Source organism: Acetobacteraceae bacterium (assembly GCA_039613835.1).
Taxonomy (GTDB): Bacteria; Pseudomonadota; Alphaproteobacteria; order Acetobacterales; family Acetobacteraceae; genus Sorlinia.
Genome location: CP154827.1, coordinates 855,009 through 912,679, shown reverse-complemented (window position 1 = coordinate 912,679; position 57,671 = coordinate 855,009). Strand labels below are relative to the sequence as shown.

The 57,671-nt window shown below is 56.8% G+C and carries 55 protein-coding genes, 1 tRNA gene and 6 pseudogenes (1 of these 62 only partly in view); 33 read left to right on the top strand and 29 right to left on the bottom strand.

All coding sequences use genetic code 11. From position 1 onward, the window contains the following. The first annotated feature begins 325 nt into the window (after positions 1-325). Both AAYR33_05160 and groL read left to right on the top strand, forming a co-directional pair. On the top strand, positions 326-619 hold the full coding sequence (locus AAYR33_05160) for a co-chaperone GroES (protein XAO72268.1): 294 nt from the start codon (positions 326-328) through the stop codon (positions 617-619). A gap of 45 nt (positions 620-664) precedes the next feature. After that, complete coding sequence (gene groL / locus AAYR33_05155; protein XAO72267.1) at positions 665-2,302, top strand: chaperonin GroEL; 1,638 nt, start codon at positions 665-667, stop codon at positions 2,300-2,302. Between the two features lie 104 nt (positions 2,303-2,406). Here groL and AAYR33_05150 read toward each other — a convergent pair whose 3' ends face one another. From AAYR33_05150 to AAYR33_05135, 4 genes are all read right to left on the bottom strand, one after another. Continuing rightward, entirely contained in the window at positions 2,407-3,420 is a 1,014-nt protein-coding gene (locus tag AAYR33_05150; protein XAO72266.1) for a helicase C-terminal domain-containing protein, read from the bottom strand. Positions 3,421-3,600: 180 nt separating this feature from the next. Further along, positions 3,601-3,963, bottom strand: a complete 363-nt coding sequence (locus tag AAYR33_05145; GenBank protein XAO72265.1) for a hypothetical protein — start codon at positions 3,961-3,963, stop codon at positions 3,601-3,603. After that, positions 3,914-4,711, bottom strand: a complete 798-nt coding sequence (locus AAYR33_05140; GenBank protein ID XAO72264.1) for a DEAD/DEAH box helicase — start codon at positions 4,709-4,711, stop codon at positions 3,914-3,916. Before AAYR33_05140 ends, AAYR33_05145 begins: the two co-directional genes overlap by 50 nt. A gap of 13 nt (positions 4,712-4,724) precedes the next feature. Further along, positions 4,725-5,102 (bottom strand): hypothetical protein, encoded by a 378-nt coding sequence (locus tag AAYR33_05135; GenBank protein ID XAO72263.1) that lies wholly within the window; start codon positions 5,100-5,102, stop codon positions 4,725-4,727. A gap of 213 nt (positions 5,103-5,315) precedes the next feature. Between AAYR33_05135 and AAYR33_05130 the strand changes: the two genes are divergently transcribed. Continuing rightward, the gene (locus AAYR33_05130; GenBank protein ID XAO72262.1) at positions 5,316-6,917 is read left to right on the top strand and encodes a lysine--tRNA ligase; all 1,602 of its coding nucleotides are present in this window, start codon (positions 5,316-5,318) and stop codon (positions 6,915-6,917) included. A gap of 76 nt (positions 6,918-6,993) precedes the next feature. Then, positions 6,994-9,075, top strand: a complete 2,082-nt coding sequence (locus tag AAYR33_05125) for a lysylphosphatidylglycerol synthase domain-containing protein (protein ID XAO72261.1) — start codon at positions 6,994-6,996, stop codon at positions 9,073-9,075. A 10-nt stretch (positions 9,076-9,085) separates the two neighbouring features. Here AAYR33_05125 and AAYR33_05120 read toward each other — a convergent pair whose 3' ends face one another. Further along, entirely contained in the window at positions 9,086-9,661 is a 576-nt protein-coding gene (locus AAYR33_05120) for a hypothetical protein (protein ID XAO72260.1), read from the bottom strand. Between the two features lie 178 nt (positions 9,662-9,839). On the opposite strand from AAYR33_05120, the gene AAYR33_05115 reads away from it, so the two are divergent. The 5 genes from AAYR33_05115 (at position 9,840) to cyoD (ending at position 15,113) form a co-directional block, all read left to right on the top strand. Continuing rightward, positions 9,840-10,613, top strand: a complete 774-nt coding sequence (locus tag AAYR33_05115) for a Bax inhibitor-1/YccA family protein (protein ID XAO72259.1) — start codon at positions 9,840-9,842, stop codon at positions 10,611-10,613. A gap of 629 nt (positions 10,614-11,242) precedes the next feature. Beyond that, complete coding sequence (gene cyoA / locus AAYR33_05110) at positions 11,243-12,169, top strand: ubiquinol oxidase subunit II (protein XAO72258.1); 927 nt, start codon at positions 11,243-11,245, stop codon at positions 12,167-12,169. Between the two features lie 5 nt (positions 12,170-12,174). After that, the gene (gene cyoB / locus AAYR33_05105; protein XAO72257.1) at positions 12,175-14,166 is read left to right on the top strand and encodes a cytochrome o ubiquinol oxidase subunit I; all 1,992 of its coding nucleotides are present in this window, start codon (positions 12,175-12,177) and stop codon (positions 14,164-14,166) included. A gap of 3 nt (positions 14,167-14,169) precedes the next feature. After that, on the top strand, positions 14,170-14,778 hold the full coding sequence (gene cyoC / locus AAYR33_05100) for a cytochrome o ubiquinol oxidase subunit III (protein ID XAO72256.1): 609 nt from the start codon (positions 14,170-14,172) through the stop codon (positions 14,776-14,778). Then, positions 14,778-15,113 carry a cytochrome o ubiquinol oxidase subunit IV gene (cyoD, locus tag AAYR33_05095; protein XAO72255.1) on the top strand — a complete coding sequence of 112 codons (336 nt, stop codon included), beginning with the start codon at positions 14,778-14,780 and terminating at the stop codon, positions 15,111-15,113. Before cyoC ends, cyoD begins: the two co-directional genes overlap by 1 nt. Before the next feature lie 289 nt (positions 15,114-15,402). Here the strand turns inward: cyoD and fdxA are convergent, their stop codons facing one another. The 6 genes from fdxA to AAYR33_05065 form a co-directional block, all read right to left on the bottom strand. Further along, positions 15,403-15,735: a ferredoxin FdxA gene (fdxA, locus tag AAYR33_05090; GenBank protein XAO72254.1), complete on the bottom strand. Its 333-nt coding sequence runs from the start codon at positions 15,733-15,735 to the stop codon at positions 15,403-15,405. Between the two features lie 451 nt (positions 15,736-16,186). Then, on the bottom strand, positions 16,187-16,561 hold the full coding sequence (locus AAYR33_05085; protein XAO72253.1) for a hypothetical protein: 375 nt from the start codon (positions 16,559-16,561) through the stop codon (positions 16,187-16,189). Continuing rightward, a complete protein-coding gene (locus tag AAYR33_05080; protein ID XAO72252.1) occupies positions 16,506-17,318 on the bottom strand; it encodes a hypothetical protein in 813 nt (270 codons plus the stop codon). The genes AAYR33_05085 and AAYR33_05080 overlap by 56 nt, the downstream gene beginning before the upstream one ends. Before the next feature lie 141 nt (positions 17,319-17,459). Further along, entirely contained in the window at positions 17,460-18,467 is a 1,008-nt protein-coding gene (locus AAYR33_05075) for a helicase-related protein (protein ID XAO72251.1), read from the bottom strand. 654 nt (positions 18,468-19,121) lie between these two features. After that, entirely contained in the window at positions 19,122-19,361 is a 240-nt protein-coding gene (locus tag AAYR33_05070; protein XAO72250.1) for a hypothetical protein, read from the bottom strand. 270 nt (positions 19,362-19,631) lie between these two features. Continuing rightward, positions 19,632-19,901 carry a hypothetical protein gene (locus tag AAYR33_05065; protein ID XAO72249.1) on the bottom strand — a complete coding sequence of 90 codons (270 nt, stop codon included), beginning with the start codon at positions 19,899-19,901 and terminating at the stop codon, positions 19,632-19,634. Positions 19,902-20,439: 538 nt separating this feature from the next. Between AAYR33_05065 and AAYR33_05060 the strand changes: the two are divergent. The 3 genes and pseudogenes from AAYR33_05060 to AAYR33_05050 all read left to right on the top strand — a co-directional run bounded on the left by AAYR33_05060 (position 20,440) and on the right by AAYR33_05050 (position 22,259). After that, positions 20,440-21,252 (top strand): annotated as a pseudogene (locus AAYR33_05060) (hypothetical protein). Beyond that, positions 21,171-21,620, top strand: a pseudogene (locus tag AAYR33_05055) (hypothetical protein). The pseudogenes AAYR33_05060 and AAYR33_05055 overlap by 82 nt, the downstream one beginning before the upstream one ends. A 150-nt stretch (positions 21,621-21,770) precedes the next feature. Beyond that, positions 21,771-22,259: a MarR family transcriptional regulator gene (locus tag AAYR33_05050; protein ID XAO72248.1), complete on the top strand. Its 489-nt coding sequence runs from the start codon at positions 21,771-21,773 to the stop codon at positions 22,257-22,259. A 7-nt stretch (positions 22,260-22,266) separates the two neighbouring features. Here AAYR33_05050 and AAYR33_05045 read toward each other — a convergent pair whose 3' ends face one another. After that, positions 22,267-23,316: a UDP-phosphate alpha N-acetylglucosaminyltransferase gene (locus AAYR33_05045; protein ID XAO72247.1), complete on the bottom strand. Its 1,050-nt coding sequence runs from the start codon at positions 23,314-23,316 to the stop codon at positions 22,267-22,269. Between the two features lie 30 nt (positions 23,317-23,346). Here AAYR33_05045 and AAYR33_05040 point away from each other — a divergent pair, with 30 nt between their 5' ends. From AAYR33_05040 to AAYR33_05030, 3 genes are read left to right on the top strand one after another with little or no spacing between them, the layout of a single operon-like run. Then, positions 23,347-25,314 (top strand): nucleoside-diphosphate sugar epimerase/dehydratase, encoded by a 1,968-nt coding sequence (locus AAYR33_05040; GenBank protein ID XAO72246.1) that lies wholly within the window; start codon positions 23,347-23,349, stop codon positions 25,312-25,314. A 45-nt stretch (positions 25,315-25,359) separates the two neighbouring features. Further along, entirely contained in the window at positions 25,360-26,514 is a 1,155-nt protein-coding gene (locus AAYR33_05035; GenBank protein XAO72245.1) for a DegT/DnrJ/EryC1/StrS family aminotransferase, read from the top strand. Further along, on the top strand, positions 26,514-26,975 hold the full coding sequence (locus AAYR33_05030; protein XAO72244.1) for a hypothetical protein: 462 nt from the start codon (positions 26,514-26,516) through the stop codon (positions 26,973-26,975). The genes AAYR33_05035 and AAYR33_05030 overlap by 1 nt, the downstream gene beginning before the upstream one ends. A gap of 80 nt (positions 26,976-27,055) precedes the next feature. Here the strand turns inward: AAYR33_05030 and AAYR33_05025 are convergent, their stop codons facing one another. From AAYR33_05025 to AAYR33_05015, 3 genes and pseudogenes are all read right to left on the bottom strand, one after another. Continuing rightward, on the bottom strand, positions 27,056-27,715 hold the full coding sequence (locus AAYR33_05025) for an AI-2E family transporter (protein ID XAO72243.1): 660 nt from the start codon (positions 27,713-27,715) through the stop codon (positions 27,056-27,058). A 160-nt stretch (positions 27,716-27,875) separates the two neighbouring features. After that, entirely contained in the window at positions 27,876-28,178 is a 303-nt protein-coding gene (locus tag AAYR33_05020; protein XAO72242.1) for a hypothetical protein, read from the bottom strand. Between the two features lie 154 nt (positions 28,179-28,332). Beyond that, positions 28,333-30,190 (bottom strand): annotated as a pseudogene (locus AAYR33_05015) (ABC-F family ATP-binding cassette domain-containing protein). 114 nt (positions 30,191-30,304) lie between these two features. Between AAYR33_05015 and ndk the strand changes: the two are divergent. Then, positions 30,305-30,727: a nucleoside-diphosphate kinase gene (gene ndk, locus AAYR33_05010; protein XAO72241.1), complete on the top strand. Its 423-nt coding sequence runs from the start codon at positions 30,305-30,307 to the stop codon at positions 30,725-30,727. A gap of 58 nt (positions 30,728-30,785) precedes the next feature. Here the strand turns inward: ndk and purN are convergent, their stop codons facing one another. Then, positions 30,786-31,379 carry a phosphoribosylglycinamide formyltransferase gene (purN, locus tag AAYR33_05005; GenBank protein XAO72240.1) on the bottom strand — a complete coding sequence of 198 codons (594 nt, stop codon included), beginning with the start codon at positions 31,377-31,379 and terminating at the stop codon, positions 30,786-30,788. Further along, positions 31,376-32,479 carry a phosphoribosylformylglycinamidine cyclo-ligase gene (gene purM, locus AAYR33_05000; GenBank protein XAO72239.1) on the bottom strand — a complete coding sequence of 368 codons (1,104 nt, stop codon included), beginning with the start codon at positions 32,477-32,479 and terminating at the stop codon, positions 31,376-31,378. Before purM ends, purN begins: the two co-directional genes overlap by 4 nt. Before the next feature lie 86 nt (positions 32,480-32,565). Here purM and AAYR33_04995 point away from each other — a divergent pair, with 86 nt between their 5' ends. The 3 genes from AAYR33_04995 (at position 32,566) to AAYR33_04985 (ending at position 37,240) form a co-directional block, all read left to right on the top strand. Next, complete coding sequence (locus AAYR33_04995) at positions 32,566-33,291, top strand: DnaA/Hda family protein (protein XAO72238.1); 726 nt, start codon at positions 32,566-32,568, stop codon at positions 33,289-33,291. A gap of 275 nt (positions 33,292-33,566) precedes the next feature. Continuing rightward, positions 33,567-35,720: an RNA degradosome polyphosphate kinase gene (locus AAYR33_04990; protein ID XAO72395.1), complete on the top strand. Its 2,154-nt coding sequence runs from the start codon at positions 33,567-33,569 to the stop codon at positions 35,718-35,720. After that, entirely contained in the window at positions 35,717-37,240 is a 1,524-nt protein-coding gene (locus AAYR33_04985; GenBank protein XAO72237.1) for a Ppx/GppA family phosphatase, read from the top strand. The genes AAYR33_04990 and AAYR33_04985 overlap by 4 nt, the downstream gene beginning before the upstream one ends. Before the next feature lie 89 nt (positions 37,241-37,329). Here the strand turns inward: AAYR33_04985 and AAYR33_04980 are convergent, their stop codons facing one another. The 6 genes and pseudogenes from AAYR33_04980 to lysA form a co-directional block, all read right to left on the bottom strand. Then, positions 37,330-37,545, bottom strand: coding sequence for a hypothetical protein (locus AAYR33_04980; GenBank protein ID XAO72394.1), 216 nt, complete (start codon positions 37,543-37,545; stop codon positions 37,330-37,332). A 107-nt stretch (positions 37,546-37,652) separates the two neighbouring features. Continuing rightward, positions 37,653-38,612: pseudogene (locus AAYR33_04975) on the bottom strand (aminotransferase class III-fold pyridoxal phosphate-dependent enzyme). 524 nt (positions 38,613-39,136) lie between these two features. Then, positions 39,137-40,378: pseudogene (locus AAYR33_04970) on the bottom strand (DUF4175 family protein). Beyond that, positions 40,368-40,904, bottom strand: coding sequence for a DUF4175 family protein (locus tag AAYR33_04965; GenBank protein XAO72393.1), 537 nt, complete (start codon positions 40,902-40,904; stop codon positions 40,368-40,370). Before AAYR33_04965 ends, AAYR33_04970 begins: the two are co-directional and overlap by 11 nt. Positions 40,905-41,143: 239 nt before the next feature. Then, the gene (locus tag AAYR33_04960) at positions 41,144-41,797 is read right to left on the bottom strand and encodes a DUF4175 family protein (protein XAO72236.1); all 654 of its coding nucleotides are present in this window, start codon (positions 41,795-41,797) and stop codon (positions 41,144-41,146) included. Then, the gene (gene lysA / locus AAYR33_04955) at positions 41,794-43,137 is read right to left on the bottom strand and encodes a diaminopimelate decarboxylase (protein ID XAO72235.1); all 1,344 of its coding nucleotides are present in this window, start codon (positions 43,135-43,137) and stop codon (positions 41,794-41,796) included. Before lysA ends, AAYR33_04960 begins: the two co-directional genes overlap by 4 nt. A 141-nt stretch (positions 43,138-43,278) precedes the next feature. Between lysA and AAYR33_04950 the strand changes: the two genes are divergently transcribed. Both AAYR33_04950 and AAYR33_04945 read left to right on the top strand, forming a co-directional pair. After that, a complete protein-coding gene (locus tag AAYR33_04950) occupies positions 43,279-43,674 on the top strand; it encodes a trypsin-like serine protease (protein ID XAO72234.1) in 396 nt (131 codons plus the stop codon). 68 nt (positions 43,675-43,742) lie between these two features. Further along, positions 43,743-43,994 carry a hypothetical protein gene (locus AAYR33_04945; GenBank protein ID XAO72233.1) on the top strand — a complete coding sequence of 84 codons (252 nt, stop codon included), beginning with the start codon at positions 43,743-43,745 and terminating at the stop codon, positions 43,992-43,994. On the opposite strand, the gene AAYR33_04940 is transcribed toward AAYR33_04945, so the two are convergent. Beyond that, positions 43,965-44,041 (bottom strand) — tRNA-Arg (locus AAYR33_04940). The two genes, AAYR33_04945 and AAYR33_04940, sit on opposite strands and share 30 nt — an antisense overlap. Positions 44,042-44,160: 119 nt before the next feature. Further along, positions 44,161-44,556 carry a hypothetical protein gene (locus AAYR33_04935; protein XAO72232.1) on the bottom strand — a complete coding sequence of 132 codons (396 nt, stop codon included), beginning with the start codon at positions 44,554-44,556 and terminating at the stop codon, positions 44,161-44,163. A gap of 162 nt (positions 44,557-44,718) precedes the next feature. Here AAYR33_04935 and guaA point away from each other — a divergent pair, with 162 nt between their 5' ends. Next, positions 44,719-46,314, top strand: coding sequence for a glutamine-hydrolyzing GMP synthase (guaA, locus tag AAYR33_04930; GenBank protein XAO72231.1), 1,596 nt, complete (start codon positions 44,719-44,721; stop codon positions 46,312-46,314). Between the two features lie 85 nt (positions 46,315-46,399). Here the strand turns inward: guaA and AAYR33_04925 are convergent, their stop codons facing one another. Continuing rightward, positions 46,400-47,149, bottom strand: a complete 750-nt coding sequence (locus tag AAYR33_04925) for a hypothetical protein (GenBank protein XAO72230.1) — start codon at positions 47,147-47,149, stop codon at positions 46,400-46,402. Positions 47,150-48,216: 1,067 nt separating this feature from the next. Between AAYR33_04925 and AAYR33_04920 the strand changes: the two genes are divergently transcribed. Next, positions 48,217-48,420 (top strand): ArsC/Spx/MgsR family protein, encoded by a 204-nt coding sequence (locus AAYR33_04920; GenBank protein ID XAO72229.1) that lies wholly within the window; start codon positions 48,217-48,219, stop codon positions 48,418-48,420. A gap of 6 nt (positions 48,421-48,426) precedes the next feature. Here AAYR33_04920 and AAYR33_04915 read toward each other — a convergent pair whose 3' ends face one another. Beyond that, complete coding sequence (locus AAYR33_04915) at positions 48,427-48,993, bottom strand: HNH endonuclease (protein ID XAO72228.1); 567 nt, start codon at positions 48,991-48,993, stop codon at positions 48,427-48,429. A gap of 122 nt (positions 48,994-49,115) precedes the next feature. Between AAYR33_04915 and gluQRS the strand changes: the two genes are divergently transcribed. Continuing rightward, entirely contained in the window at positions 49,116-49,943 is an 828-nt protein-coding gene (gene gluQRS / locus AAYR33_04910) for a tRNA glutamyl-Q(34) synthetase GluQRS (GenBank protein XAO72392.1), read from the top strand. Here the strand turns inward: gluQRS and AAYR33_04905 are convergent. After that, positions 49,928-50,065, bottom strand: a complete 138-nt coding sequence (locus tag AAYR33_04905; protein XAO72227.1) for a hypothetical protein — start codon at positions 50,063-50,065, stop codon at positions 49,928-49,930. The two genes, gluQRS and AAYR33_04905, sit on opposite strands and share 16 nt — an antisense overlap. Beyond that, positions 50,065-51,471: an argininosuccinate lyase gene (argH, locus tag AAYR33_04900; GenBank protein ID XAO72226.1), complete on the bottom strand. Its 1,407-nt coding sequence runs from the start codon at positions 51,469-51,471 to the stop codon at positions 50,065-50,067. Before argH ends, AAYR33_04905 begins: the two co-directional genes overlap by 1 nt. Positions 51,472-51,539: 68 nt before the next feature. On the opposite strand from argH, the gene AAYR33_04895 reads away from it, so the two are divergent. From AAYR33_04895 to asnB, 9 genes and pseudogenes are all read left to right on the top strand, one after another. Beyond that, on the top strand, positions 51,540-51,773 hold the full coding sequence (locus AAYR33_04895) for an N-formylglutamate amidohydrolase (protein ID XAO72225.1): 234 nt from the start codon (positions 51,540-51,542) through the stop codon (positions 51,771-51,773). Next, positions 51,743-52,141: pseudogene (locus AAYR33_04890) on the top strand (N-formylglutamate amidohydrolase). Before AAYR33_04895 ends, AAYR33_04890 begins: the two are co-directional and overlap by 31 nt. Next, positions 52,078-52,299 carry a hypothetical protein gene (locus AAYR33_04885; GenBank protein XAO72224.1) on the top strand — a complete coding sequence of 74 codons (222 nt, stop codon included), beginning with the start codon at positions 52,078-52,080 and terminating at the stop codon, positions 52,297-52,299. Before AAYR33_04890 ends, AAYR33_04885 begins: the two are co-directional and overlap by 64 nt. Next, the gene (locus tag AAYR33_04880) at positions 52,296-53,177 is read left to right on the top strand and encodes a shikimate dehydrogenase (protein XAO72391.1); all 882 of its coding nucleotides are present in this window, start codon (positions 52,296-52,298) and stop codon (positions 53,175-53,177) included. The genes AAYR33_04885 and AAYR33_04880 overlap by 4 nt, the downstream gene beginning before the upstream one ends. A gap of 2 nt (positions 53,178-53,179) precedes the next feature. Further along, positions 53,180-53,761, top strand: coding sequence for a dephospho-CoA kinase (gene coaE / locus AAYR33_04875; protein ID XAO72223.1), 582 nt, complete (start codon positions 53,180-53,182; stop codon positions 53,759-53,761). A 1-nt stretch (position 53,762) separates the two neighbouring features. Continuing rightward, positions 53,763-54,440 carry a DNA polymerase III subunit epsilon gene (dnaQ, locus tag AAYR33_04870; protein ID XAO72222.1) on the top strand — a complete coding sequence of 226 codons (678 nt, stop codon included), beginning with the start codon at positions 53,763-53,765 and terminating at the stop codon, positions 54,438-54,440. A gap of 118 nt (positions 54,441-54,558) precedes the next feature. After that, positions 54,559-55,461 (top strand): glycosyltransferase family 9 protein, encoded by a 903-nt coding sequence (locus AAYR33_04865; GenBank protein ID XAO72221.1) that lies wholly within the window; start codon positions 54,559-54,561, stop codon positions 55,459-55,461. A 7-nt stretch (positions 55,462-55,468) separates the two neighbouring features. Continuing rightward, complete coding sequence (locus tag AAYR33_04860; GenBank protein ID XAO72390.1) at positions 55,469-56,509, top strand: glycosyltransferase; 1,041 nt, start codon at positions 55,469-55,471, stop codon at positions 56,507-56,509. Then, on the top strand, positions 56,510-57,671 hold the 5' portion of the coding sequence (gene asnB, locus AAYR33_04855) for an asparagine synthase (glutamine-hydrolyzing) (protein XAO72220.1). It continues 578 nt past the right edge of the window; 1,162 of the gene's 1,740 nt are visible here — the first part of the coding sequence; its start codon is at positions 56,510-56,512; its stop codon lies beyond the right edge, outside the window.

Genomic DNA, 57,671 nt, shown 5'->3' with positions numbered 1-57,671 from the left:
CCAGCGGCAATCAGCTTGTGAGCCTGTGTCGATCACGGTGTTTTCTCTTCCGACGGTTAAAAAAGGAAGTGCGGGAAGACACCCTGATGCGGGCCTTGAGGTGAAGGGAAAAAACGATATTCCAGCGGGCCTCTGAAGCGCCTCTGCCGATCATTTCGAGGGCGATTAGACGTCATCTTGCATGCTCTTGACGGAAAAAAAATTAAACCTTATCTAGTTTGGCACTCCCGATAAGAGAGTGCTAACGCGCTGCGGCTTTGCGGGCGCGCAAACCGGTTGTGCTGCTTATCAATCGAGGGCACGACCCCTAATTTTGGAGCGATCCATGGTAAATAAATTCAGACCTTTACATGACCGTGTGGTGGTCGAGCGTCATAATGGTGAAGAAAAAACCGCTGGCGGCGTCATCATTCCCGACACGGCGAAGGAAAAACCGATGGAAGGCGTGGTCATCTCGGTAGGACCGGGTGCCCGCAATGAGCAGGGCCAGATCGTCGCCCTGGACGTCAAGGAAGGTGACCGCGTCCTTTTCGGAAAATGGTCCGGGACGGAAGTGAAGATTGACGGCAAAGAGCTGCTGATCATGAAAGAAAGCGACATTATGGGCGTGCTCAGCTGAGCGGCCTCATCTGACTGAACCTGACTGTAAAACTGGAGATTTATTATGGCTGCCAAAGACGTAAAATTCGGCGGTGAAGCGCGTGAGCGCCTGCTTCGTGGTGTCGATATTCTTGCCAATGCCGTCAAGGTGACATTAGGCCCCAAGGGCCGCAACGTTGTCCTTGATAAGAGCTTCGGCGCGCCACGCATCACGAAAGATGGTGTCTCCGTCGCGAAAGATATCGAGCTTGCGGACAAGTTCGAGAATATGGGCGCGCAGATGGTGCGCGAAGTTGCTTCCAAGACCAATGACATTGCGGGTGACGGCACGACGACGGCAACGGTGCTGGCGCAGGCCATTATCAAGCGCGGTGCCAAATCTGTTGCAGCGGGCATGAACCCGATGGACCTTAAGCGCGGTATCGACTTGGCGGTTAAGGCTGTCGTCGAAGAGCTCGAAAAGCGCAAGGTCAAAATCTCGAACGATGAGATTGCACATGTTGGCACGGTTTCGGCTAATGGTGACGAAACGATCGGCAAGATGATTTCCGACGCGATGAAGAAAGTCGGGTCGAACGGCGTTATCACGGTGGAAGAGGCGAAAGGCCTGGATACCGAGTTGGATGTCGTTGAAGGCATGCAGTTCGATCGCGGTTACATCTCTCCCTATTTTGTGACAAATCCGGAGAAGATGACGGCGGACCTCGAAAATCCGTACATCCTGATTCATGAAAAGAAAATCTCCTCGCTTCAGCCGATGCTGCCCCTGCTTGAGAAAGTTGTGCAGTCTGGTCGTCCGCTGCTGATCATTGCTGAGGATGTTGATGGAGAAGCTCTGGCGACCCTCGTCGTCAACAAGCTTCGTGGTGGCCTCAAGATCGCCGCTGTCAAAGCACCCGGCTTTGGTGAGCGCCGCCGCGCCATGCTTGAGGATATTGCGACACTGACGAACGCTGAGGTGATCAGCGAAGATCTCGGCATCAAGTTGGAAGCGGTTGAGATTTCATCGCTCGGGACCGCGAAGAAAGTCCATATTGATAAAGAGAACACTACGATCGTCGAAGGTGTCGGCGAGAAAGTGAAAATCGAGAAGCGTTGCACGCAGCTGAAGAGCCAGATTGCCGAGACGTCTTCTGATTACGACAAAGAGAAACTGCAGGAGCGTCTCGCGAAGCTCTCTGGCGGTGTCGCGGTCATCCGCGTCGGCGGCAGCACGGAAGTCGAGGTTAAAGAGCGTAAGGATCGCGTCGATGACGCGCTGAATGCGACACGCGCCGCGATTGAGGAAGGTGTCGTCCCGGGCGGCGGTACGGCTTTGGCGCGCGCGGCTTCAGTCCTGAAGCATGTTAAAACCGAAAATCAAGATCAGAAAGTCGGCGTTGAGATTGTGCAGGAATCTCTTCAGATCCCTCTGCAGCAGATCGCCGAAAATGCCGGACATCATGGTGCCGTGATTGCGGGCAAGGTTCTTGAAAATTCCAATTACGCGTATGGTTTCGATGCGCAGAAGGATGAGTTCAAGGATCTAGTCGAAGCGCGCATTATTGACCCGAAAAAGGTCGTCCGTGCGGCGCTTCAGGATGCGGCCTCCATCGCCGGTCTTCTGATCACGACGGAAGCCATGGTTGCTGAACGTCCTGAGAAGAAAGCAGCCCCTGCGGGCGGCCCGGGTATGGGTGGCGTGGGTGACATGGACTTCTAAGTCCACGTCATTCGACGTTATAAAAAGACTGCCTCGCTTTTGCGGGGCAGTCTTTTTTGTTTGGCAGAGCGACCCCGCAATCCATCACCGCTTTTTGAAAGCCGTCAATCGGTCGCTTCTACCAGAAAAGCGCTGATCCGGGTGGTGGCATCCCGCAAACCGAGGCGCTCAACCACCACACCTTCCGGGAACGCAGAAAGCAGACGCGACGGAAACTGGCGGTCAAACGTTACAAAAACACATTTATCCGCACTTGATCGGATGAGGCGCCCGAAACCCTGCCGAGTGCGCATCCGGGTCAGGCGATCATCATAATCATCCAAACCTGTTTCCACCGCATGGCGACGCCTCTCACGGTGCAGAATATCGGAGCGCGGCCACGGCGTTTTTTCAAACACGACGAGGCGGAGGGCATTTCCCTTGATGTCGATCCCGTCCCGCATGGCATCCGTCCCCAACAGGCAGCTATCAATTTCCGTCCGAAAAATATCGACGAGGGTCGCATTATCCATCTGGTGAACATGCTGCGCAAAAAGGGGGAGGCGCAGCTTTTCCAGCCGAGGTGCGAGATATTTATAGACACTTCGGAGGCGGCTAATCGCCGTAAAGAGACCGAGCACACCGCCGCGGGACGCCGTGAAAAGGGCCTCGAAAGCAGCTGCGAGTTGCGCGATTTCACGATGTGAGACATCCGTCACAATATAAGCGCGCGTCTGCTTCCGATAATCATAAGGGCTCATCATCGCGGCGCGCATCGCGGGTTTCAGGAAGTGGCTCGCGCCCATCATATGCTCCGCCGCGCGCCAGGAAGTCTCCGCGTCAGAGGGGCGTGCGGCGCGTCCGGCGAGGGAGATATCATGTCGGGGCAGATCATCGCCCGAAATGTCATGTTCGGAAATCTCCGTCATGCCGGGCTGGTCCCGCAAAGTTGCGGATGTCACGAGGATACCGTGCGCCGAGGCCTGCATGACGGTGGCATAAGGGATGGTGGGGTCGCGCCAATGACGATGAATGCCAATATCGTAGCGGGTGCCGCTGAAACGGCGATGAGAGATGGCCTCACTGCGGATGATATCGATAAAACGATCATCATCCGAAGGCGCTTTTTCAGGGCGCATAAAGCTTCGCGAAGGCGTGGTGCCAGAAGATCAAGACGGGGATCAACCGGTTGCGGGTCGCATTCAAGCTGGTCATGTCGCGGGTGAAGTTGCGTGCGGGCGCGCAATTGCTGATGAAACGCCCGAAGGAAGGCCTCTGAAGGGTTGACCTCCAGAGGCAGCTCCGTCGCCTCCGCGGCTTCAATCAGGACCTACGGTTCGGACTGAAGGCGATCGAGCCGTCCGGGGGGAAGGGAGAGCCTGTGCGGCGGCGATCACATGCATGATATGCCGTTTCAGAGGCGCATCCTGCGCGATAAGATCTTCCAGTCGGCGGCGAATCCGCGCGCGGGAGCGTCCCCCTTCAGCCCCTAAAAGCCAGCGCCGCAGCTCTGACGCTTCCAGACCGGATAAAGCGACGGAAAAAGCGCTGTCCGCCGCGTCGGGAAGGTGATGTCCTTTATCGAAAACATAATGTGTCGGGGGTTGATCTTCATCCGGTAATGTTTCCTCATCATGGAGCACCCACGCGGATTGCGCCATAACGAGGGCATGATTGGCCACCACGATTTCCGCCGATTTGGCGCGACGGATGGAATGCTCGACGAAGCAGCTCTGATAATGCGGGCAGGCGCTGTAAATGAACTCCCCGCGCCGGTCCGCCATACTCAGTAATGTCGCGCGGGCGTAAATCAAAGAACCAACCGGGGAGATCCCCACCAATGAGATCCCCATCTTCCGTCATTGAGGCCCACCGTGCGACCAATGCAAGCAATATACCCATGGGTGCGGCGGATCTGTCCGGTCGGGCGGCGAAAACATTGACGCTGTCTTCATAATTGAGAAGACAAAGGTAATTTTCCCGCCCTTTGCGAATGACGATTTTTCGCCGTCGCATGACACGATCAGGAAAAAGCGCATGGAGTTCACGCTCAATCTGCTTCTGAAGGTGGCGCGTGTAAGTTGAAACCCACACAGTGCCGCCATTTTTCTCCGCCCAGACGGATGCCGGGGCGAGGTAGCCTGCTGTTTTGCCGGTGCCCGTGCCGGCCTCAGCCAATACCAGCCCCGGTATACCGGGCGCCTCACGCGGTTGAAAAGCCTCACACGCGACGGACGTGAAATCACGCTGCGCCGGGCGCGTCTCCGCGCCCTTGCCGATGATATCAGCGAGGCGGTCCAACGCCGCATCACGTGAGACGGGTCGCGCGCCCGCGGGTGGGGGTGGGGCCTCATCCTCCCATTTCGGGAGGCGACGCCAGATTTTGAGGGGAAGCGTGTCATCCACGGCTGAGAGGGCGACATTGTCCAATAAATGTTGCAGGTCATGCCACCCAGGACCAGCGATGATGGTGCAAAACCTGTAAAAGGCCGCCGATCTTCCGTCGGCCAGGCGCCTGGAGCAGGCTGGCAAGCTGCTCTTCCAGCCGCGTGGTGATCGTCAGAAGAATGCGTGCATCGATACCCGCCTCAAGCGGGATATCCAACGCATCGCAGACCCCTTTGAGCGTCGGGGCGATACTGGTCGTGGGATGGATGAACAGGAAAAGCTCCAGCACATCCCGCCAGGGATAAGGGGATAAGGGGATAAGGGGATACGGGGGTGCGCAGACCCAGTCGCCTGACCGTGACAGCACCGTTAATGACAATTGGGGACGGGGCGCGCTCCCATAAATCCCGCGCTTCAGGTAGGGACAGCGCAAGCAGCGCGCCTTCCTGCGTCAACAGGGAGGCGCCATCCAACGTGATGAGAAAAGCCGGACCGTGCTTCAGAAAGGCGGGGGAGGGTTGTGACATTGGTGATACAGTAGCGTAGCTTGCGTCACGCGCCCAGCAATGTTTCATGTGTCTGCTTGACCGCTGCGATGAGTGTTTCTAGGTTTCGCACGGTAACCAGCACTGTATCGCGACCTCATATGCAAAATTCCGATTTTCATCCTGATCTCAAGACATGGCCGTGTGACGAGGCCCGCAAGCTCGTCAAACATCTGCAAAACGTCCCGGTAGATAAACTGGCTTTGCTGGAGACAGGCTACGGGTCATCCGGCCTGCCGCATATCGGCACATTCGGAGAAGTGGTGCGGACAAGTTGGGTGAAGCTTGCTTACGAGTTCATGACCGGCCGGCAGGCGAAAATCCTGACCTTCTCGGATGATATGGATGCGCTGCGCAAAGTGCCAGGCAATGTCCCGCAGCAGGAAATGCTCCACGCGCATCTGGGTCTGCCCCTTTCCCGCATTCCTGATCCTTTCGGAAAATATGAGAGTTTCGCGGCGCATAATAATGCGATGCTTTGCGCCTTTCTGGATCGTTTCGGTTTTGAATATGAATTCGCCTCCGCGACCACTTATTATACGGAGGGCCGTTTTGACGCGGCCTTGCGCCGTATGCTGGAAGTGCATGATGAGGTCGTAGCGACCATCGCGCCGACATTGGGTCAGAAGCGGCGCGCGACTTATTCCCCCGTTCTGCCGATCCATCCAGAGACCGGGCATGTGATGCAGGTACCCATCCTGGGCGTCGATGCTGATGCCGCCACAGTGACATGGAAAGACCCTGAGACAGGCCGGAATTTCGAAACCTCCGTGCTGCGTGGCGGGGCAAAAATGCAGTGGAAGGCCGATTGGGCCATGCGCTGGTATGCGCTCGGCGTGGATTATGAAATGTCCGGCAAGGATCTGATCGACAGCGTCAAACTCTCCAGCAAGATCTGTCGCATTCTTGGCCGCCAGCCGCCCCAGACACTGACTTATGAGCTGTTTCTGGACCAGAACGCCCAGAAAATCAGTAAATCAAAAGGGAATGGCCTGTCGATTGAGGAATGGCTGCGTTATGCGCCGCCGGAGAGCCTTTCGCAATATATGTTCAATCAGCCTACCCGCGCAAAACGCCTGTTCTTCGACGTGATCCCGAGGGCCATGGATGAATATCTGGCCAATGCCGAGAAATTGCTTGATCAACCGGAGGAGACGCGCCCCTCCAACCCGGCATGGTTCATCCAGAGGGGCAAAGCGGGTCGGGATACGCTCAGTCCCTTATCTTTCGCGGCATTGCTCAATCTTGCTTCCGTCGCCAATGTTGACGCGCCAGCTCCGCTCTGGAAATTCATACAACGTTACGATGCTACGCTTTCTCCTGAAACGCATCCCTATGTTGGCCGTTTAGTCGGCCATGCCCTGGCGTATTATCGGGACTTCGTGAAACCTGATAAACGTTTCAGGCAACCGTTAGAGCAGGAGCGTCAGGCATTGCAGGATCTCGCAACCGAACTTGCAAAGGCAGACCCGGCCCTTTCCCCGGTTCAAGTCCAGGATATCGTCTTTGAGGTGGGCAAGCGTCATCAATTCACCCCGCTCAGAGCATGGTTCGGCTGCCTCTATGAGGTTCTCCTCGGACAGAAGGAGGGGCCGCGTTTCGGCATTTTTGCGGCGTTACTAGGGTTGAAAGAGACGGTCGCGCTGATAGAGGAGGCGCTTGAACGGCCCCCATCGGCATCATCCGCCGTGCCGGACGCCTGAGGCCAGAGATTGCCGTTCTCATGCTGGACACGACGCGGCTTTCCCGATGATCAAACCCACCCCATCACGAACCCTGATGAGAAGGATTTTGACACGGGCACCGGCGCTGATCGGCGCCATCCTGCTCATCGCATCCGTCATCGTGATCCAGAGAGAGCTGAGAAGCCTCTCATATCAGGACATGCGTCGCAGCATTGACGCGATCCCGCTCCAGTCTCTTCTTTTGGCGGGGCTGGCAACGTTCCTCTCCTATTTCATTCTTTCTTTTTATGATTGGCTGGCCTGCGTCCATATTAAAATGCGGCAAAGCTTTCGCCGGGCGGCTTTTGCGGCATTCTGCTCTTACGTTCTGTCGCATAATCTCGGCCTGGCAGCGATCTCCGGTGCGGCTGTCCGCTTCCGCCTTTACCGTAATTGGGGCATCCCAACCGGTGGCGTCGCCCATATCATCGCTTTCTGCTCAACAACTTATCTTCTGGGGGCGACGGCCCTCATCAGCGGCATCTTCATCTGGGAGCCGGATTACATCCCGATTTTGAGGCATCTGCCGCCGATTGCGGCGCAGATCATTGGTGCGTGCGGTTGGCTTATTATCCTCCTCTATATCGGCGTTTCCTTCCGCCTGCGTGAGATCCAGCTTTTCAATTTCTCAATCGAAATCCCACGGCCCGAAATTGCGGTCATGCAGGTTTTCGTCAGTGCGGCCGATATGACAGCTACAGCGCTGATCGCTTATGTGCTTCTGCTATCCGGTGGCGGCCCGGGCTTCGGCACGTTTCTGTCAATTTACGTCGCCTCCTACACGCTCGGCCTTGCCGCCTCCGTTCCGGGCGGGCTGGGCGTATTCGATGGCGCGATGCTTTATTCCCTGACGCGCTGGCTGCCGCCTTCGCAGGTGCTTGGCATCATTCTGGTATTTCGCCTGTTCTATTATATCGTGCCGCTCGTCCTCGCGGGGATCATGTTCGCCACGCATGAACTCTTCCTGCGCAGTGATGCGGCCTTATTGACCCGGCAGAAGAAAAGCCTTGAAATCTTGCGCGTGCGCCGCCCCAGCTTGGCCATCCGGGAGTTCGAAGCCGATTTTTCAGTCGCGGTCTCGACCGGACTTGTATCAGGGACGGGCGTCGCCCTTCTTTTTTACGCCGTCGCCGTGCCGGTCCATATTCTCGCGCCGCGCTTCGGTCTGTTGACGCTGCAATTTGCGGAAGTCGCGTTGAGTGTAATCGGCGTCTGCCTGATCGGGGTGGCAGTGGGGCTTGTCCAGCGTGTGACTGTGGCATGGAAGGCCGCCATCCTTTTCCTGACGATCACCTTACCGCTGCTGGTTGTAAGAGAGGCGGCCATGCCTTTGCCTCTGGCCGTCATGCTCATCATTTTATCGATCGCGCCTTTCCGGGCCTGTTATTACCGACGTTCCCGCCTTGTGGTGGAGCCGCTCTCCTTCTCCCTCATCGGGCCGGTCTCCATCTGGATGCTGAGTCTCGCCTTGATGGCCGCCATCGCGCTCCATCACACGTTGGGCCATAATTGGTGGCAGCGCCTGATTTTTGACCCTGATGCACGTCAATTGCGTTGGATTGTCGCCATCTCGGCCCTGTTGGGGCTGTTTGCCGTCAGTCGTATCTTCAGCCGCACTCTAACGGTGGTCGCGCCCTGGTCGCCGGACACGCATACAAGTTACTTCACCTTTGACCGCGCCTCCCATCATGTTGCGCATTGGCGTCCGCACGGCCTGCTCATCACGGAAGACCGGAAGGCCGCGTTGCCATTCTTCCAATCGCGTGAATTCGTGATCGGTGTCGGTGACCCGGCAGGGGACGTTGAGGCTGGCACCGCCGCCATATGGCGTTTGCGTGACCTGGCTTTTGAGCGGGCATGTCAACCTTGTTTTGTGGGCGTCACAGATCAGTTCCGCGCGATCTACGAAGATATTGGCCTGACAATTTTTGACGATGCCGGGCGGGAGGCGGGGTTATGCTGCAGTCCGCCCGAAAGCTGGCAATCTGCCCTGCATGAAATCATGTCGCATCATACGGCCCGTACGCGCCGACGTCCCACGATGCGCAATTTTTTCCATGTTGAAACGCGGTTCACCCATAGCGGGAAACGGGATCATGCCGCGCACCAGACGCGTGAGGATACCGGCGCCTCCTGACGACGGGTACCTATAAATGTGGTACCTTCCAGGCCGCTATCGGGGCGTGATGGTGGCTGAGCGGATAATCCTCACATTTCTCCCACCATAGCTGACTGGCATCGCCGCGCATTTCAAGAAGGCAGAAGCGATCGACATGCATCATGCCGCAAATGTCGAGATTCATTTTTTGAGTCCAGAGAATGGTTTGGGCGCGGAGGGAGGTTTTCGCCTGTCCCAGACGGAGACGCGGACGATAACGGCGTTTTTCGAGCCTGTGCCCGCTGCGTCGCGTCGCATTCTCAATTTTGGTGCGGAAATTCGTGAGGACGTCATCAGGCGCAACCTCTAAATAGATGGCGTCCGTCAATCCTTGAGGTTCGATAGTCAATCCGGTGAAATTGACCTCCAGGCCGCGCGGTGCAATGCGCAACAGCTCAAGGTCGAGCGCATCGAGCACATCAATATCTGTGATGGTGCCCAGTTCCCGCACAATGAGGAAGCACTGACTCGTCTCGACCCACTCAATATGTGGCGCGCTGACGTGAAAGGAAGAAAGGCTTCGCTGAAGCGCGAGATCTGCGGGGATTGCGACAGTCAGTCTCATTTGCCGTACTCTCTCTTCGTCGAGGTTGAGCGTGATTTTTCAGGTAGGAAGGGGGGCGCATAATCAGTTTAAGCTTTCCATGGCGGAAGGACTTAACAGCTGAGACTTGATTATTGCATGGAAGATACCACATTCTATTTTGATCAACCAGATGTAACTGGTTCCAGGAAGGGATATCATGGCTTTCATACCCAATGGATCCGGAGACCCTGTATCAGGGGTTGGGGTCAGCAGCGCGGACGTGATGGATAACGGCCTCCGCGCCTATATGTTGCGTATTTACAATTGGATGGGTCTCGGATTGCTGATTTCAGCCGCCGTCGCCTATCTTATCGCTGAAACGCCGGTTCGCGATTATTTCTACGCAACCGCCATGCAGGTTGATGGGCAGATCGTCACCTCGCCCACACTTCTGGGATGGGCCGTCGTCTTTCTGCCGCTCATCTTTGTTTTTGTGCTTTCAGCGGGCGTTAATCGATTCTCCCGTGAGACGGCGCAGACGCTCTTCATCGTTTACAGCGCCTCGATGGGGGCCTGTCTGTCGAGCATCCTGCTTCGATATGAGGGGGGCTCGATCGCGCGCGCCTTCGCGGTCAGTGCTGTGACTTTCCTCGCCATGTCGCTCTGGGGTTACACGACACGGCGCAGCCTGGCCTCAATGGGGTCATTCCTCTTCATGGGACTGGTCGGTCTGATCCTCGCATCTATTGCGCAGATCTTCATCCATAGCTCGGGCCTGAATTTCGGGATCAATGTCGCGGGTGTGCTGATTTTTACCCTGCTGACGGCTTACGATACCCAACGTATCCGGGCGACTTACGCTTATTACACGCAATATTCCGGCGCTGCTGAGCTGGGTAAATATAGCGTTTATGATGCTTTGTCGCTTTACCTGAATTTTGTGAACCTATTTGTCTTTCTCTTACAATTCATCGGCGTGCGGCGCCAATAGATTGTAGCAGGATTAACATTCCGTAATATTTCGACAGCGGAGCGCGGCCTTAAAGGGTCGCGTTTTTTAAGAGGACGGGTACGGTCCGTTTATCGTTGCCGATTTACATGACATGCTGAAAAAAATTCTGCCATTTGATTTAAATCATCTTGAAAAATTGCGCGAAAGCGCCGGAATTCAGCTTTCCGTTGACATTTACGTGTGCGGGACACATTTTCGCCTTGTTTCGTAATGCTTGCAAAATCGAGCGTTACAGATCTAACACATAGCCATAGCCAGGACACGAGGTCCGGCGTGGCAGGACGTTATCCACCTTACCGGTGCGCTTTCCGGTAAGAGCGGGCAGGTCCTTCGAAGTGGAGCATTTTGGCAAGGGCTTTACGCCGCAAAGCGCAGTCTGGTCATGAGACACGGTTGCCGATCCATCATGGTCCCATACAGGGATCGCGGTTTTTCGGCACGAAATCCGGGTTTTGGCCAGAGGTGGAAAGCCGGTTGGGAAGAGAGCAGATCAATATGTCATTCTCTCAAAGATGGGAATTTTTTGGTGAGTCGGGTTGCGATTTCCAAATAATGCCTTGTCAGAATGTTAGGCGGTTTGACGGTCGCTTCAACAAACGGGGCAAACAATGACCAAGGAAATCTTGCCGAAATTCAAGCGGTTGATGCCGCTAATTCCGGCGCTTTTGTTATCAGGCTGTACGCTTGATCTTCTCGACCCGCGAGGCCCTGTCGGCCGCGGGAACCGTGACGTCATGTTGCTTGAAATGGGTGTGATGCTCTGCATCATTATACCGGTCATCATCATGACACTCTTCTTCGCGTGGAAGTATCGCGAGTCGAACACCAAGGCAGAGTATCTACCGACCTGGGACCACTCGACGAAAATTGAGTGCTTTGTCTGGGTGATTCCGGCGGTTGTCATCCTCGTTCTCGGTGTTGTCTGCGTCTGGAGCAGCTATTATTACGACCCGTATCGCAAGCTGACAGCCTCTGATCCCTCGCGCAAACCGCTTAATGTTGAAGTCGTCGCGCTCGATTGGAAGTGGCTCTTCATCTACCCTGATCAGGGTGTTGCAGCCATCAATCAACTTGCCATTCCGGTGGATCGTCCGATCAACTTCCTGATCACATCGGATGCTGTGATGACGTCATTCTTCATCCCGAGGCTGGGGTCGCAGGTTTATGCCATGGCGGGTATGCAGACACAGTTGCATCTTCTGGCCGATGCGCCGGGGGATTATCTCGGGCAGGCTTCCAACTACACGGGTGCGGGTTTCTCAGATATGCATTTCCGCGCTCTCGCCATGAATGACGGTGATTTCGACGCATGGGTCGAGAAGGTCAAGCAGTCTCCCAACACGCTGGACAGCAGCACGTACCCGGATGTGGCAGCACCGCAGCAGGCTGCGTCGGTCACTTATTACGGGCGTGTGCAGCCAAGCCTCTTTGATGGCATCGTGGCCAAATATAATAACGGTATGGTCATGAATAAATCGACAGGTCAGATGATGCACATGCAGCCCGCACCGTCTGAAGCGCAGATGAAGGAATAAGGGCTATGTTAGGAAAATTAAGCTTATCGGCAATACCCCTCGACGTGCCCATTCTGGTGGGCACGTTTGCAGGCGTTGTGATCGTCGGCGTGCTGGTGCTGGGTCTGATTACCTGGTTCGGCAAATGGGGGTATCTCTGGCGTGAGTGGCTGACCTCGGTCGACCATAAACGTCTGGGCGTGATGTATATCGTCCTGGCCCTCGTCATGCTGTTCCGCGGTTTTGCGGATGCGGTAATGATGCGCTCCCAGCTCGCCCTGGCTTATAAGGGCAATCCGGGTTACCTCCCGCCACATCATTATGACCAGATCTTCACCGCGCATGGCACGATCATGATTTTCTTCATGGCGATGGCCTTTATGGTGGGGCTGGTCAATATCATCGTTCCGCTCCAGATTGGCGCGCGAGACGTGGCTTTCCCGTTCCTCAACTCGCTCAGTTTCTGGCTGACGACCATCAGTGCGCTGCTGATCAACATCTCATTGTTTATCGGTGAATTCGCGCAATGTGGCTGGGTGATCTATCCCCCACTTTCGGAGGCGCAATTCAGCCCCGGGGTCGGTGTGGACTATTATATCTGGGCGATCCAGATATCCGGTGTGGCCACTTTAATGACGGGGGTGAACTTCTTTACCACCATCATCAAAATGCGCGCGCCCGGCATGGGTATGATGCAGATGCCCGTCTTCACCTGGACGGTGCTGGTCACGATGATCCTCGTGCTTGCGACCTTCCCTGTGCTGACCGTCGTGATTGCCGAGCTCACGCTCGACCGTTACCTGGGTATGCATTTCTTCACCAATGATGGGGGCGGCAGTCCGCAACTTTATGTCAGTCTGATCTGGACCTGGGGCCATCCTGAGGTTTACATCTTGGTTCTGCCCGCTTTCGGTATTTATTCTGAAATCGTCTCGACCTTCTCGCGCAAGCCGCTCTTCGGTTATCGTGTGATGGTCTGGGCAACGGTCGCGATTGGATTTTTCTCCTTCATCGTCTGGGCGCATCACTTCTTCACGATGGGTGCTGGTCCGAACGTCAATGCCTTCTTTGGTGTGGCGACGATGATCATCGCGGTGCCAACGGGTGTGAAGATCTTCAACTGGATGTTCACCATGTATAAGGGGCGCATCCATTTTGACGTTACCATGTACTGGGTGCTTGGCTTCGTTGTCGTCTTCTCGATCGGTGGTATGACGGGTGTCATGCTGGCCATGCCGGCGGCGGATTTCATCTTGCATAACTCGCTCTTCCTGGTTGCGCATTTCCATAACGTGATCATTGGCGGTGTTTATTTCGGCTATGTTGCCGGCATGAATTTCTGGTTCCCGAAGGTCTTCGGTTTCAAACTGAACGCCAGCTGGGGCAAGGCTGCTTTCTGGTTCTGGTTCTTCGGGTTCTTCTTCGCCTTCGTGCCGCTTTATATTGCGGGCTTTGAGGGTATGACGCGCCGTCTGAACCATTACGACAATCCTGACTGGCATGTTCAGATGCTGATCGCCGCGTTCGGTGCAGCCCTGATCGCCTGTGGCGTTGTTTCCCAGCTTGTGCAGATCTATGCCTCCATACGTGACCGCAACAAGCCGGAAAATATCGATTACACGGGTGACCCATGGGGTGGACGCACACTCGAATGGTCCGTGTCGTCTCCGCCGCCTGCCTATAATTTCGCGGTTGAACCGGAAATTTACGGCATCGACACTTATCACGCCGAAAAGCAAAGCGGTCGACGCACCATTGAGTTCAAACCAATCGTTCCGATCCATATGCCGAAAAACACGGCTTCTGGCTTCGTCATCGGTGTGTTTGCAGCGATCTTTGGCTTCGCCTTTGTCTGGAGCATCTTCTGGTTGGTTGCGCTCAGTCTGCTCGCCATCATTGTCACGGTGATCGTGCGCAGCTTCCAGACCGATGTGGATTACTATGTCCCTGTCAGCGAGATTGAACGTGATCAGGAAGCATATACCCGCTCGCTCACAGCAGCTCACGGGAAGAGTTAAATCATGTCATCTGAAATAGCTTCGCCGCACCACGCGGCACATGAGCATGAAGGCCACAGCTCGCCTGTTGTCTTCGGGTTCTGGATCTATATCATGACGGATTGCGTGCTTTTCGGCACGCTCTTCGCCTCATTCTCGGTGATGCGGAATGCATTTGCCGGAGGGCCCACCGGGCATGAGCTTTTCAATCTGACAGGTGTCGGGATTGAGACGGCTCTCCTCCTGCTCAGCTCCATCACCTTCGGGTTTGGTACTTTGTGTGCGCATGCCAAAAACCGTGCCGGGCTGGTTTCCTGGCTCGTCATCACGGCTTTCCTGGGTGCCGGGTTTATCTTCCTTGAAGTGCGTGAATTCATGGAGCTGATTGCGAATGGCGCGGGTCCTGACCGCAGCGCGTTCCTCTCCGCCTTCTTTACGCTGGTGGCGACCCATGGTCTGCACGTGACTTTCGGGTTGATCTGGATCATCGTGATGATCATCCAGTCTTTCAGCGCGCAGGCTTTCACGACACGCTATCTGGGCAAGCTTCAGTGCCTGAGCCTTTTCTGGCACTTTCTCGACATTGTCTGGATCTGCGTGTTCACCTTTGTCTATCTGATGAGTGTAGTCTGATGAGCAATGTACATATCCAAACGGGGGAAGGTGAGTCTCACGGCACTTTTGCCTCTTACATCGTGGGCTTCATCCTTGCTGCCATTCTGACCGTCGCGGCTTTCGCTGCGGTCATGATGCACCAATTATCGCCCGTCGCGACGGTGGCGATCATCGCCGCGCTCGCCGCTATTCAGGTTTTCGTACATGTGGTGTTTTTCCTCCACATGAATGGAAGCTCCAGCCAGACATGGAACACGGTCTCGTTTCTTTTCGCGATCATGTGTCTGATCTTTTTTATTGGTGGGACGATTTTCATCATGCACGACGTCGCTGTTAACATGATGTCGCGTTGACCTATCGAGATTTGCGGCATGTTCACGTGCTGTGAAAAGCTAAAGCCGACGGTTCGCGCCGTCGGCTTTTTTGCTCTGGCGCTTCTATCGCGGCCAACGTCACACCGCATTGAGAGAGCGTTCCAGGGAGGAGGGCGCGGAAGGGATCTCGCATCCCTGTCGCGAGAGCAAACCCGGCACGGAATTTCAGGGTCAATGCGCGTCAGGTGCCACGCAAAAATAAAGCCCGCTGACAAGGCTGCGAAACAGCCGATATCAACGGGCCTTCAAAAGGGACCGGAAAAGAAATTCAGTCCTTATGCGGTTCGGGCGAAAGCATGTCGGCCTTACCCGGTTTATTGTTCCATTCATCCGCATCCGGCATGGGCGCGATTTTGCGCGTCATATTCGGCCAAACTGCGGCGTATTTGGTGTTGATCTCAAGCCAGGCTGACGCATTGCCATCACTATCAGGGACAATCGCCTCGGCAGGGCATTCGGACTCACAAACGCCGCAATCAATGCATTCATCGGGATTGATGACGAGGAAATTCTCGCCCGCATAAAAGCAATCCACGGGACAGACTTCAACGCAATCCGTATATTTGCAGCGAATGCAGTTTTCAGTGACTACATAGGCCATAAACTTCTCCGATCAATGAGCCGAGCAGATCGCCTTTGGGCGATAGCAACGTTTGAACGTCGCTATCGGGCGGTAAATGTGATTTTCCAACAGGCAAATAATCGCTTCATTGAGCGATATGCAAGAGCTAATCTGGTAATTTGGCCGTTTTACAGCGAAGCATGTTGCATTCCCGCCGCCATGTCGACATCGACCCTTCGGCTTGAAAGCGCGATAAAAAGCCATTTCAAAGCGTTTGAAGACGGTCGGCGTCATAGCACCACCCTGTGATTGATCCGGTAATCTGAACGAATCACAGTTTTTCATCGTGAATTAACCTTCCGCAAGCGGCATCACCGGATCGGGCTTCCATACTTGACGAGACCTCTTTGCAAAGCGCCGATGCGCGCCGACCTGTCATTTTTTTTGCTAATGACGCAGGGCGGCAAACGGCCCCTGCCTGCTCACCGCCCTACCTCTCTTGCGGCCGGGACTTTCCTTGATCGGGCTTTGCCGCCCTGCGTTTGCGTAAAATCAAGGGCGATGGCGGACCATAGTGATCAGGTGCCAACGCGTGCCCATCACGGAAAGCAAAGCGCCATGATTTGAGGATGGACGGGATATCGCTGTTCTTCACGCCGAGCGCCTCAACCATTCCGACGGGAAGGGCGGCGTCCTTATAAAGGGCCGCACGAGTCAGGCGCGCAATCCATCTCTCCGCCATGTCGATCCTTATAAAAACGGTCCCGGAGGGCAGAAATCCGGTCTCTACACCCTGTGCAACGTCGCCCTCAGCCCGGGCGCAGTGAGACGCGCTGGTAATCCCACCCTTGCATGCCCCATCCATGATGCAGCGCCACCAGCATATAGCGCAGAGATGCCGCAGCCGGGCGCGGCAGGTCGCGCAGAAAGAGCGCGCGCGTGCCGACCACCAGGGTCCGCTTTTCCGGGAGGGGGGTGAGCGCCTCTAACGTATGATAAAGCGGCGCGAGATGCTGCCGAAGAGAGGCGTCGAGATAAAGTTTCAGACGCAACAAGACCCGCGCTTTCAAAATCTGCCCCTCAAGCTCGCCGGAAATAAGTTGGATGTCCGGCTTGAGGAGCGCGCTGCCGCGTGTCAGGCGGGCCATGGTCTCACCTTGCCAATGCAATGTGGCCGTCGTGACATTGATCCAGAATGCGGTATCTCCCGAATTCTCAACTTCCTGCACGCGTGTCGGCAAATAGCGTATCACGGCGCGGCATCCTGCTTTCAGAGCCAGATGGCGTGCTGCATGTGTCAGGTTCGGATCCAGCGTGAAGCCAAACCCGTCAAGATGTCCCACTTGATGATCCTCAATAACGAGGTTCCTGCCGGCGGTAATGGATGAAAGCGCTTGACCCGTCGATGAGTCGCGCAAATGTCGAGAGAGGGTTGCGGCTTTGCGGTCAATATATTTTGTCCTGAGTTTTTCATGCAGGGCGTCTGAGGGGGCTGTTTCAACCTCGCGCGTCACTTTTTCCCAACGTTCGCTCCGGGGATACCAATCGCGCTTGGTCGCGACATAGGCGCAAAGCCGTATGGCCGTCAGGCGATGCATCAATGCATCAATATCTCCCTCCACATTATTGAGACGCTTGATCTGCTTCGCAAACCAGCCATGCGGAACCCGCCCCGCCGTGGAAAGGGAGAGGAAAAGCCGTTCACATATCTGGGCGTGCGAGGTGTCACCCAGTTTACTGAAATCAGGGATCTGACAGACTTCTCAGAGACGTTGCACCTGCACGTGTGTCGTCGCCCATGACTGGACGGATGGTGATCGCGCAAGCGCATGGAGCGTGATGACGTCACTGGCCTCACGCCCGCGGCGCACGGCGTCATGCGATGAGGGGCGTGACAGGCTCTGCTTCAATGTGGTGACAGCGGTGAAATCAAGTGCGTCATTACGCCAGACGATGTGTTTCAATGGCGCGAAATGATGGTTTTCGATCTGCTGAACAAGGTCCGGCGCGAGAGGGGGCGCGCTTTCTGTCGTGCCGAACGTTCCATCTTTGAGGCCGCGCCCCGCACGGCCGAAAATATGTGCCAGCTCATGTGGCGACAATGCGCGGAAATGCGCCCCGTCAAATTTGTGCCGTGCGGCCAGGGCAACATGCTCAACATCCATATTGAGACCCATGCCGATGGCGTCCGTTGCGACGAGATAATCAACCTCGCGATTCTGAAATAAAGCCACTTGTGCATTGCGCGTCTGCGGAGAAAGCTGCCCCATGACAATGGCGCAGCCGCCCCGGCGACGGCGCAATATATCCGCAATGGCGTAAACCTCAGGCACGGAAAAAGCGACGATGGCGGAGCGCGGCGGGAGCTTGGTCAGGGATAAATGCCCGATATGACTCAAAGAGGAGAGGCGGAGCCTCATCTCGATTTTGATCCCGGGGAAGAGCGACTTGAGAATGGGCCGCATCGTGTCGGCGTCAAGCAACAATGTCTCCATCGTGCCACGGCAGTGCAGAAGCCGATCGGTGAAAACATGCTCGCGCTCTGGATCAGCACAGAGTTGGATTTCATCAATCGCAACGAAGCTCATCTTGCGTTCACGCGGCATGGCTTCAACGGTGCAGGAGAACCAGTGTGCCTGGCGGGGAATGATTTTCTCCTCCCCCGTCAGGAGCGCAACGTGCTCGACCACTTTTGCCGCCACGAGCTTTTCATAATTCTCGCGCGCGAGCAGGCGCAGCGGAAACCCGATCATCCCGTCAGGATGGGCCATGAGGCGCTCCAGCGCGAACCAGGTTTTAACCGGTATTTGTGGGTCCGAGGAGGGCGGTCAGGCCGCGGCGTTCAGGGGGAGCTTGAGCCGCGCAAAAGCGAACATTCCTTGGCAAACTGAGCGCAGGAAGCCGCTTGAGAAAAACGTGCGCCGAGTCAGGTTTTATCGTCCATGACGCTATGGAGCCAATGCATCTTGCGCGCCACCTGGCGGCGTTTCAAACGAAAGGACATTATCGAAGCGTCACATTGACCTCTTTTCTAACGCGTTTACGAAAAAAGAGAAATAATCTGGCAGATTGGGATCGCTTGCATGCGTCCAAAAAACTGCGAGATGATGATTTTATGCAAGCACTTTCATTTTAGGCGGCAAGACGGCGTCGCTGGCCTGTTCAGGGGAAGGATTGACCCAAAAATACTGATTTGGAGAGGTTTTATCGACATGCTGTTAACAGCAAGGCCGCCACAGCGTCTTTCCTGAACAATCGGGTGAGCACACCATCGCGATGGCTTCTTGCTGCGGCAATATTACCCCCGAAATTCGGCGACCCTTATGGCATAGCGGGGCCAGGAGGGCAGCCAGCCCGGTCATTGTGATAAGCTGGCTGCCGGATTTACCCCCGAAGACCGATGGAAATCCTACCGTTTGAAGAGTTTATTTGCCCAATCGGTTTCGAATAATCTGGAGATGATCTGCCGAGAGCTGGTCATACCGCCAGATGAACAAACCCACGATATCGAGATCAATGACCTGATCTAGAAAATAATTCAGATTCCAGTCGGTCAAATCCCTCGATGTCAGCGCCAGAATGACCTTCTCCTTTTCTATCCCGAAAGCAAGGCTCCGCTCCAGCGCCTGTCTGACATTGCCGAGGATGTCGTCCTTGTTCCACATTGCAGCGGCGTAACAATAATGGATGAGGCGGTTGCACTGGCCCGATGCGATGATAGAGGAAACTTTCTGATTCAGCTTTTTGCCGCTGGCAGTGGTGGGGTGGTTGTAACTATATCCTGCGATGAAGCCGAAACTGGTTTCTTTTTTTATGTTCTTTCAACTGCTTTATCGCTTCGATGACGAGACACATATTCATATTGCACTCATCGTCGAAATCGACACCATCCTATGATTTATTTTTTGTCGCAGAAACAATGCGGTTCACATCTTCTATATTGGAAGGCTTCTGCTGAGGCGCGCATCTACCTCCGCCGTAGGACCAAAGTGTTTTGCCTTTGAATTTCGGGTTTGCGGACGGCTTGGTTTCTTTTCAGGGCTCCAGCCAGGGTAAGCGGCGGTGCTGGTGGTCAGCCCATCCAGGTTTGTCACCATCCCATACATCATGAAGTCAAATTCATCGAGCGGATTAAGGGCCAAAGTTTGACTCCAGCCGCCAAGCAATTTGGTCATAAATGCCTCTTTTATTTTTATTGTTGTCAAAATGATTCGTTTTGAAAATCATTTGTAAAGTAGTTGTATTTTTTCCAACAATAAAATTGTAGCTATTAAATTCAGTTTATGAATATAAAAACAATATTAATATATTAATTTACATTTGACTTTTCCCGCATCTTTCGAATCTCACGAAAGATTTGATCAGTTGGTTTTTCGATGGGGTGATGAGCGCAAATAAATTAGTCAATATTTAAAAAATCTCATTTAACGGCCATTCGCACCGTCCCTGAGTTTCAAGTCCTCAAAACGGTGTAAAGCTACCTTAACGACATCAGGTGCGGTCAAACGCGGGTGCTGCGATAGAAGTTCTGCTTGATTCCGGCCTTTCGATCCGTCACCCAACCATCATGGTTTTGAATTTAAATGGTGGAAGGAAAGCGAAATCAATGCGCCATGATCTCAGTCTCTGCATCGCATCGCCGGACAAAGCGGCGCAAATTGTTTCGCTGATACCGCCAAGGAGTGATCCGGCGGATGTCCTGGGACGCCATTGGCCTTACCTGGAAGCGCAGCGTCAAGGACAATGCCACGACCATATTGTCCTGATTCCAGCCGAAGATGGTGTGGCGCGGGCCGTTTTTTCTGCCCGCCGAAAATGGGTTCTGGCCCCAGTATGTTCGGGGCCCTCGCGCTTGGGTTGCCGCCTGGCGTGTGGCACCTTGATGCCAGCGCCTTCCCCGAAGCGGCGCGGCAAAGCGTGCTTGAAAATGCGTTTCTGGGCTTCTCCATGGGCGCCTATAAGGCCGCCCTCCGCCCGCATGACTCGTCCCGCGCGCCGCGTATCGTGCTGGATGAAGCCCTTGAAGCTTACCTTCCCCTTGCGGAGTCAATCTGGCTCGGGCGGGATCTCATCAACGCGCCCGCAAATCTCCTTGGCCCTGCGGAACTCGCGGAGGCGGCCCGTGCCGCGCTGCAACCTCTCAACGCCGACGTCACCATTATGGAGGGTGATGATCTGACGGAGAATTATCCATGCCTGGCCGCCGTCGGTGCGGGCTCCTGCCGCGCGCCGAAAGCGGTGATTGCCCGATGGGCCCATCCGGAGGCCACCGCGTAGACACCGTTGCTTTCTTTGGTCGGGAAGGGGGTTTGCTTTGATTCGGGTGGGCTGGATATCAAACCGTCAAGCGCGATGCGCCGCATGAAAAAAGATATGGGTGGCACGGCCCTCATGCTGGCCCTGACGACATTGCTCATCCGAAAGGCAGTGCCCTTGCGTATTGAGCTACGGCTCTGGGTTGCGTCGAGAACAGCGTGTCCGATGCCGCCCGTGTCGCATTGGGGCCGAACCTACCCGCTTTATTCGGCAATGACGATCCTTTCTCCGACGCGCTGATAGAAGCGGGACGTGACTACGGGAATCCGATGTGGCGTCTCCCTCTCTGGTATGAATATGATGCATAGCTGTCATCGGAAATTGCCGACTGTTCCAATGCGGCTTCCGTCCCGATGGTCGGAGCGGTGACGGCGGCGCTCTTCATTGAGAAATTCGTCAAGACCCCCGTAAAATGGGCGCATATCGATAGTTATGCGTGGAATGACAGCGCTCGTCCTGGCATCCCGCGGGCGGCGAAACACGTGGTTTACGCGCTCTTTATCACGCAATCAGGCAGCATTGTTGCGGCTGAGGGGGCGGGTCAGCCTCCCGCAACCCTGTTCGGGCTAAAAACATTCCGATATAGTTATGATGTTGCGCTTGGATAGACTCTTCAAAAGCCTTCCCCCAGCGCTTGACGATGCTGTGACTGAAAAGTGGTAGCATCACTGAAAATGCTTTTAATGGCCACCGTGTCTCCATGATGCGCGTGGGTCGTTTTGGGCTTCGCACCTTAACCGAGAGCAGGGGAGTGGAACTTGGCTCATTCGATTAACGACAATAAACTGCACCTCCTGAGGGACACGCTTGTGACGCTCGTCCGTAAGGATGGACCAGATCTGTCTGCACGCCAGCTTAGCGTTTTTCTGATCTGCTATCTTCGGGAAGGGGGGCACACGGTGCGGGGTCTCGCTCATGAATTGAATGTCTCCAAACCGGCCATCACGCGTGCGCTTGACCGGCTGGCTGAGCTTGATCTGGCGCGCCGCAAGGTGGATCCGCTCGACCGGCGCTCCGTCCTTGTGCAGAGAACCCTCAAAGGTTCCGCCTATCTTCGTGAATTGCGGGCTGTCATGAATGATGTTTCCGAGCCCGAGGCACGGCGCAAAAAAACGCGGTCCCCCGGGGGGATGGCGTATCCGTTATCCCGCTGCAGCGCGCCACAGGCTGATACACGCCCGATATGTTCTCGTATAAGCGCAAGGGCCGGGGCGAGCTCACGGCCCTTTCGCTTTGAGGAAAGCTGAGTCAGCCTCATAATGCCAAATGCTGTCCTCGCGCTTTTCGAATTACATAACCCGCCCAGATAAATTGCGGGATCAGCGTCAGGATGATCTGGGCTTTGAACCCGATGAAAGTGAGCCCGATAAAGCCGCCCCAGAAAATGAACACCCAGTGCAGCAGGGTAATCAGAGGCTTGGAGACCCCGGCGCGGCCGGCAATCTGGTAAAGATGGCCGCAATGGGCCTGCATCAGATTTTCGCCCCTGAGGGCCCGCCGGATGAGGGTGAAGGTGACGTCAAACAGGATCCCCATCAACATCAGTGGCACGAGAAGCGACCATGTCCCGTTGCGCATGAATAAAAGCGCACCCCAGCCCAGCAGAAGGCCGCAAGGCTGACTGCCGACGTCACTCATGAAGATCCGCGCCTTAGGATAGTTGAAATATAAAAACGTCAGCGCGGCGATACCCAATGAGAAGAAAAGGGCACTTTCAGAATTCTGCGCCGAAACGAGCAGCAAAGGGGTCAAAATCAAACCGCAGCAGGCGATTGTTCCCACGGCGAGGCCATTAATCCCATCCATGAAATTCAGCGCATTCGTCACGTAAATGACGAAACCCACCCCGCAAATGATTTTCAGGCCGGTCAGGAGCGTCAAGGGAAGCCCCCACAAGGCGCAGATCGTGACGATGATGGTTGCGATCAGTTGCGCACGTAACTTCGTGCGGGCTGGGTATTGATATACATCATCGCGCCAGGAGAACCAGGCAAGGCCAAGTGCCGCAAGCAGCACGATCCCCGTTTTCATAAATTCCGTGGCCGGGAAGGGATGAAAAACCAGTATATAAACCGCGCCTGCCAGCAGGCTCATCATCATGGCGATACCGCCTCCCTTGGGAACGGGCCTTATATGAGCGCTTCGGTCACCCGGGACATCCATGATGCCGACGCGAATCATGTATTGCGTCACCACCGTGCAGACGGTAACACCAAGAAGGGTCAGGATCAAAAAAGGGTGCATCGCATTGCCCGTTTCTTCAGCGAGGGAGGCGAGCGTCCCCCGATGACAGGCGTCAGGCAACGACGTCAAAGGTAAGGTTATAAAGTCCGGGTGGAAGACGCGCAACAAAATCACCAAGCCAAAAGGTCGGTTTCTGAGGGGAACGCGCATCGATTCCGAGCGCAGCGGATCGCCGTCAACGTCCTTCTGGATGCGCTCATCTCCGGGCTTGCCGCGCCGATTGCCGTTTACCTTGCTGCCCCCCGGACGGGCATTCTGCACCCTTTATGGGCTGTCGCAGGTGGGGCGGTTGCCTTACTGCTCAGCGGGCTGCCTTTGCGCGTGCCTCAACAATATTGGCGCTTTTCCGGCATAACGGATCTTCGGAATATTGCGATTGCCTCGCTTGGCGGGGCCGCTTTGTTTTCCATCGCCGTCATTATGCTGGGTTACCGCCTCCCTTCCGTGACGTTCCCGATTATCTATGCGCTTGTCCTTCTCGTCGGATTGGGTAGTGGGCGCCTGATGGCGCGGGCGGTGCACGGGTTCAGGCAGCGCGGACGTGGTGCTTCATCCCGAGCGCTTCTGATCGGGACGGATACAAGCTGTGACCTCTTCATTCGTGCCGTTTCCCGGCATCCGGCGGCGCGCTATGATATTATCGGCATCGTCACCCGCGCTGCGGATCAAATCGGCAGGCGCCTCCATGATACGCCGATCCTTGGTGTCGTGGATGACGTGCCCGCCTTGCTCGACAGGCTTGCAGCCCAGGACCGCCTGCCCGAACATATTATTATCGCTGACCCGGATTGGCGTGGCGCCCTCGTTTCCGACCTGCTCGACGCTGCGCAGGCGCATGGCGTGCCGGTACAGCGCGCACCTTCTTTGATGCGTCTAACCCCGGCAGATACGATTGAGCTTCGGCCCATCGCCCTCGAGGACCTTCTCAACCGCGCCCCCGTCTCACTTGATGTTGAAGGAATGGAGCGTCTCATGCGGGGGCGCGTCGTGATGGTGACGGGGGCGGGTGGTTCGATCGGGGGGGAACTCGTGCGACAGGTCGCGGGATTTGCGCCGTCCTGCCTTCTGCTCGTCGATAATAATGAGTTCGCCTTGTGGCGCATTAATCTCGAACTTAATGATCACTTCAGGGATGTGCCGTGTCGCGTCCTCGTCGGAGATATTCGGGATCGCTATCGCATGACGGCGATTTTCCAGCAATATCAGCCGGATATCGTGTTTCATGCGGCGGCGCTGAAGCACGTGCCGATCGTCGAGGAAAATCCCTGTGAAGGTATCCTCACCAATGTGATCGGCACGCGTATTGTCGTCGACGCCGCTCAGGCGCATGGCACGCAGGCGCTCGTGCTGATTTCAAGCGACAAGGCGGTAAACCCGACCGGCGTCATGGGTGCCACGAAACGCTGCGCGGAGATTTACTGCCAGGCCATTGACCTCGCGCGCCGCGCCGCGCCGGAATCAAGCGCCTTTCGCTGCGTCACGGTTCGTTTCGGGAATGTGCTTGGATCAACAGGTTCCGTCGTGCCGCTTTTCACGCGGCAATTACGTCAGGGCGGCCCACTGACCGTCACCCATCCTGACGTGACGCGCTTCTTCATGACGATCTCCGAAGCTGTGTCCCTTGTTCTGCAGGCCAGTGTTCGCGGGACGGAGGCCCGGAAGCGGCGCGATGAGACGGATCGACGTCTCGATAAAGGCGGGATTTTCGTGTTCGACATGGGTGAGCCCGTAAAAATCCAGGAATTGGCGCGACAGATGATCAAATTGGCCGGCCTGAAGCTAGATCGGGACATCGTCATCCAATATACCGGCCTGCGCCCGGGGGAAAAACTCTACGAAGAATTATTCCATGTCGGCGAAACATCTCACATCACTGATATGCCCGGATTGCTGATCGCGACGCCGCGTGTTGCTGATCTAGGCGATGTCTGCGCCGTTCTCGACCGACTTGAACAGCTCTGTCACGACAATGCGCAACAAGAGGCGCTGACATTTCTACAGAAGCTTGTTCCGGAATTTGTGCATAATCCGAGTGGAGACGCCTGGGTCGCAAGATGATATCAGCATTATCATTGCGACACCCCCTCCCACAAGGACCTGACAATGACACCACGCAGAGAGATTGCTTTCCTTGACCTTCCCCGTCAAAGAGCGCGACTTGGTGAGGCGCTGACGCGACGCGTTGACGCGGTGATGGAACACTGCAAATTTGTTCTCGGCCCTGAGGTGAATGAGCTGGAGGAACGCCTCGCCGCTTATGCCGGTGCTTGCCATGCCATTGGTGTCTCCTCGGGGACAGATGCGCTTCTGGTTGTGCTGATGGGTGAAGGCGTCGGGCCGGGTGACGCCGTCTTCCTCCCGGCTTTTACTTATACCGCAACGGCGGAGATTGTTCTCCTCCTTAGCGCAATTCCCGTTTTCGTGGATGTCGATGCGCGGACATTCCAGATTGACCCCTCACATCTTGAAGCGCGCATCGCCTCCATTTTGCGGGACGGGCAATGGCGGCCCCGGGCCATTATCGGCGTTGATTTATTCGGCCAGCCTGCCCCGTGGGATGAACTGAAAATCATTGCCGACCGACATTCCCTGACACTTGTCGATGATTGCGCGCAGGCTTTTGGCGGAAGCTATAAGGGGCGGAAACTCGGGCGTGAAGCGCGCGCCACGACACTCTCATTTTTTCCATCCAAACCGTTAGGCGGTTATGGTGATGGCGGCGCCATCCTGACGGATGATGACGGGTTGGCGGCGCTTTATCGCTCTCTGCGCTCCCATGGTGAGGGGCAGAATCGTTACGACGTCCAGCGCATCGGCCTCAATGCCCGGCTGGATACGCTTCAGGCGGCTGTGCTGCTCGCCAAGCTTGATGCTTTCGATGCGGAACTGGCGCGGCGGGAGACGATCGCGCGGGCTTATGATTCGGGTCTGCCCGAAATCATCCAGACACCGCAACGCGTTGCCGGTGCGCGTAGCGCGTGGGCGATTTACAGCATCCTTCTGCCAACAAAGCCATTGCGGGATTCCCTTCAGAACTGGCTGAAATCGCACGGCATCCCGAGTGTCGTCTATTACCCCAAGCCGCTTCACCGGCAACCTGCCTATGCGGGTTACCACAGTAACGACATCACCCTGCCCGTATCCGAGAAGTTGGGCGAAATCACCCTCTCTTTGCCTCTTCATCCTGAACTAACCGATGATGAAGTGCGCTATATCATCGACACGACATTGGAGTGGTCAAAAGAGAGGAAGACTTGATGCGTAAGGAAACGATACTTGTCATTTTTTTCCTCTTGCTTGTCCTGACGACGACGGCAATTATCTGGTCATTTGCCGTCCCGGTTCTCAAACCCGTTCACATCCCGATCATCGCGACTGCGATGATTGAGGAGGGACCGGACCAGAAGCAACAGGACTTGACGCAGGATCAGATTACCGGCCTCAATAACTGGCTGAGGCAGAATTGCCGGGGTTGGGTGCCAATGACCAGTCCGCCACCTTCTGCCAGTGACCTCGTCATGCGGGCTGTGCCGGTCAGAGGCGAGCCTTTCCTGATTAAAATCTGGGGTGAAAATGCGGGGTCTGAATGGGCCCGGACAATCGCGGTACGACTCTCCACAAAAGTATCTTTCCGCGTCCGCTATTGTGACGATCAACAATGGACGTCACTGCGTGAAGTCCTCGCGCGATTCGATAATCGCCAGGCTAACACGCATTGATCTGAAACGCGGCGCAGAGCCGTCACGCTTCCCTGAAGCTGTCAATCACATCCAACGTTAAGAACATTTGAGCATGTTGCTCATCGGTCAGAAAGCGGCATGCCCGCCCATTTCTGCGACGATATGAGTGTGTCAGCGCCCGCGTCGTTGGCGAGTTTTTTTGTCGAAACTCTACCGGCATCGGCTTGGGCGGTGGCCCGGTCACCCACAGCGAGAAGCGCCGCGGTTGCCGGTGAGGCGAGGATGAAGCCGAATACAGTCTGCGACAACATCGCGATGGCAGGCGGCATATGTACGGCATGGCGCTGGATAAGCGGTGCCAACACATTGCCTTCGAGAAACTGGATGACGCAGTAAAGTCCAACCACCTCAAGCTCGGATTGCGTGCCGACGGAAAGCGCGATCAGCACGGCCGGGACCGCACCAAGAATAGCCCCGATATAGGGAATGAAATTACACAGTCCCGCCACCACACCAAGCGCCGTGGCCAGCGGTATGCCGAGCAGATAAAGCCCTACGCCGGAGGCAATCCCTACCACCAGCATGTCCAGCGCCTGCCCGATTGTCCATGACCAGAGTGTGCGCCCGGCCGTGACCATCAAACCCCTGATGGCGGGGCGTTGCGCCGGCGGCACAAGGCGTAAAAGACCGTCCACATAGACATGCGGCGTCAGGGCAAAATAAAGTCCCGAGATCAGAATAACCGCCATTGTGCCCAGCACGCCGAATGCGCTGGTCAAAATACCCGTGACGGAATTCGCCAGCCCCGCGCCAAAGGAGGGGCCGCCCCCGCGTCGTTCCCGCCAAGACTTTGCGGAAGGTGTGCGAGGGCGAACTGGCCCCAGCTGGATGATTTGACTTGACCGCGAAACGGCCCATATTGCGTAATCAGCGCCTGCTTCAGCTTGAGAATTGATCACTGATCTGCGGCCCGCTGGAATAAAACAGAAAGGCGATGGTCGCGATGATAAGCACGGCCACGAGGGCGACCGCCAACTTATAGGGAAGACCGATCCGCCTTTTAAGGTAGGCTGCGAGGCCATGTAAAATAACAGCCATTAAGGTCGCGGCAAAGACGACGACAAGGACATCGCCCAGAAGCCAGATCATAACGATGGAAATCGTGAGGATCAGCGATATACGCAGAAGCCTGAAGATAAAGGAAAGCTCAGTCGAGGAATCCGGAGCATCGAGCTGGGGCATGGTGGGCGAAGGTCCAATCTTAACGTAAGTCGTTAATCCAATGCGCTTCCCGCCGGGAAGGTTCCGCATATGATGTGGCGGCGATCCAGTATGGGACGCAAAATCCGACCCCATCGGGCGCCTTCACCGCGAGATGCCCCTTAGACTCATCTTCCTAAAGGAGGTTCTGCTCGATTTTTTCGCTTAGGGAAAGCCATTCCTCCTCAAGTTTCGCAATCGCAGCGTCATTTTCCGCCGCGGATTTATTCACGCGCGTGATTTCCTCCGACGTGCCTTTTTCGTAAAAAGCCGGGTCGGACATTCTCTGGCGATAGGCTTCCGTCTTCTTGCTACATTGGGAGAGGGTTTTTTCGATCTTCTGCAGGCGTTTCCGGAGAAGGGCCTGTTGCTGGCGCGTCGCGGCGCGGTCTTTGCGGTTTTCTTTCCTGTTCTGATGGCCTGAGATTTGCGCGGCGCTGCCTGCCTGTCCTGTCCCGGACGCGGTCTAGCGGCGGGCGCGGTAATCATCCAGCGTCTCATCGAAATAAGTGACATGCCCCGCTTCAACCAGCCATGTATCGTGAGAAATCAGGATCACCGCACCCTCAAAACCATTCAGCGCACGCACAAGCGCCTCGCGCGCATCAATATCCAGATGGTTTGTCGGCTCATCCAGCAGGAGGACATGCGGGGCGTCATGCGTGGTGAGGGAAAGGAGAAGCCGCGCCCGCTCACCACCGGATAGGTTCCGCACTTCGGTTTCTGCGCGATGGGCGTCCAGCCCGAACTTGGCCAATTGCGCGCGTGCCTGCTCCTGCGTCATTTTCGGCGCGGTGCGCAGCAGGTGCTGCACGGCGGTTTCTTCGGCGACAAGGTCATCGCTTTGATGCTGCGTGTAATAGCCGACGCGCAATTTGGGCGCGCGGAAAAACGAGCCGTCAAACGGCGCCAGAACGCCCGCGATCAGCTTGATAAAAGTGGATTTGCCCTGGCCATTCTGGCCCAGAAGCGCGATGCGATCGGTTGCATTCAGCCGGAAGGAGAGGTCACGTAACACGGTGCGCCCTTCATAACCGGTGCTGGCCCCTGTCATGGTCAGAAGTGGCGGCGGGAGAACGCCCGGATCGGGGAATGTGAAGGAAGTCGCACCGGGTTCGATAATGGCTTCCATGGCGGGGAGGCGCTCCAGCGCTTTAAGTCGCGATTGTGCCTGACGGGCCTTGGTCGCCTTGACGCGGAAGCGGTCAACGAAAGCCTGCATCTGTGCTTTCTGTGCTTCCACCCGTGCCACCTTACGATTATGCTGGAGGGTCTGCTCCATCCGGATGCGGACAAATTGCGCGTAACCACCCGGTGTGAGGCTGAGTTTTCCGTGTTCCAGATGGGTGATCCCGTCCACGACGTGATCAAGCAATTCCCGATCATGACTGACGATGATCGCCGCGCCCCGGAAGGATTTGAGCCAGCCCTCCAGCCACATTGTGGCCTCGATATCCAGATGATTGCTGGGCTCATCAAGAAGAAGCAGATCCCGATCAAGGAAGAGGGCGTAGGCCAGCGCCACACGCATCTGCCACCCGCCGAAAAAGCGTCGATCGGGCGTTGCTGGGCCGCGGCATCGAAGCCCAGACCGGCCAGGATCGTCGCCGCGCGGGCGGGCGCTGCATGGGCTTGTATAGCGAGGAGACGCTCATGCGCATCAGCCAGTCGGATCGGGTTATCCTTCCGCCGCCACCTGCGCCATCAATATCTCCCGCTCCGTATCCGATGCAAGGACGATGTCGATCAGCGCGCCTTTTCCCTCCGGCAGATGCTGCCGAACGCGCCCAAGCCGGGTGCGTGCCGCCTGGGTGATGTCCCCACCGTCAGGGCTGATATCGCCGGCAATCGCTGCCAGGAGGGTGGATTTGCCGGCGCCATTCCGGCCGATCAGCTCGATTTTCCGCCCCGGGATCCAGCTGAAGACTGGCGTGATCCAGAAGCGTTCGGCCAGCAATGCGCAATGTGAGTTGGTTGATGGAAAGGATACTCAAGGGGCTTCACTTCAGGGTCGGAGATATTTTCGAGGCGCACAGGCTATCGGTCTGGCCAGAATTGGCCTAGGGGGAAACCATTCTTTGCCTTTAACAATTGATTTGGAGATTTTCATGGCCAAACAGCGGACATTGTCCATTATCAAGCCAGATGCCACGCGCCGCAACCTGACCGGCAAAATCAATGCTGTCTTCGAGGCGGCAGGTCTGCGCATCGTGGCGCAGAAGCGCATCCAGCTGACGCAGGCCCAGGCCCAGGCCTTCTACGCTGTCCATGCGGCGCGGCCTTTCTTTGGCAGCCTTGTCGATTCCATGCTTCAGGCCCCCGTTATCGTGCAGGTGCTTGAGGGGGATGAAGCGGTCGCGCATCATCGTGATGTCATGGGCGCCACCAATCCGGCGCGGGCCGCGGAAGGCACGGTGCGGAAACTTTATGCGGAAAGCATTGAGGCGAACTCCGTCCATGGCTCTGACAGTGTCGAGAATGCTGCCAAGGAAATCACCTTCTTCTTCGCTGAGACAGAAATCCTCCCCTGAAATGTGATCTGTCATGCCGATTAACCCTGTCGGCATGACGGTTCCATGTCAGGCGCGTTTATAATCCTGACGCCTGATCTGTGATGAACTGGCGAAGCGCGTCTCGGTATAAAGCATGCTCTTTCGTCAGAAGGCGATTTGACAATGTCTCAGCCGTGTCATCAGGGCGGATATCGATGCGGGCCTGCGCAATGACAGGCCCTTCATCGACGCCGGAAGTGACGAGGTGAACGGTCGCGCCATGCGTCGTATCTCCGGCGTCAAGGGCACGTTGGTGGGTGTGCAGCCCCGGATATTTCGGCAGCAGGCTGGGATGGGTGTTGAGTATCCGCCCGGACCATGCCTCAACAAAAAATGGCGTCAGCACCCGCATATAGCCTGCGAGGCAGATGATGCGGGCCCCGGACTGGCGCAGCGCCTTATCCATGGCGCGCTCATGGCTTTCACGATCCTGGCCGAAAGGGCGGTGATCAATGGCATACACGGGGATGCCCTTAGCCCGCGCGATATCGAGTCCCGCCGCATCCGGATTGTTGCTGAGCACGAAAACGACTTTGGCCGGGTACTCGGGGGCGTCACACGCATTCAGCAACGCCTCCATATTGCTGCCGCGCCCGCTGATCAGAATGGCGATCGGAAATTTGGTCGTCATCCGAAAACCAGCTCTCCCTTGAGACTGAACCCCTCCTGTCCCTCTATGATCCGTCCGATTTCATAGGCTTCTGTCCCTGTTTCCTGCAGGGCGCTGAGCACAGCGACCGGGCGGGATGTCACCAGTATCATGCCAATCCCACAATTAAAGACCTTCAGCATCTCCTCCGGCGCGACAGGCCCGGCTTTGGCCAACCAGTTGAAAACGGGCGGAACGGGCCAGCGCCCGGCGGTGACTTCCGCGGTCAAGCCCTTCGGTAGAATACGTGGCAGATTGCCGGGCAGGCCGCCACCCGTGATATGGGCGCAAGCATTGAGCAGGACTTTCTCATGTAATGCCATCACGTCACGAACGTAAAGCGATGTCGGCGTCAGAAGCGCCTCGGCAAGGCTCAGCGACGGTGCGAAGGGGGCAGAATCATGCCAGCCCAGCCCTGACCGCGCGACAGCCTGCCGCACGAGGGAAAAACCATTGGAATGCACACCGCTTGAGGGCAGCGCGATGAGTGTGTCGCCCGGTTTGACGTTTCGCGGCAATAACATATCGCGTTCCGCCGCGCCGACACTGAACCCGGCAAGATCGTAATGCCCGGCCGCATACATGCCGGGCATTTCCGCCGTTTCCCCCCCGACAAGGGCGCATCCTGACTGGCGGCAAGCCTCAGCGATACCTTTCACGACGCGCGCCGCGTCAGCAGCATCGAGCTTGCCGGTCGCGAAATAATCGAGGAAGAATAAAGGTTGCGCCCCCTGAACGATGAGGTCATTGACGCACATGGCCACGAGGTCAATGCCAATCGTATCGTGCCGTCCGGTCTCAATGGCCAGCATGAGCTTCGTGCCAACGCCATCCGTGCAGCTCACAAGCACCGGGTCACGATATCCAGCGGCTTTGAGGTCGAACAACGCGCCGAACCCGCCCAGTCCCCCCAGAACCCCGGCGCGCTGCGTCTGCTCGGCGGCGGGCTTGATGGCATCGACAAGGGCATCACCCGCCTCTATGCTGACACCGGCAGCGTCATAGCTGATCCCGCCTTTGATTGCGGCAGCACCGTCATGTAGGGCGGGGGCATGTTTGTCGGGTTTCGGGGGGGTGGTCATGTGTTCAGGCTCACTCGATATGCCGCGGAAAGTCGGATATAACCCGTTCTTTTACCGAAGCCGTCGCGGCTCGGGAAGCGTTGGACTTGAAATTGCATGGAAAACGCAAAAAAATTCGTCAGCGCCCCGCTGACCCGGCGGCTCAGATGGCTTTCTCGTGGGAGGCGCATCGCGGCACGCGGTGGCCGGACTTCATCAATGCGCCGTCCAACGCCGCTGCACGTAAATGGCTCGCCCAGACTGGCTGGCCGGAGCGACGCCTTCTGCTTTGGGGCCCGGAAGCGACCGGCAAGACGCATTTATTGCATGACTGGGCGCGGCGGCGTCATGGCAAAATTATCACCGCGCGTATGATTGATCCGGCACGGATTGACGACTCCCAACTCTGGGCGATCGACCAGCTTGAACAGGGTTTTGACCCTGTTGCCCTGCTGCACTTCATCAATGCAGCGCGGGAAGGGGGGCGCATCATCCTTTTTGCTTCTCGTGTCCCGCCCTCCACCTTACCCACCAATCTCCCCGATCTGAGCAGTCGCCTGAGGGCGATGACCGCGATTGAGGTGCGGCCTGCTGAGGATGATCTGCGCGTCAAACTGGTAATTCAATGGCTTGCCATGCGTCAGATCTGCATCGCGCAAGATGTCGCCACGTGGCTCGTGCACCGCCTGCCGCGGACTAATGCGGCCCTGATGGCGACCGTCGCGCGGCTGGATACGGCCAGCCTGGAGAGTAAACGCGCTCTGACGCGGGCTTTTATTACCGAGATCCTGCCCGAACTCTCTCAGGTCGATGGCGAGGAACTCCCTGTTTAGTGATGATTGATCAAGCGGGGGCGTCTCACGAAACTTAAAACAAGACGATGGGCTTCTATCGCAACTTTGGGTCATGTAACATGTCAGACTCAAAGGGCGTGATGCAGGATCACAAATGCACAGTGACGCTGAGTAAAGGAGCCAATCCGGCGGAAGCGTCAAAAATCCAGGAAGAACATATCACGACGTTGCCACGCGCAAAGCCGGGTGACGCGGCCTGCGCGTCTGATTTTATCGGGCTGTGTACGTCGGGTTCTTCCAATGGGCAACATGATATGTCGACACACCCGTCCCGCTTTATTAATCGTGAAATGTCATGGCTCGATTTTAATCAGCGCGTGATTGAGGAGGCGGAGAATCGCCGTCATCCGCTTCTGGAACGTCTGCGCTTTCTGTCCATCAGCGCCAGTAATCTGGACGAGTTCTTCTCCGTCCGCGTTGCCGGGCTGGTCGGGCAGGTACGGGAGGAGCTGACGACGCCTTCCGTTGACGGTCAAACCCCCGTGCAGCAACTTGCGGAGGTGCGCCGCAAATCCTCCCGACTTTTTGAGACCCAGCAGGATGTGTGGCGCAAATTAAGGCATGAGCTTTCGCAAAGCGGCATTTATTTGTGCCGACCCGATTCCCTGTCCGAGACTGAAATCGCCCATCTGGATGCGATTTTTGAAAAAGAGATCTTTCCGATCCTGACGCCGCTGGCCGTGGACCCTTCTCACCCGATGCCCTTTATCCCCAATCTCGGCATGGCGCTTGTGCTGCGCCTGAAGGATGAGGCGCGCCCGGATGAGCCGATGGATGCGTTGATCCTGCTACCCCAGCAAGTCAATCGTTTCATGCGCCTCCCGGAGGATTCCACGCGCAAAGCCACATGCACGCCGGACATCCGGTTTGTGCTGCTGGAGGACGTCATCCGCACCCATATTGACCGCCTCTTTCCCGGGATGCGTGTTCTGGCGAGCGGGGTGCTCCGTGTCATTCGGGATTCGGATGTGGAATTTGAAGATGAGGCCGAGGATCTCGTACTGTCATACGAGACGGCCCTAAAGCAGCGCCGCCGTGGCGTGGGGGTGCATCTGGCTTTTGATGCCTCCCTCCCTTCCTATTTGCGTGAGGAATTTGCGGAAAAGCTTGGCTCCTCACCCGATGAGGTGCTGGTGGAGCAGGCGATGATCGGGGTTGTTGATGTCAAACAGATGATCGTCAGCGATCGGCCGGAACTCCAATTTCCAGCTTTCAAGCCGCGCTTCCCGCAGTGCATAAGAGATTATGACGGGGATTGTTTTGCCGCCATCCTCGGTAAAGATATCGTTGTGCACCATCCTTTTGAGAGCTTCGACGTCGTCGTGCAATTTCTTAACCAGGCGGCTGCGGACCCGAATGTTGTGGCGATCAAGCAGACGCTCTATCGCACCTCACGCGACAGCCCCATCGTCCGCGCCCTGATCGCCGCCGCCGAATCGGGAAAATCCGTTACGGCCATGGTGGAGTTGCGGGCGCGCTTTGATGAAGAGGCGAATATCCGCCTCTCAAGGGAGCTGGAAGCGGCGGGTGTGCAGGTCGTGTTCGGGTTCTCGAACCTTAAGACGCATGCCAAAATGAGCCTCGTTGTGCGCTGGGAGGGCAATCAGATGCGCTCTTACGCGCATTTCGGCACCGGAAATTATCATCCCATTACGGCACGCATTTATACTGATCTCTCATTCTTTACCTGTGACCCGCGTCTGGCAGGTGATGCGGCGCAGCTTTTCAACTTTATGACCGGTTATGCCAAGCCAAAAGATGTGCATGATATTGCTTTCGCGCCGCTGACATTGCGCAAGACGTTGCTGAAGCTGATCGCAGATGAAATCGATCACGCGAAAGCCGGGCGCCCCGCCCGCATCTGGCTGAAAATGAACAGCCTCGTTGACCCGGAACTGATTGATGCGCTCTACGCGGCCTCTCATGCGAGGGTCAAAATCATCGGGGTGATCAGGGGCATGTGCTGCCTTCGGCCCGGTGTCCCCGGTTTGTCGGATCATATCGAGATCCGCTCCATGGTCGGGCGCTTTCTTGAACATTCCCGTATTTTCGCTTTTGGAAATGGACACCGTATGCCGTGCCTTAAAAACAAGGTCTATATTTCCTCCGCCGACTGGATGCCGCGCAATATGGACCGCCGGGTGGAGGCAATGGTGCCAATCTATGACCCGACCGTTCATGCGCAGGTATTGGGACAGGTCGCCGCCTTAGGGTTGAAAGACACGTTGCAGAGCTGGACATTACAGCCAGGCGGCAGCTGGCGCCGCGTCCCGCCGGGGGAAAAGCCGTTCTCCGCGCATCATTATTTTATGCACAACCCCTCTCTCTCGGGTCGTGGTTCCATGCGGCATGAGGGGACGAAGAAGGAAGCGCCGCGACGGCGCAGAAAGCCGGGCGCCCCTTCATGAAAAAACCCCGGGTCGCGCAGGAGGCGGCGAAGACCAGCCCATCCCCTCAGCAAAGTCGCGCCGCCGTGATTGACCTGGGGTCAAATTCCGTGCGTCTCGTTATTTTTGAGGGGGTGACACGTAACCCCATCGCGATTTTCAATGAAAAGGCGACGCTGAAACTCGGGCGTGGCCTGCATGAAACGGGTCGCCTTAATGAGGAGGGTCTGAAGCGCGCACATACCGTCCTGAAGCGTTTCAACGTCATCGCCCGGTCAATGAAAGCGGCGCCTTTTGAGATCCTCGCGACAGCAGCCGTGCGGGACGCTGAAAACGGGGCTGAATTTATCGAGATCCTCAAAAAGCACATGCCGAATGTGGCGATCCGCATTCTTTCCGGTGAGGAAGAGGCCCGTTATTCCGCCACAGGGGTGCTTTGCGGCCAGCCTGATGCGGATGGCATCGTGGCGGATATTGGCGGGGGCTCTCTAGAATTGATTCACGTCGCACAGCGGAAAATGAAAAAAGGGAGCACGATGCCGCTCGGCGTGATCCGTCTGTCTGACAGGGCGGAGGGGGGGCGTAAAAAAGCCTTTGAGCTTGCCGCGAAGGATATAGAGGCGCAATCCTGGCTGAAGTCCCATCGCGGTAAAACGCTTTATCTCGTCGGCGGGGCCTTCCGCGCCCTGGCGCGCCTTCAGATCGCGCGCGCGCAATATCCTCTCAATATGGTCCATCTATATACGCTCCGCCCTTCCGAAGCGGAGGCGCTTTGTAACTGGATATTATCGACGCCCAAAAAAGCGCTGGAGAAAACATCCAATCTCTCAAAAAAACGCTTCGATGATGTGCCTTACGCCGCCATTGTCCTCCTGACACTCATGAAGCGGCTGGACCCGCATAAAATTGTTTTCTCGGTCGATGGGTTGCGAGAGGGCTGGTATATGGCGCGCGTCGGGGCGGAAGTGGCGGATATTGACCCGTGCGACGCCATGGTGAAGGTGCTTGCCTCCCGCCTGGGGCGTGGTTGCCAGTTGCCAGACGCACTGATTGACTGGACGCAGCCTCTTTTTGAGAAAGATGATCCGCACGAGAAAAACCTGCGCAAAATGACCTGCCGCCTCTCCGACATCGGTGCTTACGATCATCCTGAATATCGGGCGGAACAAACTTATTTGCGTATCATGCACGTGAATGGGGGCGGGTTTGACCATCAGGTCCGCGCCTTTATCGCCTCAGCACTGGCAATCCGTTATGAGGCGGATGTGCCAGGACGGCTGCTATCCGCCGCGCGCGACATCCTTTCAGATGAAGCGTTTGAACGCGCGACGCGGCTGGGCAAGGCGCTGCGCCTCGCTTATACGATTTGCGGCGGCACAGAGAGCCTTCTTAAAGGCGCGCGCATCGCAAGAGGGGGCGGTGAGATTGTTCTGGAGCTTGACCGGATGGCCTCCTTCGCCCTTGGCTCCAACGTCAAAAACCGCTTGAGCCATCTGGGCGCGGCTTTTGATGAAGAGACGCGGATCGTGACGGATGCCTGAAATAAACGGTGCATCCCTCGGTCCCGCGTGACGAACGCTGATCCGCCCGGCCGGGTCAGGTCAGCGGACCTCATCACCGTTTTGATGTCTCACGAAGTCGTATTCAGGATACGGCGGATCGTCTCAAAAATCCGGTCAATCCCGTTTTTCTCGATAATCAAGGGTGGCGCGATGCTGAGCGTATTCCCGCTACAACGCAGCAGAACCCCTTGCCGGAACGCTGTATCGAACACTTTGTAAATACGAGACACCTCCCCGTCACCCGGTGCAATTTCGATCCCGGCGACGAGCCCCTCATTGCGGATATCAACGACATGCGGTGCGTCTTTGAGACTATGCGCCGCATCCTCGAAATAAGGTGCGAGGGGGCAGCGCGCTTAAATAAACGTTCATCGCGATAAACATTCAGCGTTGCGATGGCCGTCGCACAGGTTACAGGGTGCGCGGAGTAGGTATAACCGTGAGGGAGCTCAATGGCGTTTTCCGGCCCCTGCATAAAGCCCGTGAAAATCGTGTCTTTGACGGCCACCGCGCCCATCGGGATTGCCCCATTAGTGATGCTCTTCGCCATCGTCATGATGTCTGGTCGCACCTAATATTTCTCTGCCGCGAAACTGGCGCCCAATCGGCCGAAACCGGTGATGACTTCATCAAAAATCAGCAAGATGCCGTGTTTGTCGCAGATCTCACGCAAGCGCTTCAGATAACCGACGGGCGGCAAAAGCGCACCGGCTGAACCTGACGTCGGCTCCACCATGACGGCGGCAATTGTCGAGTGGTCATGGGTGACGAATAATTTCTCCAACGCGTCGGCATATTCAATACCGTGCTTCGGTAAGCCACGGCTGAAGGCGTTTCGTGCCGGGTCATATGTGTGGGGGAGATGCGCGGCATCCGCGAGGAGAGGGCTGAATTGCTTGCGATTGGACGATATACCGCCGACAGAGAGGCCGCCCAGTCCGACACCATGATATCCGCGTTCCCGCCCGACAATTTTGGACCGTTTCGCCTGCCCATTCGCGCGATGATAGGCGATGGCGATTTTAAGCGCGGTATCAGCGACTTCCGAGCCGGAATTACAGAAAAATATGTGATCGAGTCCCGGCGGGGTCAGGGCGGATATGCGTCCCGCCGCTTCAAAAGCGAGGGGGTGGGCCATCTGAAAAGTCGGGGCAAAATCGAGTTTCACCGCCTCACGCTGGATCGCCTCAACAATCGGGGTGCGCGTATGCCCTGCATTGACGCACCAGAGGCCGGCACAGCCATCCAGGACATCCTGACCCTGCGCATCCTTATAATACACATGCCCTTCGCGAATATAAACACGCGCGGCGCCTGGCGAAATTGTCGATGCGCCGTGAAAGGAAGCCATAATGCATCCCGGTTGGCTCCGTGAATGGCGGTATTCTGCATGGGACATTATTTCCTGACATGACGATGTTGGTTTTATGAGTCGTAAAACGACAGGCGGTTTCATTGTAATGTCGAACCTGAAAACAACTTTCTTCAATAGAGGAATGTGAAAACGCAGTTTAAAATTTGAAAAGCGCTTATGTGCGACATCGTGATTTGTATCAGCTAAGACATTCGCGCTTTCGGGCCGCCTTCACCGTTCGGTCAGCACATGCCGCGTTAAACCGCGCCTCTGCCGGGAATGACGGAAAATCAGGGAGATCTACGCGTCTTTCCTGACAATGGCTGCGACTGCCGCGTCGATGGTCATCGGAGATGAGTCGATTAGAACGGTTAAGTAACGATATCGTGCGCTGGAAAAGGATCCGAGACATGGCGCGATCCACCCTGTCTCCCTCTCCGAAAATCGCATGCGCTTCCCTGTGAAGCGATCGATGGATGGAAAATGGCCCCGCATTCAGCGGCTTTTCAGTCGCCCCCGCATCATGCTTTCAGGAGATCTTCCAGATAATGGCGCTCACGCGTCGGGTGCGCACGGTCAGCGGCGCGGCGCCGGAGTTCCCGTTCCACCTCCAGCCGATGCGTGTCGCTTTGCTGAAGCGCATGTCCCTGCCTGGACTCGGATGCGCCCTCCCCATCATTGACTTCGCGGCCCAGCGGGTCCCGCTTTTCCGAGGCGCGATGGGTTGCGGAACCTCCATCTGTCTCCTCATCCGACCGATCACCACGCCCGTCACCATCCTTCTGCGATCCCGACTCATTGCTACCAGACTGCATGGTTGGCAGAAGGATAATCGGCCCCTCGCCATGCTGCTTATCTTTCTGCGCCGCGCGCATGTCATGCCCCAATTGGGTGAGATCGGCGAGGACGTTTCTCAGCGACTGTGACGCGCCAATATCATCCCGTTGCGCGAGATTGCGGTGGACATTGCCCATATGGTGCTCAGCTTTTTTCATATTTTCCGGGACGTGCTGCCCGTCGTCAGAGACTTCGGCAATGAGGGTACGGAGGGCGTCGCGCATCGCGCCCTGCATGACAAATTGGGTGCGGCGCTGATCCTGCCTTTCCGCCTCTTCTTCATCCGAAAATGATAAATTGTCATGAGAGGGTGGGGCGATCGACACATCCGAAGCGCCGAGAGCAAAACTACGCAGATCAACCGAGCTGTCAAACCGTAATCCCGTCTCTTTCTGCATATCTCTGAGATGGCGAAATGCCTCCCCGCGAGATTGCGTCGCATCCAATAGTCCGGTTTCACGCTTTATGAGATCCTGCACGACGCGAATATGCAATCGGGCTTTCTGCTGGGCCGCCTCCTACTTCGCTGCCGCGGCCAGCTCCTCCGGCGTCGCATCGCGGATGCGGCGGGTCATATCCTCAAGGTCACGAAGATTTTTGACGGCAGCGCGCCGATCTCCCTCGGAAGCGTGGTCCTGAAGTCGTTCAAGAAGCCGGGTGACGGCATCATTTCGGCCCGGAACGACACTTCCCATATCGGGAACCATGCCGCTTTGTTCCATCGCATGGAACATCAGGATCTGCATCCGACGGGCAATTGCTTTTTTGACGTCGTCAATCCGGTTCTGTCGCGCGATGCCTGCATTTTGAGAAGGAGGGGACGCATCGTCTTCAAGCGCGCGGATCAAGCCATTCTTTGCCCCGCGAAGCGCCAGATTTGCTTCAGCGATGGCGCGGCCTTGGCGGGAGAGGTCATCAAGATACATCGGCCATCGACCAGAGTCCGTTACCGAACAGACCGACATCCGCCCCGTCATCGCGCATCAAATTCAAAACCAGGAGCGTCACCCCTTTCTCACGCTGCTGTGTCAGCGAGGTGAGGGAAGCCAGTTCCTCCTGCGCTATCGGGAGCGCCTCCTCACCACGCAGAACCCGATAGCGCGGGGCGATCAGGGCGCGACTGATGGGGTCGTGGAATTTATAGGCGGGCAGGATGATCTGACGTGCTTCACTCTCCGCGACATTTCCGCTGACGCTCGTCGCTTTCAGGCGCAAGGTGACATGCTCACCAGCATAAGCGAGGCGGCCGATATCCTCCCGGATGGTCCCCGTAAAAGCGTGTTTTCCTGCGGGGGCCGTGTCCGTGAAGATTACGGATTTCCCGTTCGCCAACCCGTTATCCGGCGTGATGGAAAGGCTGACCGATGCGACGCCGAAAGGCTGGGATGTTTTATACCGAATCGTGAGCGATGTGATGTCGGCCTCAACCTTCGGTTTGCCCTCCCATTTGATGGTGGGCGGGGGTCAGGCAGGAGATTCACGCGCCATCTCGCAATGGCGCGCCCACGCGTGCGCAGCGTGACATCACCATTTCGTAGGAGCTTCTCCGTCAGACGCCAGGATTGAGGGCCGAGGCGCTCGGTTGTAATCTCGGAATCAACGGCACCGACAAGCCATGGGATAGTGCGCGCCCCGATACCTGAACCTCCAGAGATGCGCCTGATGGCACGGTTACGGAGGCGGCGCCTCCTTCATAATAAATAAGGCGGGCCCGGCGCGTAAGCGGGCGGCGTGACCCAGGCATGGAGTTCAGGGAGGGGCGTGTCAGCATCATCCATCCCTGGGACAAATCCGGCTTCAAGGCGTGAGACAGCGTGAGGCCCGGCACGATAAAGCCCAACCCCGAAAGCCAGAATGCCGATCAGAAACAGGCAAAGTTCCGTGCGCGATATTTGTGGAAGGCGGATTGAGGGACGCAGGATTGCGATGCGCGCCAGGCTGCGCGCGACGTGGATTTTCCAGATTTCCCGGGTCGTCGGGTCAACCGGACGATCCTCCATCGTGGCCAGAGGACGCTCATCAAGGGCGCTGTCCCGCTCCAGCCGGCGGTCGATATACGTCCCTGTTGGACACCGCACGCGATTAAGTCCATGTAGCAACAGCCCGGCAAGAAGCGCCACAAGCGCGAGAGCCACGCCGGAATGAAGCAGGTCCGGGAGAGATTGCGGCACGCGGAAGAGGCTGATGGCCACGTAAAATAGGAAAATAATGGCCGGCCAAACCAACTTCCCGGCAATCCGCTCGCCGAGGATAACCCCTCTCTGCAGGCGCCGCGCACGCGCAATGCGCGTGAGCGTGTGTGACGCACGCTGCTGCGCGGGGCGAACAGGGCGCTGACCTGTCATTCAGCCTTGAACCAATCAGGCAGACGCTCCGCCTCCCAGAGAGTTTCGAGGGTCTGGCGTTGGCGAATCTCAGCCATTTTCCCGTCCTCAATCATGATCTGCGCGGCGAGAGGGCGGGCATTATAGGTTGAGCTCATAACGGCCCCATAGGCGCCTGTGTCTAAAATCGCCAGCAGGTCGCCGCGGGATAGAGGTGGCAAAATGCGATCCGTCGCGAGAATGTCGCCTGTCTCACAAACGGGCCCCGCCAGGGTCTGAGCTTTTTCCGGCTTTTGGGTGGCGCCCGCATGGAGGGGAAGGACATCGTGCCATGCTGCGTATAAAGCCGGGCGGGCGAGGTCGTTCATTGCGGCGTCGATAAACACGAAGTCGCTCCTCGGGGCGGGTTGGGCTTTAACGTCGATCACGCGGGTGAGAAGAATGCCTGTCGGGCCGCTGAGCCATCGCCCGGGCTCAATCGAGATCGCCACATTTAACGTGCCGAGGTGGCTTGCAATCACCCGGGCATAATCGGTGATATCGGGCGGGACCTCCTGATGGTAGCGTATGCCCAGCCCACCGCCACAATCGACATGTTTCACCGCTATGCCATCCGTCCGAAGGTCAGAGATCATCCCTGCCAGTCTCTGACATGCGGCTTCAAAAGGGGCGATGGCGGTAATCTGGCTGCCAATATGCGCCGCGAGACCGATAAAATCGAGGTGCGGGTCCTTGGCGGCCATGCGGCTCAGAGCAAGGGCTTCGCGCCAGTCAATCCCGAACTTATCCCCCTCCCGCCCGGTGCTGATTTTATCATGTGTCCCGGCATCAATATGCGGGTTGACGCGCAAAGCGACTTTCGGGCGTTTGCCAAGGCGCGATGCCAGTGAGGTGAGGCGACCGAGCTCCTCACGGCTTTCCACATTGATGACGCCAATTTCCATTTCAATGGCGAGCGTGAGCTCCGCATCGGTTTTGCCCACGCCGGAAAACACAATGTCACCTGGGGCGATGCCAGCCGCGATGGCTTTGCGTAATTCGCCCCCACTGACGACATCGGCACCAAACCCCTTACGCTGAAGGATGGCGAGAGTTGCGTGGTGGTCATTTGCCTTGACGGCATAATGCATGGAGATGGGCTGACCTCTATCGCTGAAAGCCGCCTTGAGCGCCCGCGCCCGCGCCCGCAGTGTGGAAGCGCTGTAGACCCAGCATGGTGTGTCATATTGCACGACAATATCATGCAGGCGGACGCCGTCAAACATAAGTGCCGCGTGAGAATCATAACGGAGCCACGGGCGTGATTGGAGTATCTCCGAAAGGGACGGTGGTAAATTTAACATCGAGTGCTTTTGCCCCATCCTCAGGCGCGGTGATTTTGACATTCTTGCGGGAGGCTGTGAAGAGTTAACGCGGTGTTGCTGTGCCTTACGCATATACCAGCTTTGACGGATTTTGGGAAAACGCGAATGAGGATGAGGCGCCGAACCCGATGGCATGACGTGGTGGCATCGTTGCTGGGTGGGCTGATGGTGTTCGTCTCGGCCGGGCGCGCCGTGGCCGAAACGGACGGGTTGCGCCCGGCCCATTTTGATAAGCGACATCGCGTGGATGTCACGCAGCCGCCCTGGCTTATACTGGGACGCTTACAAACTGAACTCGGGACGCGCTGCACGGGCTTCTTCATTGCGCCCAATGTGGTGATGACTGCAGCACACTGCTTATGGCTGGAGGAAAGCGGGCATTACATCCGGCCGCATTCCGTGCATTTTCTGCGAGCTTACCATCGCGGTCATTTCGCTGCGGAAGCGCGCCATCCACATTATTATCGCACCCGGCTTCGACCCGACCCGCGCCATCGCCACCGCCCAGGCCGATCGGGCGACGATAGTTCTTGAACGCCCGATGGTTACGAGTGCCGACATCCTACCCGTTCTGACGCCGCGTGCGGGGGATAATGCGGTGATTGTGGGTTTATGAACAGGACTTCTCCGAAATCGCACGCGGCGACCAGAATTGCCACGTCACGGCCGTGTCCGGCCGGTTAATTCGCCATAATTGCACCACAACCCACGGCGTGAGCGGCGCCCCGATCATGATCCGGCGGGACGGGGAGTGGGCGATCGGGGGGGATGACGACGCTGTCGGACGGGGAAGGTGGTGGTGCGAGGGTGGGGTTGTGGTAGTCTGGCGCACCCGAAAGGACTCGAACCTCTAACCCCCAGATTCGTAGTCTGGTGCTCTATCCAATTGAGCTACGGGTGCGTCGAGGCGGGATTTTAGAGGAATATCTGGCAAACGGCAAGTGGGAAAAAGCTTTTTCTGCCCTGACGCGCGTTTTTTGCGGCAGATGCTGGTCAGGGCAGGGCTTTCCGGTGCGATTTTTAGGCGTGGGTGCGTGTCATGACGATGTGGGCGCGGCAGGTCGGGGTGGCGTAGATGCCGCCGATGGCGTTCCCCACCGGGTGCCCACGAAACACCATGCGATACGGCTTATGGTTTGTATCCGGATGGGTGAAGCTGGCGGTAAGCACGTCTTTGGACTTGCCACGCACACCCCGCAGCAGAACGGACCCACCCGCAGGCGCAAACAGGATCGTTTCATCCTCAATCTGCAGCAGCGAGTTATCGCCGTCGGGGCACTGTCCCTGTTCGGTCACGAGCGCGCCGGACCATCTGCCGCGTGGGTCTTTGGAAGGTGAGGGCCCCTGCCCACCGGAACAGGCCGTCAGGGCGATGAAGCTGGCGAAGGCGAGGCGGCACTTGATGGCGTGGGACATGTGTCATCCTGATCAAAATATCGAACCTCCCGCCAGCCTATCAGGAAACGCGCTGCAGATCTCAATATCCCTGCGTGAAGTGGCGTGATTTGGGTGACGGGTTTATAAGAAAGCTGTATACTGACCTTCTCGACCGCCCTTGCCAAGACGCGAAAGTGAAGAATGAGCCTGCCTGAACCCCGTGCGATGCACGATCTCGACGTCCGACTCCATGAAGACCGCATCCTGATCCTGGATTTCGGCAGTCAGGTGACACAGCTCATCGCCCGCCGCGTGCGGGAGAGCGGGATTTATTGTGAGATCTGGCCTTTCACAACCGACATCACCCGGCTTTCCGATTTTGCACCGCGCGGGATCATCCTCTCTGGCGGGCCGGCAAGTGTGCATGACCCCGATGCGCCGCGCATCCCGGAAGAGATTTTTGCGCTCAATGTGCCGATTTTGGGCATTTGCTACGGCCAGCAGGCGCTGTGCGCGCAGCTCGGCGGAGCTGTCGAATCGCATGAGCATCGCGAGTTTGGCTGCGCTTTTATCGAAATCGTCGATGATTGCGCGCTTTTCCGCGGGGCCTGGGCGCGTGGCCATCGGGAGCAAGTTTGGATGAACCATGGTGACCGCGTCACGAAGATCCCGTCCGGCTTTACGGCGGTTGCGGTTTCTGAAGGGGCGCCATTCGCCATTATCGCCGACGAGAGCCGCCGGATTTACGGGGTGCAGTTCCACCCCGAAGTCGTGCACACCCCCCATGGCGCGGCCTTGCTGCGCAACTTCACGCATGGTGTGGCGGGGTGCAAAGGCACCTGGACGATGGCCGGTTTCCGCGACCTGGAAATCGCGCGTATTCGCCAGCAGGTGGGGGAAGGGCGCGTTATTTGCGGCCTTTCCGGTGGGGTTGATTCGTCGGTTGCGGCCAAGCTGATCCATGAGGCGGTGGGTGACCAATTGACATGCATCTTCGTTGACCCCGGTTTGCTGCGCGCCGGTGAGGCGGAAGAAGTCGTCAGGACTTTCCGCGGGCGGTTCAACATACAGCTCGTGCATCGTGATGTGTCGGAATTATTCCTCAACGCGTTGGCAGGGGTGACGGACCCGGAGACGAAACGCAAAACCATCGGGCGCCTGTTTGTTGAAGTTTTTGAGGAAGAGGCCGCGAAACTTGGGGGCGCGCAGTTCCTCGCGCAGGGGACGCTTTACCCGGATGTGATTGAATCTGTTAGCTTTACCGGCGGACCTTCCGTCACGATCAAATCCCACCATAATGTGGGCGGCCTGCCCGAACGCATGAAAATGAGCCTCGTCGAGCCCCTGCGCGAGTTGTTCAAGGATGAAGTGCGCGGATTAGGGCGGGAATTGGGCCTGCCGGACATCGTGATCAACCGCCATCCCTTCCCCGGGCCGGGCCTCGCCATCCGCGTACCGGGCGATATCACGCGTGAGAAGCTGGACCTGCTGCGGAAGGTCGATACGATTTACCTTGAGGAAATCCGCAATGCCGGGCTGTACGATGCGATTTGGCAGGCTTTCGCGGTGCTTCTGCCCGTGCGCACGGTCGGCGTCATGGGCGATGGCCGCACCTACGACCAAGCCTGCGCCCTCCGCGCCGTCACCAGCAGCGACGGCATGACCGCCGAAGTCTACCCCTTCGACTTCGCCTTCCTCAACCGCGTCGCGGGGCGCATTGTCAATGAAGTGCGGGGGATTAACCGGGTGACTTACGATATCACATCGAAGCCGCCGGGGACAATTGAGTGGGAATAAGGGGGGATTTACTTGATTGCCCTCGATGCCGCTATGACCGTGAGACGGTCAAGCTCTTTCTCACACCCTCAAGCTGCATCCCGGATTACTGGTTTACCGAAACGAGCGGTTGCTCCGCATCGCCCTCCGGCGTCGAGAGACTTTCCTGTTGCCTCGCGTCCCTAAAGATGACGCTGTTCACCAAACCTTTTCCGAGAAAGTCGACCAACATGTTTGAAGTGTCGACATCCTCGTTCTGTAACTGCGCTATCGCCTTGCCAACCACTACTTCCCAAGGTTTTTTGCAACCGGCAATCTCGCAAATGATTTGATGTAAATCCTTGATCTTATTGTGTCGAAGTCGATCCTCTGACTCGATCAATTTTTTCAGTAAATGGATGCTTTTACGCTCGGGGTTTCCTCCTATCCATTTTGATGCGGAACCGGAAAAATTGTCCCAATCTGTTTCCATGATTAAGAGACACGGTTCAGTCACGAGTAAGTTTTCGATCGCGTAGCATTGCAAGAAAAATCTTTTTAGAGGCGGCCTCGGCTCAAGTGGCTTATCGATCACCCCATCTCCATCACGTATCGAGAAGGCGACAGAATCATCGTACAATGCTTTGAGAAGCTTGATGAACTCATCCTCCAAGCCTCTTAACCGCTGTGTGCCATCAGCCACGATAGGAAAAACTTTGATTTTACCTAGCGACGCTCTTGCAGCCTGCTGCCAAACGCGTTCATCATCGTCTCCCTCAACCAAAAGCGGTGCAACGTCACTCAAACACAATGAGAGAGGGTGGCCGAGGAACGGCCCAACTCTTCTCAATTTGTCGTTGACCAAACTCGACTCCACAGTATCCTCTCCGAGGTTTTTATGCCAACCGACACGTCGAGTGAGCTAGCAAAAGAGCAAACCAATGAACTACTATGAGTGGCGATGCAGATTGCAATTCTATTTCGCATACTCTGAAACTCTTCGAGCATGGCGAGGATCAATTTTTCAATTCGAGTTTGAAGATCAGGATGGAGATGAACATCTGGATCATCGAGGAGCAATACGTTGAATTTGGATTCGTCCAAAGTGTCGAAAAAGTAAAAAATTTCGGTCGCAAGAGTGACCACTTCTGATTCCCCACTGCTAATGTTTCGAGGTTCGATGACCTTTTCGTTATTGAGAGAATAAAATTCGAAATCTTTATTACCCATTTTTAGAACAATATTCGAAAGAAATTCGTTTATCTTATGCAAACGATCCGTCTCGAAGCTTCGTCTCGGATCTGATCGAAGTTCGGGAGTACGAAGAATTCGCCTATTGTACAAATTTTCAAGTTGCTGAAGCAAAACCACTGAAGCAGCTTTAAACTGATCTACTTGATTTTGTCTCCGATTCCCCTCAAGTCATCTAGGATTGAATCTCATGTTGGAGATGACGCTCCCTTCAGGTTTGAAGGATCCTGCTCGTTCCGGGCTGATATACCTGACGTTCCAAGGGCTCACCCCTTCGTTGGAGAACGTCTCAAGTCCACGAAGGAAGCGACTTTACCCGAGCCATTACGGCCCACTATGATATTATTTTGTTGAGGTTAATGAGGTGAGCACTTTGTCCTTTCAACTCTTTAAAACTCAACGTCGTTCCCTCCCTCATTCCCTACCGTCATAATAATAGTTAACGAAATACCCAGGGTGCAAGGTCGAGCTGATAAGATTAAGGTTTGCTCTTTGTCCGTTCCAGGCAACAAATGAGGTCCCCCATGCCCCCAACTCCACCCCCGCCCTCTACGGCATTCCCAACTGCGGCAGCGTCAAAAAGGCGCGGGCCTGGCTGGAGGCGCAAGGTGTCGACTATCGGTTCATCGACTTCAAAAAGACACCCCCATCGACTCCCAACTTACGGTTTGGGCGGCAAAACTCGGGTGGGAGGTGCTGTTAAATCGTCGGGGGACGACGTTTCGGGGGTTGGCGGAAGGGGAGAAGGCGCAGCTAGACGCCGCGAGGGCCAGGGCGCTGATGCTGAAATACCCATCCCTCATCAAACGCCCCGTGCTCGAGTCCGGTCAGGGCGGAATGACGGTTGGGTTTGACGTCGCCACCTATGAGGCGCTCTTCCCAGCCGAAAGCGTCTGAAAAAACTCAGCTCTCCAGCACGGAATCCCAATATAGATAATCGCGCCAGCTTTCATGCAGGTAATTGGGCGGAAAATGTCGGCCATTCGCCTGCAAACGTCGCGTCGTGGGGCGCATCGGGCGGGAGAGGGGGGTCATAGCGATGTCTTCCGGCATTCTGCCCCCCTTTGCGAGGTTACACGGGCTACAGGCCGTCACGACATTTTCCCAGCTTGTACGCCCACCGCGGCAGCGCGGGATGACATGGTCAAAAGTGAGTTCCTGCGCCGGAAGGCGCGCATGGCAATATTGGCAGCGAAAATTATCGCGCAGAAACACATTAAACCTTGTAAAGGCCGGCTGACGCGCTGTCTCGACAAATTCCTTGAGGGCGATCACACTCGGAACGGTTAGGGTGCAGCTCGTGGAGTGCACCTCAACCCCTTCATATTCACTCAGGACTGTGACACGATCCAGAAAGACGGCACGTATGGCATCCTGCAATGACCAGAGCGACAGAGGAAAATAGGAGAGTGGGCGGAAATCGGCGTTCAACACCAAAGCGGGATAGTGTCGATAACTGCCTGTAAGCATGCACATCCTCCCAGCGACCGGCGGGGGGCGACGCGCACCATTTTTGCATGGCTTTTTGACATCGTCTTAACCGTCACTCCTCACACTATTTCAGTTTTCGCCCGAAAGGGCAAGGAGGGCGCATTTCAGACCATTTTGTAACGCGTTTTGCGCCCAGCCCGACAGGTTACTTTCATATCGGGCATGTGGCTTCCGCGCTTTTCGCCCGGCGGAAGGCCGGGCAGGCGGGCCGTTATCTCGTGCGCATCGAGGATATCGACGCCTCCAAGTGCCGGGCTGAATATGCTGCTTCAATATTTGAGGATCTCACCTGGCTCGGCCTGTCGTCCGATGCGCCGCCTTTTTACCAATCCCGTAACATGCCGCGTTACCAGGCTGCTTTGTGCGTCCTGAAGTCACGCCACCTCATTTATCCCTGCACCTGTACACGGCAGGAGGTCGCCCAGAAAGCGTTCGGGCGGGACTCGGATGGGAGTCCCCTTTATAACGGACATTGCAGAATGCGCGGCTGCAACCTTGACCGCCCGCCCCTCTGGCGGCTCAACATGGCGCGGGCGTTGGATGTGATCTGCCACATGCCGGGATGGCAGAAAGTCGGAGAAGGGTATGTTTCCGGCGCGGCGGCCTCTTATGGCGATGTAATCCTCGCACGGCGGGATAATGGCGTGTCCTATCATCTTTGCGTCACATGTGACGATGCGGACCAGAATGTTACCTGTGTGACGCGCGGGGCCGATCTGCGCTCCGCGACTTCAGTGTATCGCGTGCTGCAACAGTTGCTGTCATTCCCGGAGCCCGTTTATGCACATCACCCCCTCACCTTTGACGAGATGGGACGCAAACTCTCAAAAAGCACCCATGCACCCGCCATCAGGGAGATACGGCGCGACAGGGCTCATATAGCTGACATTATTGCAATGGGTGAGGCCGTACTTCACTCAACCGGGTAATCGCGCGGGAAGATTTGCTCACCCGGCCCACCCGGACTGTGCGGGGCGCCTTTTTTGCCGCAACCTGTCAATGTCATGGCCGTGAGGGTGATGATCAGCGAGATAATCAAACCATGTCTCATCATTCTTCTCCCAGAATATCGCACCATCTCTGCGCCTCACGCGCGACATTTTCAGGGGCTGTGCCGCCAAAGCTCCGACGTGAGGCAAGCGATGATTCAACCGTCAGCACGCCGTAAACCCCCTCGTGAATTTCCGGCGCGACTTTCTGCATTTCGGCCAGGGAGAGTTCAGCGAGATCGACCTTCTTCCTCTCCGCGATGCTGACAAGCTGCCCGGTAATGTGATGCGCGGTGCGGAAGGGGAGTTTCAATGCCCGCACCAGCCAGTCCGCCAGGTCCGTCGCGGTTGAGAACCCGGCAGCGGCGTAATGGCGCATGACTTCGGGCGCGGCCTTAAGGTCGCGGATCATGCCTTCCATCGCGGCGAGGGACAGGGTCGTGGCTTCCGTCGCGTCAAAAACCGGCTCTTTATCCTCCTGCGAGTCCTTTGCGTAAGCAAGGGGCAGGCCTTTCATGACCATCAGGAGTGAGAGATAATCCCCGCTGATGCGGCCGATTTTGGCACGGATCAACTCCGCCGCATCCGGGTTACGCTTTTGCGACATGATGGACGAGCCCGTTGTGAACGCATCGGACAGGGTCACGAATTGAAACGGGGCTGAACACCAGATAACGATTTCCTCAGCCAGGCGCGATAAATGCATGGCGAGGAGGTTGAGGGCCGAGAGATACTCCAAGGCGAAATCACGGTCCGAGACAGCATCGAGGGAGTTGCGTGTCGGACGGTCAAAACCCAGCTCCCGCGCTGTCATCTCACGGTCAATGGGGAAGGACGTGCCTGCCAGCGCGGCGGAACCCAGCGGGCATTCATTTAGGCGCGCGCGCGCATCTTGCAGCCGCCCCTTATCACGCACCAACATCTCCACATAAGCAAGCAAATGATGCCCGAAGGTGATGGGTTGGGCGGCCTGCAAATGGGTGAAGCCAGGCATCGGGGTGGCGGCATACTCACATGCACGCTGTGCGAGGGCGCGCATGAGGGATGTGACCTGCGCTGACAGGCTGTCAATCGCATCCCGCGTCCATAAGCGGAAATCTGTCGCAACCTGGTCATTGCGTGACCGCGCTGTATGCAGACGCTTCCCGGCCTCGCCAATTTTTTTTGATAGGCGCGCTTCGATATTCATGTGAATATCTTCCAGGGTCGCTGAAAATTCAAAGCGCCCTTCCGCGATGTCAGTGGCGATGATGTTCAGCCCGTCTTCAATGGCCTTGGCATCTTCGGGTGAGAGGATGCCGACATGCGCGAGCATCTTTGCATGGGCGAGAGACCCGCGAATATCCTGCCGCCAGAGGCGCTGGTCAAAGCCGATCGATGCATTGATATCGCGCATGATATCGGCAGGGCCACCGGCAAAACGGCCGCCCCATTGTGGATTGGCAAGGCAGGATTTATAATCAGGCACGTTCAATTCCAAAACTTGCGAGGAGTGTTCGGCAGCAACGTAATGTTTTCACGCCGATCACGCAATTCATGACTTTAACTCCCCTTCTGATGGATGACGCACCCGCGCCCTTCATCCTCCACCCCGCGACATATGACGTGCCTTTCATTCTCGTATGCGACCATGCGGGGAAGCGCATCCCTGAGAGATTAGGTGATCTCGGCGTGCCGGAGGCGGATCGCACGCGGCATATTGCCTGGGATATCGGCATTGCCGGGGTCGCGCGGCGCCTGTGCATGCGGCTTTGGGCGCAACCCTCATAGAGCAGGTTTATTCCCGCCTCGTCATTGATTGTAACCGGGTGCCGGGTCACGACACCTCTATCCTGTCCCACTCGGATCAAACGGTCATCAGCGGGAATTAAAATTTGAGCGATGATGAACGGTGTCAGCGTGAGCGGGAAATTTTCCGCCCCTATCATGATTGCATCACGCAGCAACTTGCGACGACTGATCCGCAAAAATGCGCCATGATCTCGCTGCACAGCTTCATCCCGGCCTGGCAGGGGCAGAATCGGGCCTGGGGTGCGGGGTGCTTTTCCATAAGAATGCCGTTTCCGCTGAGATTATGCATCATCTCCTTGTCGAGAGAGGCGGATGGGTGGTCGGAAAAAACGAACCCTATCGGATGACGGCGACTTCAGATTATACGATACCTTATCACGCGGAGACACGCGGCATGCCTTATCTTGAAATCGAGATCAGGCAGGATCTCATCGCAGACGAGGCAGGACAGGAAAATTGGGCAGCGATCCTGACGCAGTTATTGCCGATATATTGGCGCAGATGATCGGCGTGCGTCCCGTTGCAGCACGCTTCCGTCTGACGGAGTCCTTCGGCGGCACCCTTCCTCAGCTTGCGGGCGTTGTGGGTTGGCCGCTAAAACACACATTGTCACCCGCCCTGCATAATGGCTGGCTCCGGCGCTATGATATTTCCGGATATTACCTGAAACTTCCTCTCGCACCGGAAAATTTCAAAGCCGGGATCGATTTGCTTCAGCACCTCGGTTTCCGGGGCGTCAATGTCACCATTCCGCATAAAGAAGAAGCTTTTCAAATTGCAACGCGGAAATCGGAGATCGCACGTCAATGCGGCTCCGTCAATACGTTGGTTTTTGGCGATCATGGCGAGATCTTCGAGGACAGCACGGACGGGGCCGGGTTCTGTGAGAACCTTCGCGCGCATGGTGTCGCGCTTAAAGGGCGCGCGCTCATCCTTGGCGCTGGCGGCGCAGCGCGCGCAATCTGCGCGGCTTTGATGAAGGAAGGGTGCGACGTCATCATCGCCAATCGCTCCGCAACGCGCGCCGAAGCCTTATGCGCGCATCTGCACGGTCTTCGCCACGTCAATTGGGATGGCTGGCCGTCTCACCTTGGTGAGGTTGATTTGCTGGTCAACACGACGTCTTTGGGCATGCAGGGCGCAGCTGAATATGACTGGGCAGATGCCTTATCGAAGGCGCGGGATGATCTAAGCGTGGCCGATATTGTCTACGTCCCGCTTGAGACGTCACTCCTTCGCCAGGCGCGACGGCGCGGTTTGCGCACGGTTGACGGGCTGGGGATGCTGATTGAGCAGGCGCGGGTCGGGTTCCGCGCCTGGTTCGGGAAAGACCCCCAGGCGGATGAGATAACACGTCATGCCCTCCTCGGGGCGCTCGGGTGATCGTGATCGGCCTGACGGGTGCGACGGGGGCAGGTAAGTCCACGATCGCCGCGCGCCTGCACCGCAAGGGCTGGCCGGTTTTCGATGCGGATAAAGTGGTGCACCGCATGCAGGGTCGCAACGGAATCGCTATGGGGATGATCGGACAGCTTTGGCCCGATGTCATCGTTGATGGCGCCGTGGATCGCGCGCGGCTGCGCCGGCATGTTACCCAGGATCATCACGCGCTTAAAAAGCTTGAGCATATTATGCACCCTCTCGTGAAAGAAGCTCGCAAAAAATTCCTCCGTTCCATGCGGGCTGCGCATCAAAGAGTCTGTGTCCTTGATATTCCCCTCCTAATCGAGACCAACGCGCATAAGGATTGCGATATTGTGATCGTCGCGGAGGCTCCTCTCGCCGCGCGGGTGGCGCGCATTCACCGTCGCGGTAAAATGACGGGGGCGGAGGCCCGCGCTTTATTGGCGCGGCAGGCCACGGATGAAGCGCGTCGACGCGTGGCGGACATTGTCATTCACACGGGTTTATCGCAGAGTGATGCCGTCAGGATGCTTAAAAAAGCTCTTTTCAGACTGGGATTATAGGATGAAGCGATCAGTACTTTTCGATACGGAGACAACAGGGCTCGACCCCGCAACAGGGGATCGCGTCATTGAGATCGCCGCTATTGAACTGATCGATGATCTGCCAACGGGTGAGGTCTATCACACGCTTGTGGACCCGGAGCGGGATGTCCCGCCCGAATCAAGCCGCGTGCATGGCTTCACACGGGAGGACCTCGTCGGCAAGCCCAAATTCGGGGAGATTGCGCAGGGATTTCTCGATTTCATCGGGGAGGATGAACTCATCGCGCATAATGCGCCATTCGATTTCGGCTTCGTCAATGCGGAACTGGCATTGTGCAAAAAACCACCGCTTGATCGTCAGCGTATGGTCGACACGCTGATTATTGCCAAAAAGCGATTTCCCGGATTACCGAATAATCTTGACGCCTTATGCCGCCGCTATAATATCGATCTTTCCGAGCGCACGACCCATAACGCCCTGCTGGATTGCCGCCTCCTCGCGGAAGTTTATGTCGAGCTCATGGGTGGTCGCCAGCGCGGGCTGGGGCTGACGGTGACGACAGGCGGCGGCAGGGTGGTGAAATATGAGCGGAACCGTCACCGCCAGGCCCGACTTATACCGCCACCGGACGCAGCGACGGAGGATGCCCATCGCGCTTTTATCGCCCGTATGAAAAATCCTTTATGGAAAAGGTGAGGCTAAGCGTCTAAAAATTGGTTTTTATTTGATTTATATAATGCCAGACACAACCCCATTCCCAGCGGAAAATCCGGTTTCCTGATTCGCGCTTCTCGCCGAGATTGAGGAATTTGTTTTGAAACAACTTTTGTTCATCACGGGTAACCGTCTTGGGGATGTCGTGATCTCCACCGGATTGTTACGCGCGTTTCAAAATCGCTATGGCGATGCGCAGGTCACCATTGTCTGTGGACCTGTCGCGGCCAGCCTGTTTGATTGCTGGCCGGGTGTCGACCGCGTCATACGACTTGAAAAGAAACGGTTCGATCTCCACTGGCTGAAATTATGGCGTGACTGCTTCCCGACGCGATGGGACCATATTGTTGACCTTCGCGGATCAGCCATGAGCTATCTTCTCAATGCCAGGGCGCGTTCCATTTCCCGCGGGGGGCGCAAGGCCGGATTACGGCTTCATCATCATGGTACCCTTCTGCAATGCTGCCCGACTCCCCAGCCGGAAGTTCATACGACGGAAAAACATCGGCAGAAGGCCAGAACGCTCCTGCCGAAAGGTCCAACCTGGATCGCGATTGCGCCAACCGCCAATTGGTGCGGCAAGATCTGGCCCGCATCGTCTTTCAGAGCGCTCTGCGAACGTTTCATCCGCGATGGTTACCGGATCGCGGTCTTTTACGGCCCCGGATCACAGGAAAAAGCCCGGGCCGCACCGTTTCTTGCTGAACCTGCCTGCTATCACGTCGATGTGGGCGGGGAACGCGCCCTGCCTGAAGTGATCGCTATGCTGCAAAGGTGCAGCGCCTTTATCGGCAATGACTCCGGCCTTATGCATCTGGCCGCGGCGGCGGGCACGCCGACAATCGGGTTGTTTGGCCCCTCACGTGCTTCCGAATATGCCCCCTCCGGCCCCTGCGCGACCTACATTCAGGCGGAAGGCCCGGAGGGAGAGGCACCGATTGACGGGATTTCCGTTGACAAAGTCTTTGACGTCGCTTGCGATTTACTTCGGCGCGGTCAATAACGTTGTTATGATATCGCCACCCTTACCGCGTATCGCGCACATTGTGGCCGGCGCCGCGAGAGGTGGCGCTGAGTTGTTTTTTGAGCGCCTTTCCGTGGCCCAGCATCGTCAGGGTTACCCGGTCAGGGCCTTTATTCGCCCGGATGCCGCGCGCGCGGCACGGCTTGAGGCGGGGCATGTCGCTATCACGCAACTCCGCTTCCACCGTCATCTGACCTTTCTGACGCGGCAGCACCTCAAAAAAGGCCTGACGACATATCGGCCAGACATCGCGGTCGCCTGGATGAACCGCGCTGCAAGGGCGACACCGCGCGGCCCGTGGGTGCTGGTCGGGCGGCTGGGCGGCTATTATGATCTCAAAAATTACCGCCATTGCGACGCGCTTATCGGCAATACGCGCGGGCTTGTGACATGGATGACGCAGAAAGGCTGGCCGCAAGACAAGGTCTTCTATCTGCCCAATTTCACGAGGGATTTCAGCAATGTCACCCCGCAGCGGCCGAATTTCATCCCGGCCAACGCGCCTTTTCTGCTCGCGATGGGTCGCCTTCATCCCAACAAGGGCTTCGATGTCCTGATCCGCGCGCTGCAGAATGTCCCGCGCGCCCATCTCGTCATTGCCGGTGAGGGCCCGGCTCGCGATGCGCTTCAGGAAGTGGCGCGGCAATGCGGTGTGACGTCCCGCGTGCATCTGCCGGGCTGGCTCTCCGACACGGGTCCTTTCCTACGTGCGTGCGATATTTTCATTTGCTCCTCCCGACTTGAACCTTTGGGCAATATTGTGATTGAGGCCATGTCCGCCGGTCGGCCCGTTATTGCAGGCAACATACAGGGCCCGGCGGAAATTCTGCGCGGGACGGAGGACGGATTATTGGCGGAAAGTGAAAACCTACATGACTTTTCGTTAAAGATAAATTATTTATTAGATGATCCGGATAAAGCACATGCGCTTGCTGAAAAGGGGCGACGGCGTTATGAGCGGGAATTCTCAGCGCCGACCGTCCTTGCGCAATGGAACCGGTTTTTTCAGCAAATGAGGTCCCGTTAAATGTGCGGTATTGCAGGTTTCCTCGCCAGGCCGGGGACGAAAATTGACATCGACGCCCTTGATCGGATGGAGCGCGCAATCCTGCATCGCGGCCCGGACGGGCGCGGCGCATTTGAGGCGCGCGGGGTCGGGCTGCGACATACGCGGCTTTCCATCATTGATCTTGAAGGCGGCGCGCAGCCTCTTATCCATGATCGCCTGGCGCTGGTCGCGAATGCTGAGATCTATAATGATCCTTCATTACGGAAGGACCTGTCACAAATTGCCTTCCAGACGGGGAGCGATTGTGAAGCCCCCCTTTATCTGTGGCCGTGGCTTGGCGCGCATTATGTTGATGCGCTGCGGGGCATGTATGCCATTGCCTTTGTGGATCAGGGGGATGAGGTGGATCGCGCCGCTTTATCGCGCGACCCTTTCGGGATCAGACCCCTCTATTATGTCGAGACGCCGCAGGGCATCGCTTTCGCGTCTGAGTCGCAGGCCCTGATTGCCGAGGGGTATGCAGCCGCGTCATGCCGCCCGGAAGCTGTCACCGAACTTTTGCAGACGCAGTTTGTCGCCGGGTCCGAAACGATTTTTCCCGGGATCAAAAGGGCGCGGCCGGGTGAGACTTTGTTGGTCGAAAATGGCGCGATTACGTCCCGGCAATTCAGGCCCGCCATTGAGGGCGATATTGATCGCGGCATGACGGAGGAAGCCGCGATCAAGGCGCTTGATAAAATATTGCTGGACTCGGTTGCCGTGCATCAGCGCGCGGATGTGCCCAGCGGGCTCTTCCTCTCCGGCGGCATCGACAGTGCCGCCATTCTCGCCGCGATGGTAAGGCTTGATTCACGCCGGCCCGTCGCCTGGACAGCGCGCTTTGATACGGGCCCGGTGGATGAAGCCGCGGCCGCGCGCCGCATGGCGACCGCTTGCGGCGCGGCGCACGAGGTTGTGACGATTACTGAGCGGATGTTCTGGGAGGATCTGCCTAAAATCGTGGCGTGCATGGATGACCCCGTGGCGGATTACGCCATCATCCCGACCTGGTTCCTCGCCCGCGCGGCGCGGCATGACCTGACGGTGGTCCTCAGCGGGGAAGGCGGGGATGAGCTTTTCGGCGGATATGGACGCTATCGACGCGCCTGCCGCCCCTGGTGGCGTGGCGGGCGGGCGCCGC

Bases quoted from the DNA above. Each gene is read 5' to 3' on its own strand.
- cyoC (XAO72256.1), top strand. From the start codon at position 14,170: ATGTCATCTGAAATAGCTTCGCCGCACCACGCGGCACATGAGCATGAA.
- cyoB (XAO72257.1), top strand. From the start codon at position 12,175: ATGTTAGGAAAATTAAGCTTATCGGCAATACCCCTCGACGTGCCCATT.
- AAYR33_05125 (XAO72261.1), top strand. From the start codon at position 6,994: ATGAGAAGGATTTTGACACGGGCACCGGCGCTGATCGGCGCCATCCTG.
- AAYR33_05115 (XAO72259.1), top strand. From the start codon at position 9,840: ATGGCTTTCATACCCAATGGATCCGGAGACCCTGTATCAGGGGTTGGG.
- AAYR33_05130 (XAO72262.1), top strand. From the start codon at position 5,316: ATGCAAAATTCCGATTTTCATCCTGATCTCAAGACATGGCCGTGTGAC.
- AAYR33_04860 (XAO72390.1), top strand. From the start codon at position 55,469: ATGATATCGCCACCCTTACCGCGTATCGCGCACATTGTGGCCGGCGCC.
- dnaQ (XAO72222.1), top strand. From the start codon at position 53,763: ATGAAGCGATCAGTACTTTTCGATACGGAGACAACAGGGCTCGACCCC.
- purN (XAO72240.1), bottom strand. From the start codon at position 31,379: ATGACGACCAAATTTCCGATCGCCATTCTGATCAGCGGGCGCGGCAGC.
- AAYR33_05020 (XAO72242.1), bottom strand. From the start codon at position 28,178: ATGCCCCAGCTCGATGCTCCGGATTCCTCGACTGAGCTTTCCTTTATC.
- ndk (XAO72241.1), top strand. From the start codon at position 30,305: ATGGCCAAACAGCGGACATTGTCCATTATCAAGCCAGATGCCACGCGC.
- AAYR33_05030 (XAO72244.1), top strand. From the start codon at position 26,514: ATGCGTAAGGAAACGATACTTGTCATTTTTTTCCTCTTGCTTGTCCTG.
- fdxA (XAO72254.1), bottom strand. From the start codon at position 15,735: ATGGCCTATGTAGTCACTGAAAACTGCATTCGCTGCAAATATACGGAT.
- AAYR33_05160 (XAO72268.1), top strand. From the start codon at position 326: ATGGTAAATAAATTCAGACCTTTACATGACCGTGTGGTGGTCGAGCGT.
- lysA (XAO72235.1), bottom strand. From the start codon at position 43,137: ATGGGGCAAAAGCACTCGATGTTAAATTTACCACCGTCCCTTTCGGAG.
- AAYR33_04985 (XAO72237.1), top strand. From the start codon at position 35,717: ATGAAAAAACCCCGGGTCGCGCAGGAGGCGGCGAAGACCAGCCCATCC.
- AAYR33_04990 (XAO72395.1), top strand. From the start codon at position 33,567: ATGTCGACACACCCGTCCCGCTTTATTAATCGTGAAATGTCATGGCTC.
- purM (XAO72239.1), bottom strand. From the start codon at position 32,479: ATGACCACCCCCCCGAAACCCGACAAACATGCCCCCGCCCTACATGAC.
- cyoD (XAO72255.1), top strand. From the start codon at position 14,778: ATGAGCAATGTACATATCCAAACGGGGGAAGGTGAGTCTCACGGCACT.
- AAYR33_05070 (XAO72250.1), bottom strand. From the start codon at position 19,361: ATGTGGAACAAGGACGACATCCTCGGCAATGTCAGACAGGCGCTGGAG.
- AAYR33_04895 (XAO72225.1), top strand. From the start codon at position 51,540: ATGACTTTAACTCCCCTTCTGATGGATGACGCACCCGCGCCCTTCATC.
- AAYR33_05035 (XAO72245.1), top strand. From the start codon at position 25,360: ATGACACCACGCAGAGAGATTGCTTTCCTTGACCTTCCCCGTCAAAGA.
- AAYR33_05150 (XAO72266.1), bottom strand. From the start codon at position 3,420: ATGCGCCCTGAAAAAGCGCCTTCGGATGATGATCGTTTTATCGATATC.
- groL (XAO72267.1), top strand. From the start codon at position 665: ATGGCTGCCAAAGACGTAAAATTCGGCGGTGAAGCGCGTGAGCGCCTG.
- AAYR33_04885 (XAO72224.1), top strand. From the start codon at position 52,078: ATGCATCATCTCCTTGTCGAGAGAGGCGGATGGGTGGTCGGAAAAAAC.
- AAYR33_05075 (XAO72251.1), bottom strand. From the start codon at position 18,467: ATGGCCCATCCTGACGGGATGATCGGGTTTCCGCTGCGCCTGCTCGCG.
- cyoA (XAO72258.1), top strand. From the start codon at position 11,243: ATGACCAAGGAAATCTTGCCGAAATTCAAGCGGTTGATGCCGCTAATT.
- AAYR33_05085 (XAO72253.1), bottom strand. From the start codon at position 16,561: ATGGATGGGGCATGCAAGGGTGGGATTACCAGCGCGTCTCACTGCGCC.
- AAYR33_04915 (XAO72228.1), bottom strand. From the start codon at position 48,993: ATGCTTACAGGCAGTTATCGACACTATCCCGCTTTGGTGTTGAACGCC.
- AAYR33_04880 (XAO72391.1), top strand. From the start codon at position 52,296: ATGATCGGCGTGCGTCCCGTTGCAGCACGCTTCCGTCTGACGGAGTCC.
- AAYR33_04935 (XAO72232.1), bottom strand. From the start codon at position 44,556: ATGTCCCACGCCATCAAGTGCCGCCTCGCCTTCGCCAGCTTCATCGCC.
- AAYR33_05120 (XAO72260.1), bottom strand. From the start codon at position 9,661: ATGAGACTGACTGTCGCAATCCCCGCAGATCTCGCGCTTCAGCGAAGC.
- AAYR33_04960 (XAO72236.1), bottom strand. From the start codon at position 41,797: ATGACAGGTCAGCGCCCTGTTCGCCCCGCGCAGCAGCGTGCGTCACAC.
- AAYR33_04905 (XAO72227.1), bottom strand. From the start codon at position 50,065: ATGAGACATGGTTTGATTATCTCGCTGATCATCACCCTCACGGCCATG.
- guaA (XAO72231.1), top strand. From the start codon at position 44,719: ATGAGCCTGCCTGAACCCCGTGCGATGCACGATCTCGACGTCCGACTC.